Annotated in this window: 48 protein-coding genes and 1 tRNA gene (2 of these 49 cut by a window edge); 18 read left to right on the forward strand and 31 right to left on the reverse strand. The window is 61.0% G+C overall.

Features of this window, described 5'->3' with window-relative positions:
- A tRNA-OTHER gene (locus HMPREF3138_RS01125) sits at nucleotides 1–42 on the forward strand; it begins 47 nt to the left of the window's first position.
- 90 nt (nucleotides 43–132) lie between these two features.
- On the opposite strand, the gene amiC is transcribed toward HMPREF3138_RS01125, so the two are convergent.
- Nucleotides 133–1386 (reverse strand): N-acetylmuramoyl-L-alanine amidase AmiC, encoded by a 1254-nt coding sequence (amiC, locus tag HMPREF3138_RS01130; protein ID WP_038878726.1) that lies wholly within the window; start codon nucleotides 1384–1386, stop codon nucleotides 133–135.
- A 221-nt stretch (nucleotides 1387–1607) separates the two neighbouring features.
- On the opposite strand from amiC, the gene argA reads away from it, so the two are divergent.
- Complete coding sequence (gene argA / locus HMPREF3138_RS01135; RefSeq protein ID WP_048234611.1) at nucleotides 1608–2951, forward strand: amino-acid N-acetyltransferase; 1344 nt, start codon at nucleotides 1608–1610, stop codon at nucleotides 2949–2951.
- Between the two features lie 37 nt (nucleotides 2952–2988).
- Here argA and recD read toward each other — a convergent pair whose 3' ends face one another.
- From recD to rppH, 12 genes are all read right to left on the reverse strand, one after another.
- Entirely contained in the window at nucleotides 2989–4839 is a 1851-nt protein-coding gene (gene recD / locus HMPREF3138_RS01140) for an exodeoxyribonuclease V subunit alpha (protein ID WP_038878723.1), read from the reverse strand.
- On the reverse strand, nucleotides 4836–8387 hold the full coding sequence (gene recB, locus HMPREF3138_RS01145) for an exodeoxyribonuclease V subunit beta (protein ID WP_038878720.1): 3552 nt from the start codon (nucleotides 8385–8387) through the stop codon (nucleotides 4836–4838). The genes recD and recB overlap by 4 nt, the downstream gene beginning before the upstream one ends.
- Nucleotides 8384–11272 carry a pitrilysin gene (gene ptrA / locus HMPREF3138_RS01150; protein WP_038878813.1) on the reverse strand — a complete coding sequence of 963 codons (2889 nt, stop codon included), beginning with the start codon at nucleotides 11270–11272 and terminating at the stop codon, nucleotides 8384–8386. Before ptrA ends, recB begins: the two co-directional genes overlap by 4 nt.
- A 232-nt stretch (nucleotides 11273–11504) precedes the next feature.
- The gene (recC, locus tag HMPREF3138_RS01155) at nucleotides 11505–14876 is read right to left on the reverse strand and encodes an exodeoxyribonuclease V subunit gamma (protein WP_070558748.1); all 3372 of its coding nucleotides are present in this window, start codon (nucleotides 14874–14876) and stop codon (nucleotides 11505–11507) included.
- 32 nt (nucleotides 14877–14908) lie between these two features.
- Nucleotides 14909–15265 carry a prepilin-type N-terminal cleavage/methylation domain-containing protein gene (locus HMPREF3138_RS01160; protein WP_038878714.1) on the reverse strand — a complete coding sequence of 119 codons (357 nt, stop codon included), beginning with the start codon at nucleotides 15263–15265 and terminating at the stop codon, nucleotides 14909–14911.
- Nucleotides 15255–15701 carry a YgdB family protein gene (locus tag HMPREF3138_RS01165; RefSeq protein WP_038878711.1) on the reverse strand — a complete coding sequence of 149 codons (447 nt, stop codon included), beginning with the start codon at nucleotides 15699–15701 and terminating at the stop codon, nucleotides 15255–15257. The genes HMPREF3138_RS01160 and HMPREF3138_RS01165 overlap by 11 nt, the downstream gene beginning before the upstream one ends.
- The gene (locus HMPREF3138_RS01170) at nucleotides 15698–16276 is read right to left on the reverse strand and encodes a prepilin peptidase-dependent protein (protein WP_038878708.1); all 579 of its coding nucleotides are present in this window, start codon (nucleotides 16274–16276) and stop codon (nucleotides 15698–15700) included. The genes HMPREF3138_RS01165 and HMPREF3138_RS01170 overlap by 4 nt, the downstream gene beginning before the upstream one ends.
- Nucleotides 16270–16773, reverse strand: coding sequence for a prepilin peptidase-dependent protein (locus HMPREF3138_RS01175; RefSeq protein ID WP_038878705.1), 504 nt, complete (start codon nucleotides 16771–16773; stop codon nucleotides 16270–16272). Before HMPREF3138_RS01175 ends, HMPREF3138_RS01170 begins: the two co-directional genes overlap by 7 nt.
- Nucleotides 16774–16951: 178 nt before the next feature.
- Nucleotides 16952–17746, reverse strand: a complete 795-nt coding sequence (gene thyA, locus HMPREF3138_RS01180; RefSeq protein ID WP_016929918.1) for a thymidylate synthase — start codon at nucleotides 17744–17746, stop codon at nucleotides 16952–16954.
- A gap of 7 nt (nucleotides 17747–17753) precedes the next feature.
- The gene (lgt, locus tag HMPREF3138_RS01185) at nucleotides 17754–18626 is read right to left on the reverse strand and encodes a prolipoprotein diacylglyceryl transferase (protein WP_015378920.1); all 873 of its coding nucleotides are present in this window, start codon (nucleotides 18624–18626) and stop codon (nucleotides 17754–17756) included.
- Nucleotides 18627–18848: 222 nt separating this feature from the next.
- Complete coding sequence (gene ptsP / locus HMPREF3138_RS01190) at nucleotides 18849–21095, reverse strand: phosphoenolpyruvate--protein phosphotransferase (RefSeq protein WP_038878700.1); 2247 nt, start codon at nucleotides 21093–21095, stop codon at nucleotides 18849–18851.
- 12 nt (nucleotides 21096–21107) lie between these two features.
- Nucleotides 21108–21635 carry an RNA pyrophosphohydrolase gene (gene rppH, locus HMPREF3138_RS01195; protein ID WP_004931849.1) on the reverse strand — a complete coding sequence of 176 codons (528 nt, stop codon included), beginning with the start codon at nucleotides 21633–21635 and terminating at the stop codon, nucleotides 21108–21110.
- A 696-nt stretch (nucleotides 21636–22331) separates the two neighbouring features.
- On the opposite strand from rppH, the gene mutH reads away from it, so the two are divergent.
- The 4 genes from mutH (at nucleotide 22332) to HMPREF3138_RS01215 (ending at nucleotide 25456) form a co-directional block, all read left to right on the forward strand.
- Nucleotides 22332–23018 (forward strand): DNA mismatch repair endonuclease MutH, encoded by a 687-nt coding sequence (gene mutH / locus HMPREF3138_RS01200; protein WP_038878695.1) that lies wholly within the window; start codon nucleotides 22332–22334, stop codon nucleotides 23016–23018.
- A gap of 100 nt (nucleotides 23019–23118) precedes the next feature.
- Nucleotides 23119–23835, forward strand: coding sequence for a TerC family protein (locus HMPREF3138_RS01205; RefSeq protein ID WP_038878693.1), 717 nt, complete (start codon nucleotides 23119–23121; stop codon nucleotides 23833–23835).
- A 155-nt stretch (nucleotides 23836–23990) separates the two neighbouring features.
- Nucleotides 23991–24209 (forward strand): YgdI/YgdR family lipoprotein, encoded by a 219-nt coding sequence (locus HMPREF3138_RS01210; protein WP_038878690.1) that lies wholly within the window; start codon nucleotides 23991–23993, stop codon nucleotides 24207–24209.
- Between the two features lie 206 nt (nucleotides 24210–24415).
- A complete protein-coding gene (locus HMPREF3138_RS01215) occupies nucleotides 24416–25456 on the forward strand; it encodes an NADP(H)-dependent aldo-keto reductase (protein ID WP_038878687.1) in 1041 nt (346 codons plus the stop codon).
- Between the two features lie 35 nt (nucleotides 25457–25491).
- On the opposite strand, the gene lplT is transcribed toward HMPREF3138_RS01215, so the two are convergent.
- The 3 genes from lplT to HMPREF3138_RS01235 form a co-directional block, all read right to left on the reverse strand.
- Nucleotides 25492–26676, reverse strand: coding sequence for a lysophospholipid transporter LplT (gene lplT / locus HMPREF3138_RS01220; RefSeq protein ID WP_038878684.1), 1185 nt, complete (start codon nucleotides 26674–26676; stop codon nucleotides 25492–25494).
- Nucleotides 26676–28829: a bifunctional acyl-ACP--phospholipid O-acyltransferase/long-chain-fatty-acid--ACP ligase gene (gene aas / locus HMPREF3138_RS01225; protein ID WP_038878681.1), complete on the reverse strand. Its 2154-nt coding sequence runs from the start codon at nucleotides 28827–28829 to the stop codon at nucleotides 26676–26678. The genes lplT and aas overlap by 1 nt, the downstream gene beginning before the upstream one ends.
- 348 nt (nucleotides 28830–29177) lie before the next feature.
- Nucleotides 29178–31436 carry a molybdopterin guanine dinucleotide-containing S/N-oxide reductase gene (locus HMPREF3138_RS01235; RefSeq protein ID WP_038878674.1) on the reverse strand — a complete coding sequence of 753 codons (2259 nt, stop codon included), beginning with the start codon at nucleotides 31434–31436 and terminating at the stop codon, nucleotides 29178–29180.
- 220 nt (nucleotides 31437–31656) lie between these two features.
- On the opposite strand from HMPREF3138_RS01235, the gene galR reads away from it, so the two are divergent.
- The 3 genes from galR (at nucleotide 31657) to HMPREF3138_RS01250 (ending at nucleotide 33488) form a co-directional block, all read left to right on the forward strand.
- Nucleotides 31657–32676: an HTH-type transcriptional regulator GalR gene (galR, locus tag HMPREF3138_RS01240; RefSeq protein ID WP_038878671.1), complete on the forward strand. Its 1020-nt coding sequence runs from the start codon at nucleotides 31657–31659 to the stop codon at nucleotides 32674–32676.
- A 159-nt stretch (nucleotides 32677–32835) separates the two neighbouring features.
- On the forward strand, nucleotides 32836–33180 hold the full coding sequence (locus tag HMPREF3138_RS01245; protein WP_038878669.1) for a type II toxin-antitoxin system RelE/ParE family toxin: 345 nt from the start codon (nucleotides 32836–32838) through the stop codon (nucleotides 33178–33180).
- Nucleotides 33181–33185: 5 nt separating this feature from the next.
- A complete protein-coding gene (locus HMPREF3138_RS01250) occupies nucleotides 33186–33488 on the forward strand; it encodes a helix-turn-helix domain-containing protein (protein WP_038878665.1) in 303 nt (100 codons plus the stop codon).
- 27 nt (nucleotides 33489–33515) lie between these two features.
- On the opposite strand, the gene lysA is transcribed toward HMPREF3138_RS01250, so the two are convergent.
- The gene (gene lysA / locus HMPREF3138_RS01255; RefSeq protein WP_038878662.1) at nucleotides 33516–34778 is read right to left on the reverse strand and encodes a diaminopimelate decarboxylase; all 1263 of its coding nucleotides are present in this window, start codon (nucleotides 34776–34778) and stop codon (nucleotides 33516–33518) included.
- A 133-nt stretch (nucleotides 34779–34911) separates the two neighbouring features.
- Here lysA and HMPREF3138_RS01260 point away from each other — a divergent pair, with 133 nt between their 5' ends.
- Entirely contained in the window at nucleotides 34912–35835 is a 924-nt protein-coding gene (locus HMPREF3138_RS01260; RefSeq protein ID WP_038878659.1) for a LysR family transcriptional regulator, read from the forward strand.
- A 27-nt stretch (nucleotides 35836–35862) separates the two neighbouring features.
- Here HMPREF3138_RS01260 and HMPREF3138_RS01265 read toward each other — a convergent pair whose 3' ends face one another.
- Nucleotides 35863–36771, reverse strand: a complete 909-nt coding sequence (locus HMPREF3138_RS01265; RefSeq protein WP_038878655.1) for a LysR family transcriptional regulator — start codon at nucleotides 36769–36771, stop codon at nucleotides 35863–35865.
- A gap of 108 nt (nucleotides 36772–36879) precedes the next feature.
- Between HMPREF3138_RS01265 and HMPREF3138_RS01270 the strand changes: the two genes are divergently transcribed.
- On the forward strand, nucleotides 36880–37764 hold the full coding sequence (locus HMPREF3138_RS01270; RefSeq protein ID WP_033635778.1) for an MBL fold metallo-hydrolase: 885 nt from the start codon (nucleotides 36880–36882) through the stop codon (nucleotides 37762–37764).
- Between the two features lie 68 nt (nucleotides 37765–37832).
- Nucleotides 37833–38480 carry a DsbA family protein gene (locus HMPREF3138_RS01275; RefSeq protein ID WP_038878652.1) on the forward strand — a complete coding sequence of 216 codons (648 nt, stop codon included), beginning with the start codon at nucleotides 37833–37835 and terminating at the stop codon, nucleotides 38478–38480.
- A 32-nt stretch (nucleotides 38481–38512) separates the two neighbouring features.
- Here the strand turns inward: HMPREF3138_RS01275 and HMPREF3138_RS01280 are convergent, their stop codons facing one another.
- Entirely contained in the window at nucleotides 38513–39220 is a 708-nt protein-coding gene (locus HMPREF3138_RS01280; protein WP_038878649.1) for a hypothetical protein, read from the reverse strand.
- A 205-nt stretch (nucleotides 39221–39425) separates the two neighbouring features.
- Here HMPREF3138_RS01280 and HMPREF3138_RS01285 point away from each other — a divergent pair, with 205 nt between their 5' ends.
- Nucleotides 39426–41153 carry an ABC transporter ATP-binding protein/permease gene (locus tag HMPREF3138_RS01285; RefSeq protein ID WP_038878646.1) on the forward strand — a complete coding sequence of 576 codons (1728 nt, stop codon included), beginning with the start codon at nucleotides 39426–39428 and terminating at the stop codon, nucleotides 41151–41153.
- Between the two features lie 22 nt (nucleotides 41154–41175).
- On the opposite strand, the gene agaF is transcribed toward HMPREF3138_RS01285, so the two are convergent.
- From agaF to agaR, 6 genes are read right to left on the reverse strand one after another with little or no spacing between them, the layout of a single operon-like run.
- The gene (gene agaF / locus HMPREF3138_RS01290; RefSeq protein ID WP_033635782.1) at nucleotides 41176–41610 is read right to left on the reverse strand and encodes a PTS galactosamine/N-acetylgalactosamine transporter subunit IIA; all 435 of its coding nucleotides are present in this window, start codon (nucleotides 41608–41610) and stop codon (nucleotides 41176–41178) included.
- Nucleotides 41611–41620: 10 nt separating this feature from the next.
- The gene (locus HMPREF3138_RS01295; RefSeq protein ID WP_038878643.1) at nucleotides 41621–42514 is read right to left on the reverse strand and encodes a PTS system mannose/fructose/sorbose family transporter subunit IID; all 894 of its coding nucleotides are present in this window, start codon (nucleotides 42512–42514) and stop codon (nucleotides 41621–41623) included.
- Complete coding sequence (gene agaW, locus HMPREF3138_RS01300; protein WP_019455697.1) at nucleotides 42504–43283, reverse strand: PTS N-acetylgalactosamine transporter subunit IIC; 780 nt, start codon at nucleotides 43281–43283, stop codon at nucleotides 42504–42506. The genes HMPREF3138_RS01295 and agaW overlap by 11 nt, the downstream gene beginning before the upstream one ends.
- Nucleotides 43284–43297: 14 nt before the next feature.
- Nucleotides 43298–43774, reverse strand: coding sequence for a PTS N-acetylgalactosamine transporter subunit IIB (agaV, locus tag HMPREF3138_RS01305; RefSeq protein ID WP_070558749.1), 477 nt, complete (start codon nucleotides 43772–43774; stop codon nucleotides 43298–43300).
- A 1-nt stretch (nucleotide 43775) separates the two neighbouring features.
- A complete protein-coding gene (locus HMPREF3138_RS01310) occupies nucleotides 43776–45059 on the reverse strand; it encodes a D-tagatose-bisphosphate aldolase, class II, non-catalytic subunit (RefSeq protein ID WP_070558751.1) in 1284 nt (427 codons plus the stop codon).
- Nucleotides 45060–45082: 23 nt separating this feature from the next.
- Nucleotides 45083–45856, reverse strand: coding sequence for a transcriptional repressor AgaR (agaR, locus tag HMPREF3138_RS01315; protein WP_049193857.1), 774 nt, complete (start codon nucleotides 45854–45856; stop codon nucleotides 45083–45085).
- Between the two features lie 503 nt (nucleotides 45857–46359).
- Between agaR and HMPREF3138_RS01320 the strand changes: the two genes are divergently transcribed.
- On the forward strand, nucleotides 46360–47580 hold the full coding sequence (locus HMPREF3138_RS01320; RefSeq protein WP_049193858.1) for a CynX/NimT family MFS transporter: 1221 nt from the start codon (nucleotides 46360–46362) through the stop codon (nucleotides 47578–47580).
- On the opposite strand, the gene HMPREF3138_RS26610 is transcribed toward HMPREF3138_RS01320, so the two are convergent.
- The 3 genes from HMPREF3138_RS26610 to HMPREF3138_RS01325 form a co-directional block, all read right to left on the reverse strand.
- A complete protein-coding gene (locus HMPREF3138_RS26610; protein ID WP_162838242.1) occupies nucleotides 47577–47738 on the reverse strand; it encodes a hypothetical protein in 162 nt (53 codons plus the stop codon). The two genes, HMPREF3138_RS01320 and HMPREF3138_RS26610, sit on opposite strands and share 4 nt — an antisense overlap.
- Nucleotides 47739–47762: 24 nt before the next feature.
- Nucleotides 47763–47876 carry a YmiA family putative membrane protein gene (locus HMPREF3138_RS24955; protein ID WP_048234622.1) on the reverse strand — a complete coding sequence of 38 codons (114 nt, stop codon included), beginning with the start codon at nucleotides 47874–47876 and terminating at the stop codon, nucleotides 47763–47765.
- Between the two features lie 387 nt (nucleotides 47877–48263).
- Nucleotides 48264–49916, reverse strand: coding sequence for a multidrug ABC transporter permease/ATP-binding protein (locus HMPREF3138_RS01325; RefSeq protein ID WP_048234623.1), 1653 nt, complete (start codon nucleotides 49914–49916; stop codon nucleotides 48264–48266).
- 178 nt (nucleotides 49917–50094) lie between these two features.
- Between HMPREF3138_RS01325 and HMPREF3138_RS01330 the strand changes: the two genes are divergently transcribed.
- From HMPREF3138_RS01330 to lldD, 3 genes are all read left to right on the forward strand, one after another.
- On the forward strand, nucleotides 50095–51015 hold the full coding sequence (locus HMPREF3138_RS01330) for a LysR family transcriptional regulator (protein WP_048234624.1): 921 nt from the start codon (nucleotides 50095–50097) through the stop codon (nucleotides 51013–51015).
- Nucleotides 51016–51339: 324 nt separating this feature from the next.
- Nucleotides 51340–52923: an L-lactate permease gene (locus HMPREF3138_RS01335; protein ID WP_049193861.1), complete on the forward strand. Its 1584-nt coding sequence runs from the start codon at nucleotides 51340–51342 to the stop codon at nucleotides 52921–52923.
- 42 nt (nucleotides 52924–52965) lie between these two features.
- Nucleotides 52966–54105: an FMN-dependent L-lactate dehydrogenase LldD gene (gene lldD, locus HMPREF3138_RS01340; protein WP_049193863.1), complete on the forward strand. Its 1140-nt coding sequence runs from the start codon at nucleotides 52966–52968 to the stop codon at nucleotides 54103–54105.
- A gap of 1 nt (nucleotide 54106) precedes the next feature.
- On the opposite strand, the gene HMPREF3138_RS01345 is transcribed toward lldD, so the two are convergent.
- On the reverse strand, nucleotides 54107–54916 hold the full coding sequence (locus HMPREF3138_RS01345) for a MoaF C-terminal domain-containing protein (RefSeq protein WP_049193865.1): 810 nt from the start codon (nucleotides 54914–54916) through the stop codon (nucleotides 54107–54109).
- Nucleotides 54917–54952: 36 nt separating this feature from the next.
- Nucleotides 54953–56218, reverse strand: a complete 1266-nt coding sequence (locus tag HMPREF3138_RS01350) for an MFS transporter (RefSeq protein WP_060434868.1) — start codon at nucleotides 56216–56218, stop codon at nucleotides 54953–54955.
- A 653-nt stretch (nucleotides 56219–56871) separates the two neighbouring features.
- On the opposite strand from HMPREF3138_RS01350, the gene HMPREF3138_RS01355 reads away from it, so the two are divergent.
- Nucleotides 56872–57303, forward strand: a complete 432-nt coding sequence (locus HMPREF3138_RS01355; RefSeq protein ID WP_070558759.1) for a VOC family protein — start codon at nucleotides 56872–56874, stop codon at nucleotides 57301–57303.
- 6 nt (nucleotides 57304–57309) lie between these two features.
- On the opposite strand, the gene HMPREF3138_RS01360 is transcribed toward HMPREF3138_RS01355, so the two are convergent.
- Nucleotides 57310–57671 carry the 3' end of a BCCT family transporter gene (locus HMPREF3138_RS01360; protein ID WP_049193869.1) on the reverse strand. Its footprint extends 1183 nt past the window's final position, so only the last 362 of its 1545 coding nucleotides appear in the window; its start codon lies beyond the right edge, outside the window; it ends in the stop codon at nucleotides 57310–57312.

Raw genomic sequence — 57671 nt, forward strand, 5'->3', positions numbered from 1 at the left:
ATAACCCGAAGGTCGTCGGTTCAAATCCGGCCTCCGCAACCAACTCTTGATGACAACAGACAAGCACCCTGAGGGGTGTTTTTTTGTATCTGCAATCCGCAAAAATAGCCGGACTCGCGCCCGGCCCGGCTTCTATCGGCTCGCCAGCGCGCCGCCGTTGGCGAAATAAGCCTTGATGCCCGCCAGAATCGACTCTGCCACCTGCTGCTGGAAATGGCTGGTGCGCAGCTTGCGCTCCTCCTCAATGTTGCTGATAAACGCCGTTTCCACCAGGATCGACGGGATATCCGGCGCTTTCAACACCGCAAAACCGGCCTGATCGACGCGATTCTTGTGCAACCGGTTGATTTTCCCCATCCGATTCAACACTTCCTTGCCGAACTTCAGGCTGTCGTTGATGGTCGCGGTCTGGATCAGATCAAACATGGTGTGGTCGAGATAGCGGTCGCCGCTCTTGCTGACGCCGCCAATTTGGTCCGAAGCATTCTGCGTCTGCGCCAGGAACTTGGCCGCCGAGCTGGTGGCGCCCTTGGTGGACAGCGCGAACACCGATGAACCGCGCGCTGCGCGGCTGGTAAAGGCGTCGGCGTGAATCGAAACGAACAGATCCGCGCGCTGCTTGCGCGCCTTGGCGACGCGCACCTTGAGCGGGATAAACACGTCTTCGTTGCGCGTCATGAACACCTTCATGTTCGGCTCGCGCTTGATCATGGCGCTCAGCTTGCGGGCAATCTGCAATACGATGTCTTTCTCGCGCGTCTTGTACTTGCCGATAGCGCCGGGATCTTCACCACCGTGGCCGGGATCCAGCATGATAACGATCGGCCGATCGCGCCCCGCCTTGCCGGCCTGCGGCGCCTCCGGCGGCAGCGTGCGCTCCAGATCGCCCTTATTGTAATCTTCCAGTAACGCCAGTAGCGGATCATGCTCCTCGCCGCCGCTGCCGGCCTTGGTCGGGTAGAGATCCATTACCAGGCGGTTGCGATACTCCGGCACCGGCGCCAGCGTGAAAATATGCGGGCTGACGCTCTGCTTGAGCTCCAGCACCAGCCGCACGGTATTCTGATCGAACTGGCCGACGCGCGCCTGCTTGAGATAAGGGTCGTCGGCACGTACCTGCCCGGCGATGCCTTTCAGCACGCTGTTAAGGTGAACGCCTTCGATGTCCACCACCACGCGATCGGGATTGGTCAGGGCAAACTGCTTGTATTTCAGCTCGACGTTGGATTCCAGCGTGACGCGGGTATAGGTGGAGGATGGCCAGACGCGCACGGCGATCACGTGCGATGACGCGGCGAAGCCTGTACGACTCACACTCAGCAACCAGCTGGCGGCAACGCCCTGTAATAAACGACGGCGGCCCAGATTGTGATTAGAGTTTGGCATGCGGCTCCGGCAGTAATAGCTGTTTACAACAGATGAAAAAAACACCAATAAAATGGGGATGCCGAAAACTTTAACCAATCATTCCAGCCCTGTCATCAGAAAATCTTTTTATGGTTTTTCAATTTATTAACCATTTAGCACCCTTAGCGCACTCTTCATGACGATTTCCCGCTTGCCATCGGCGCAATAAAAGAATAAAAATACAAAAATACCGTATAAATATGCAAAAGAGGTTTGTCGTGAAGGAACGTAGTACAGAGCTGGTGCAAGGATTCCGTCACTCAGTCCCCTATATCAATGCCCACCGCGGCAAGACGTTTGTCATCATGCTCGGTGGGGAAGCCATCGAACACGAGAATTTCTCCAACATCGTCAACGATATCGGGCTGCTGCATAGTCTGGGCATTCGCCTGGTGGTGGTTTACGGCGCACGGCCGCAGATCGACGCCAATCTGGCGCAGCACAACTATGAGCCGATCTACCACAAACACACCCGCGTGACCGACGCCCATACGCTCGAGCTGGTCAAGCAGGCCGCCGGTTTGTTGCAGCTCGATATCACCGCCCGGCTGTCGATGAGCCTCAACAACACGCCGCTGCAAGGTGCGCATATCAACGTGGTCAGCGGCAACTTCATCATCGCGCAGCCGCTGGGCGTCGATGACGGCATCGACTACTGTCACAGCGGCCGCATTCGCCGCATCGATGAAGACGCGATCCACCGCCAGCTCGACAGCAACGCCATCGTGCTGATCGGCCCGGTCGCGGTTTCGGTCACCGGCGAGAGCTTCAACCTGACTTCGGAAGAAGTAGCTACCCAATTGGCGATCAAGCTGAAAGCGGAAAAAATGATCGGTTTCTGCTCCTCGCAGGGCGTGACCGACGCGGAGGGGAACATCCTTTCCGAGCTGTTCCCCAACGACGCGCAAAAGCGCCTTGAAGAGCTCGAGGAAGGCGGCGACTACCATTCCGGCACCGTGCGCTTCCTGCGCGGCGCGGTAAAAGGCTGCCGCAGCGGCGTACGCCGCAGCCACCTGATCAGCTACCAGGAGGACGGCGCGCTGGTGCAGGAGCTGTTCTCGCGCGACGGCATCGGCACCCAAATCGTGATGGAGAGCGCCGAACAGGTGCGCCGGGCGACGATCAACGACATCGGCGGCATCCTGGAGCTGATTCGGCCGCTCGAGCAGCAGGGTATTCTGGTGCGCCGTTCGCGTGAACAGCTGGAGATGGAGATCGACAAGTTCACCATTATCGAACGCGACAACCTGACCATCGCCTGCGCGGCGCTGTACCCGTTCTTAGAGGAAAAAATCGGTGAGATGGCCTGTGTCGCGGTACATCCCGATTACCGCAGTTCTTCGCGCGGCGAGATGCTGCTGCAGCGGGTGGAAAACCAGGCGCGGCAGATGGGGCTGAAGAAGCTGTTCGTGCTGACCACCCGCAGCATTCATTGGTTCCAGGAGCGCGGATTCACCCCGGCGGAAGTCGACGTGCTGCCGATGCAAAAGCAGGCGCTGTATAACTACCAGCGTCGTTCCAAAATCCTGCTGGCCGATCTGTAATCCCCACGGCGCGGCCGTTGCCGCGCCCCTTCAACGCTTATTCCGTCGCCTGCAGCCGTTCAGCCAATCCGCTGCGACGCTGAGTCGGCATGCGAATGGCCCGCAGCAACACCGCCTCCGTGGCATACAGCGAGAGCTGCTTACGCGCGCGAGTGATCGCGGTATAGACCAGCTCACGCGTCAGCACCGGCAGGAAGTGATTCGGCAACACCAGGACCGTATGGTCAAACTCCGATCCCTGAGATTTGTGCACCGTCATGGCATAGGCGGTTTCATGCGCCGGCAAACGGCTCGGCTGCACCGACTTGATGCTGCCGTCCGGCAGTTGGAAATGCACGCGCAGATCGCCGTGCTCATCCGGCAGCGTGATGCCGATATCCCCATTGAACAGCCCCAGCGCGCTGTCGTTGCGGCCGATCATCACCGGCCGGCCCCGGTACCAGCGGCCGAGCACGCCCGGTTTGCGGTCGATCAGACCGGCACGCTGCAGCCCGAGCTCAATACGATCATTCAAGCCGGCGACGCCGAACGGCCCTTCACGCAGCGCGCACAGCACCTGAAAACGGCCAAAGGCCGCCAGCACCGCCGCCGCGTCCGCGCCTTCGGCGGTCAGCCGCAAATAGTCGCGATAGCCCGCCACGCAGGCATCCAACAGCGCCTGATACTCTTCGCTCGTCGCCAGCGCATAGCCCGTGACATCGCCGAAACTGCCGTTTAATGCCGCCAGCGCGCGATCCCCCGCACCGGCGTTGACCGCCAACGCCAACTGACCGATACCGGAACGGGCATCGAAACGGTAGCTCTTGCGCAGCAGACACAGGCTGTCGCGCACCGCCGCTTCCGCATCGGCCTGCTGCCCTGCGAGCGAACAGCCGGTCAGGCGGCTCAGCTCTGCGGCACGCGCGTCGCTGTATCCCTGCTCGGCAAAGCGGCAAATATCTCCCAGCACCGCGCCGGCCTCCACCGAGGCCAGCTGATCGCGGTCGCCGAGGAAAATCACCCGCGCCCGATCGGGCAACGCGGCAATCAGGCGTGCCATCATCGGCAGATCGACCATCGAGGCCTCATCCACCACCAGCACATCCAAATGCAGTCGGTTGCCACGGTGATAGCGCATGCGCTGACTGTTCGGTTGCGCCCCCAACAGACGGTGCAACGTCGCCGCCTCCGTCGGGAACAGCGCCTGCTGCGCCGGGGTCAGCGCCAGTTGACGGCTGGCGCTGCCAAGCGACTCCGTCAGGCGCGCCGCCGCCTTGCCGGTCGGTGCCGCCAGCTGAATGCGCAAGCGCGCGCCTTCATCCAGCTGCACCAGCGCCGCCAACAGCTTGGCGACGGTGGTGGTTTTACCGGTGCCAGGCCCGCCGGAAATGACCGCGATACGCCGCGTGGCGGCCACTGCGGCGGCGATCTTCTGCCAATCGGGCTCGTCACTCGCCGCGCCGAACAAGCGGTCGAGAATAATGCGCAGCTCAGCCTCCGGTACCGCCAACGACTCGCCTTCACCGCCGATAAACGCCGCCACTTCACCTTCGTTTTGCCACATGCGCTGCAGATACAGGCGCGGCCCGCGCAGCACCAGTGGCGTAGCGCTACTGCCGTCCCCGACCGCTGCGCTGGCCGCCAAACGCTGCTGCCAACGCGCGCTATCCGGTCGCCCGGCCGCCTCCCACACCGCCAGCGCCAACGCCGGCTGGCGCCCTTCAAACAGCGTGTCCGCCTGCAGCTGTTCCAGCATCAGACAGACGTGACCGGCCCCCGCCTCTGCGCTCAGGCAGGCGGCGGCCAGCAAAATATCGGGCTCGTCTTCGTTCGCCACCACGCGGGCGAACTGCACGTCCAGCGGGCGCAGCACGCCAAGCGCTACCGCCTGCTCCAGCAGTGCGATCATGATCCTTCCTCCGTCGCCGCAGCTTCGCCGCTGAACAAGCGATCCATCCCCTCCACCAACTCAAACTCGGGGAGACAGGTGAAAATGCCGTTGCCCGGGTGCGCCGCATCCACGCCGCGCAGGAACAGATAAATCACCCCGCCAAAATGGCGCCGATAATCGTAATCCGGCAACCGATGACGCAGATAACGATGCAGCGCCAGCGTATACAGCTGGTATTGCAGATCGTAACGATGCTCCGCCATCGCCTGCTCCATCGCCGGCCGGGTATAGGCGCTACTGTCTTCCCCCAGCCAGTTGGACTTGTAGTCCAGCAGGTAGTATTTGCCCTGCCAGCAGAACACCAGGTCGATAAAGCCTTTCAGCATGCCCTGCACCTGATGAAAATCCAGCGCCGGACAGCGGGCGGAAAGCGGATCGTAACGCTTCACCAGGGCATCTAGCTCCTTCGCCTGCAACAACCGGTTGATCGGCAAATAGAACTGCAGCTCGGCCTGCTTGTGCTGCGGCGTCAGCGCCGCCAGCGTCACACCGCTGTCGGCGAGCGGCGTGTTGAGCAATACCCGCATCCACGCCAGCAAAATCGGCTGCCAATGTTCGGCGAACCCGTGCTGTTGCAGCTGTGCCAGCAGCCACTGTTCGTCCAACGGCTGAGTGAAATCCAATGTTTCGAACAGGCTGTGCAAGAAGGTGCCGGGCGTTGCGCCGCGCGGGAAGGTATGCGGTGTGAGCGCTGGCTCACTTTCTTCCCCGCGCTCGCCCGCGGCGTCAACATCCAGACGCGGCAGCAGATCCTGCATCAGACTCGCGCCGTGCTGTTGCAAACCGGTATAGCTGGTCACCCGCCAAAAATCCTGGATCCGCCGGGTAAAGTTTTTCGCCGCCAGCGCTTCGGCCAGCGCCGCCTGGGGCTGCCAGGGCGCCTCGTCCGGCGGTTCCACCAGCGACAGCGCAATGCCGCCGCCCGCCAATTGCTGCAGCCGCTCCTGCAGATACGCCGCATCGCCGGCCTGCCCGCCCTGCACCAGATAACCCAATGCGCTGCGGTGCAGATCGGTCTCGCCCTGTTTCTTGCGCGTGCCCTGGAACAACGGCGCGATGCCGATGCTGCAGTGATACACCGAGCGGGTCAGCGCCACGTACAGCAGACGCAGGTCTTCCGCCAACCGCTCCTCCTCTGCCCAGGCCTGGCTCTCTTCATTGGCGTCGAGATCCAGCAATGCCTGGAAGCTATGGCGATCGTGATACAGCGCCTGTTGCTGCTGGCGGAAATTGCCGACGAACGGCAGCCACACCAGATCGAATTCCAGCCCCTTGGACTTGTGGATGGTGATCACCTGCACCAGATGCCGGTCGCTCTCCAGCCGCAGCTGTTGATTGTCGGACTGGCGATTAGGCTGGGCAATCTGCTGCGCCAACCAGCGAACCAGCGCATGCTCGCTGTCGAGCTGCGCCGCCGCCTCTTGCAACAGCTCCCCCAGGTGCAGCACGTCGGTCAAGCGACGCTCGCCGCCGGCGCTGGCCAGCAGGTTCTCCGCCAGCTGGCGCGCTTTCATCACCTCGCTCAGCATCGGCAACACGCCGCGGCGCAGCCAGAGCGTGCGGTAATCGTCGAATTCATTAACCAACGCGTCCCAGGCGCGCTCATCGCGGCTCAGGCCGTCCAGCGTCGGCGCGTCCAGCCCCATCAGCCCGGTGGCCATGGCGCTGCGCAGCGTGCGCTCCTGTTCCGGCGCCAACACCGCCTGCAACAACCACAGCAGGTCTTTGGCCTCCGGGGTGTCGAACACGCTGTCGCGGTTGGATAGATACACCGATGGAATGGACAGCGCGCTCAGCGCATCGCGCACCAACGCAGCCTCATTGCGGCTGCGCACCAGCACCGTGATATCGGAAGCTTGTACCGGCCTTGGCTCTTTGCCGCCCTGCAGCCACGCCTGGCCCTGCTGCCCGGCGCTGAGCCAGTCACGAATTTGCGTGGCGCACAGGCGCGCCATCAACTGTTGGTAATCACTTACACCGGCGCCTTCCCCCTGCTGCAGCCAGAACTGCATCGCCGGTTGCGGCTTGCCGTGCAGGTCAAACGCCAACCCTTGGTTCTTTTCTGCCGCGCTGACCTCGATAAAGGGGATTTGGCCGAACAGGAAAGGCTTTTCTACCTGAGAAAACAGGTAATTAACGCTGGCGACCATCGACGGCGACGAGCGCCAGTTAGTCTCCAGCGTATAGTGGGCGCTCACCTCTGAACGCGCCCGCATGTAGGTAAAAATGTCGGCGCCACGAAAGGCGTAAATCGCCTGCTTGGGATCGCCGATCAGCAGCAAGCCGCAATCGGGCCGGCCGACGTAAAGCTTTTGGAAAATACGGTATTGCTGCGGATCGGTATCCTGGAATTCATCGATCATCGCCACCGGGTAGCGCTGACGGATCGCCTGCGCCAGCTGTTCGCCGCCGCCGCTTTGCAGGGCGCCGTCCAGCCGGCTGAGCAGGTCGTCAAACCCCAGCTCGGCGCGCTGGCGCTTTTCCTGCTGAATGGAAGTGCGGATCTCGCTGAGCGCGCGCGCCATGATCAGGTCGCGCAGCGTCAAGGGTTCATCGAACAGTTCATCTATCGCCGTGAACAGCGCATGCCGCGGCGGCTCGCCTTTCTTGGTCTTCTCCAGCAGCACCGACTGGCGAAATTTATCCAGTTCCTTCGGCAGCTGGTAGTCCTGAGTCTCCTGCCCGCTCCATTCGCCGACCTTGTTCAGCCAGTTCGGCAGGTGCTTGCTGCTGTAACTGCGCTTATCGACGCCTGACTGGGCGATCAGCGCCTCCAGCTCGCCCGCCGCCGCCCGCCATTGCGCCTTGATGGCGTCGATGCGTGCGACGATCTGCTCGTGGCGCATCAGGACGGTTTCTTCCTCCTTCGGCGGCCGACGCAGCGCCGGCGCTTCACCGTGCAGATAACCGGAGAGATCGGCCAGCAACGCTTCCGGGCCGCTCCACTCCTGGCTGACCGCACGCGCCACGCCCAGCGGCAACGGATAGCAGTGGCGACGCCAGAAGTCGGCACAGGCCTGCCGCCGCAGCGGCAGCTCGTCCTGCACCAGCGTTTGTTCAAACAGCATGCCGGACTCGAAGGCGTTGTGCGTCAGCATTCGTTGGCAAAAGCCGTGAATGGTGTAGATCGCCGCTTCGTCCATCTGCCGCTCCGCCGCCAGCAGCTGCGAAGCGGCGTCGGTCAAATCGTCAATTTCAGCCATTAGCGCCGAAAACAGCGGGTTGGCGCTGACGCCCCGTACACAGGCAATGCGTAATCCGTGAATATTGTCGCGGATACGCCCGCGCAGCTCCTCGGTGGCGGCCTCGGTAAAGGTCACCACCAGGATTTCTTCTACCGTCAGCGGGCGAGGAAACGCCGCTTCACCGCCCAACCCCAGCAGCAGACGCAGATACAGCGCGCCGATGGTAAAGGTTTTGCCGGTGCCCGCCGACGCCTCGATCAGGCGTTCGCCGAACAGCGGCAGCGTCAGCGGCTCCAGCCTCTGCGGGGCAGTTTCCGTCATGGCGTCGCCACTTTGCGCGGCAGGATCTGCTGCAATGCAGACGCGTTCGGATAGGTGACCCAGTCCTTAGGCGCCGCGTAATCCGCCTTGTCTTGCCCGCTGCCACTCACCTGTGACAGCACCGCCAGCCCCTGTGGCTGGATCACCGCCTGGTGGAAATAATCCGCCAGTTTGGCCGGCGTCAGCTGTTGCACCTGCGCCATCAGCTTCTGACGGGTATCGAAGGCAAAATTGCCGCGATCGAAATCGTTGGCGAACCGACTGGCCTCTTCGCTCAGGGTTTGCGGCCGCTGCTTCAGCTCATTGATGAGCGCCTGTTTGTACTGCTCAAAGTCCGCCTCGCTCATGTCGCGCAAGCGCTTCTCGGTTTTTGGGTAGAAATCCTGATAGCGCTGGTACAGGTAGGCCGGCTGCTTGCTGTTGCTCTGCAACAGGAAGCCCACGCCCCACTGGCGCCCCACCGACATCGGGAAGGCAAAGACCGCATACCCCAATTGCTCCTGAGTGCGCAGTTGGCTATAGAACCACGGCTGAATAATCTGCCCCAGCAGCGAGCTGTAGGCCATGCCGGTCACTTCATCGTAGCCGGTCGGCACATAGACCGCCGCCAGCGCCGAGTCGGTGCTGCTGCCCACCTGTTGCAGGTTGGCCAGCTGATTCTTGTCCACCACCACATCTTCGCCGTGCCACCATTCAATGCCGGTACAACCCAGGCGATGCTTCAGCGTCGACGCCAGCGTGTCGACCTGCTGCTTGCTCATGTTGCCCACCACCAACAGCTCTGGCGTGGCCTCGGCCAGCAGGCTCTCGCGATAGGCCAGCACGTCTTTCAGCGTCAGCGTCTTCAGCACTTCGCGGCGCTCGCGGCGTTCGGAATACGGCACGCGGGAAACCATCTGCACCGGCTGAATGGCCAGCTCAAACGCCTTGCCCTTCTCGGCGGCGTCCAACTGTTCCAGATACCAGGATTTGGCCTGCGCCAGCTGATCTTCCGTCGGCGTGAAGCTGGAATAGCCCTCGATCAGCGCCGTCAGCAACTGCGGCAAACGCTGGGTAAAACCGTTGGCGTTAAACATCAGGCCGTTGTTCGGCGAGGTCGAGAAGCTCAGTCCGCCGACCGATGCCTGATAGCTCAGCTGATCCAGCGCGAGGCCGGCCAGATAATCCGTCAGCGAGAACAGCACCTGGTTACGCGCGGAATCCATGGTCTTGGCGTTGCGGAAAGCGACGGTGACGTCGGCCTTCGGCTCGTCGGCGAAGTAACGGCTCGGCATGTACAGCACGCGCAGGCCAGGTTTATCCACCACCATTTCCGGCTTTTTGAACTCGTGCGACGGCTTGGTCAGGGTAAAGTCATCCGGGATGTACGGGTTGAGCGCCGGCAACGACAGGGAAATGCCGCTGCCCAGCTGCTGCCACTGCGTAAAGCGCTGCGGCGTGATTTTGTCGACCTGGTAAGGCGCGTTGACGAAATAGGCCGTCTTGTTGTGCGGCTCATCCGGGCTGACGAACCAGATGCGCGCGTTTTGCGGCGTCATGGCATCCAGACGTTCGGCGATCGCCTTAGGATCATAACGATCGGCCAGGTAAGGCGCGTCCAGCGCATGCTCAACCGGCACGCGCAGCATCGTGTCCACCAGCCATTCGATGTAGTCCATGTCGCGCGTGATCGACGGATAACGGAAATCCAGGTTCAGAACATGCGAGATTTCATCGAAGTAGCTCTGCTTGATGCCTTCGCTGCGCAGCATTTTCAGGTAGTTGAAAATGGCGGCGACGACTTCGTCGCGCTGGGCCAGGCCTTTGTCGGTCAGGGAGACGCTGATGGCGAAGACGCCGCCGTTGCGATCGACCATCGGATCGGCGCCGGCATTGATGGCGTCCGCCAGCCCCTGCTTCTGCAACCAGTCAGACAGCGTGTTCTTGCTGCGGTTGCCGATCAGGTAGCTGATGTAGGTATCGGTTTTGCTGCGAAACGCGGCGCTGTTGTTATCGATGCGGAACTCGACCTTCAGCTGCTTGCGCGGCTGCGCCGGCACATAGTGAATGATGATGCCCTGCTGTTCCGGCGTCACGGCCGGCACGGTGATCGGCGGCACGCTGGCGTCGTGATTCGGCACGCGGCCAAAGGTTTTCGCCGCAATATCAGCCAGCTGCGGCAACGGCTGATTGCCGTACAAAACGCCCATCATCAGGTTGGCGGAGTAGTAGCGTTTATAGAAGCCGGTCAGCTCATCGTGCAATTTGCTGTCCGGCTTGTCTTTCAGCGTATCGAGATTACCGCCGGAGAAGCGCGCGCTCGGATGCGCCGGGTTAAGGGTTTCCGCGCCGACCTGCGCCATACGCATGCCGTCGCGCGAACGCGCCATCGTCAATTCGGCGTTCACCGCGTTGCGCTCGCGATCGGCATTGCCCGGATCCAGCAGCGGCTCGGCAATGGCGTCGGCCATGCGATCGACCGCATGCTCCAGCGCGTCATTTTCCACTTCCAGATAGAAGGCAGTGCGATAAGAGGCCGTGCTGGCGTTGTGGCTGCCGCCGTGCTTTTTCAGGAATTCGGACAGGTTCTCCGGCTCTGGGTAACGTTTGGAGCCCATCAGTACCATATGCTCCAGATAGTGCGCCAAGCCCAGTTGGCTGTTCGGATCTTCGAGTGACCCAACCGGCAATGCCAGCGCCGCCAGCGATTTCGGTGCCCGGGCATCGGACACCAGCAACACCGTCATGCCGTTAGCCAACTTGATCGCTTCATACTGACGTGGATCGTGTTCGCTCTTGTTGATCTTCTCCGCCAGCGGTTGCCATCCTTGCGCGGCCCAACTCAACGGTGCCCAACACATAGCCAATAATACCAGCCCGGCGATACGGGCCAACTGTCTGCGCATATCCAAAATAAACCCCTATTCTGACGTCGCTACGCCCACTCCCTGACGTTGGCGACGTGCATCAAAACCACATAACCAAATCGGTACTCGCCGGGTTCTTCGCCAATGTGGCGGCCCGAAACACGGCGGGTATATGCCTGTTCGTTATGTAAGACCGGGAATTACCCCAATGGTTGAATATAACCTTCGTTATTTTTACCACCTCCCGCCGCACAGCACCACCGGGGGATTGTTACCCCAGGTTATGCCGCGCCACCGGCAACAGATAACGCTCTGTTTCGGCCAGTATTTGCGCCAAGTATTCATTATCCAATTGGCGGAACACTCGCTGCACGTAGGGATCTTCCCCTTCTCCGGGAATGCGCTGATCGCCCTGCCAGGCCTGCAGCAGTTTGGCGCGTGCCTTAATTTGCGCTTCTTCCTCCCAGTCGATTTCCTGCGTTTCCGGCAGATAGCACTGACTTAGCCACGCCCAGCCGCTCTTGTTCAGCAACAGCAGCGGCTCACACAGGCCGCGCTGATAGCCCGCCAGCAGTTCCGCCAGCTGCGCCTGTGCCTCTTCTGGCGCCAGCGCGGCAAAGCGCCAGGCGGAATTCTTGCGGCCATACATGCGGCTCTCGCCGGTGCCGCCGGCGCAGCAGTACACCAGGTGCTCCAGCCACAGCAATATGCCGTCCACCGCCGACAGCGTAGCGGGCCGCCAGCGCAGCAGGCCGTCATCCTGCACCTGATGCAGCCAGCCGCTGAGACGTACGCCGGCAATATCGATATCCAGCTCCAGGCTATGGCTCCCTGCGCGTTCCGCACGCACCTGCTCGGCCAGTTCGCTCATCTCTTCCTGCTGCTTTTGCCAATAGATTTCGCCGAAGGCGCCATAAGGCAAGCCGCCGGCGGCGCGCACCCGCTGGAACAACCGTTCGGGATCGTCGCCGTCGATCAGCGTATTCAGCAGCTGGCTGTTGAACTGGTAGCGGCTGAGGTTATCCAGCGTGAAGGGTTCTTCGTCGGGCAGCTCGGTCTCTTCCAGGATAAAACTGACGCCCAGCCGCAGTTGGAAAAACGCGCGAATCGGATGGCGGTAAAATCGCAGCAGCTCATCCAACGATATTTGCTGCAGCGCTTCGGCTGGCAGCGGCTGGTTGAACGCCGGATGCGCCGCACCGCGACCATCAGCGGCGGGCAACCACTCGGCGGCATAGCTTTGCTCCGCCGAGCCCGGCAAGAAATTCTCGGCGGCGAACGGCATGCGCGCGTGCCACTTCAGCAAGTGCTCACCAACCCGCCGGGCGCTGTCGTCTGCGCTGAGTTCCTCATCTCCCGGCCGGCAATAGCTTTGCTCCAGGTACTCCAGCAGCTCGGTGACCAGCACCGAAGGGTAGCGCGGGCTATTGTCCTGAATGGAACGGCCGATGAAACTGATATACAGCCGCTGCTGAGCGGACAAAATCGCTTCCAGGAACAGATAGCGGTCGTCATCGCGACGGCTACGGTCACCGCGTTTAACCTGCTGCGCCATCAGATCGAAGCCCAGCGGCGGCAGCGTGCGCGGATACACGCCGTCATTCATGCCCAGCAGGCACACCACCTTGAACGGAATGGAACGCATCGGCATCAGCGTACAGAAGTTGATTTGCCCGGCGAGGAAGCGCTGGCTGATGCGCTCCTGATCGAGACGCGCCGCCAGATCGTCGCGCAGAATGGTCAATGGCACCGCATCGGGATAGCGCGCCGCCAGGCCAAAATTGATGGCCTGCTGCCATTGCTGTTCGATCAGCGCCAGCACGACTTCGGTGTCGCTGTCCGCAGCGAAGAAGGCATCCAGCAGTTGCCGGCACAGCGGCAGCCACGCCTCGAGCGGGCGCGCTTCGCTCAAGATTTGCCGCCAGTGGCTGAGCTGCGCCAGCAGATCCGCCAACTGCCCCGCCAACTCGGCGACCAATCCGCTCGATTCGTCGTAAGGTAAAATGCCCTGCCAATCGCCGGCATTGCTGTCCATCGCGTAGCCGAGCAGCATACGCGTAATGCCGAAGCGCCAGGTATGCTGGCCGGTGGCGGGCAGATCCAGTTCGCGCACGTTATCGTCGTCCAGGCCCCAGCGCACGCCGGATTCACCGACCCAATGACGCAGCAGGCGCAGCCCCTCTTCGCCAATGGCGAAACGGGCGGCCAGGGCCGGCACCTCCAGCAGCGCCAGTACCTGTTCCGAGGTAAAGCGGCTTTGCGGCAGATCGAGCAGTGAAATGAACGCCTGCAGCGCCGGATGCGCCTGGCGCGCTTTACGGTCGGAAATGGCGAACGGCAGGTAGCGCTCGGCGGGGGCATTGCCGAACACCGCCTGAATATAAGGCGTGTAGCTGTCGATATCCGCCACCATCACGATGATATCGCGTGGCGTCAACGACGGATCCTGCGCCAGCATGCTCAGCAGTTGATCGTGCAAAACCTCCACTTCCCGCTGCGGGCTGTGGCAGGCATGCAGGCTGAGGGAGCGGTCGTTCTCATCAAGCGGACGTTTGCTGAAGCTACTTTCCAGCGTTTCCGCAGTAATACCGATTACCGCATGGTCTTCCAGCTCCAGCATATCGCGCTGAACGGCGTGCAGCATGGTATCGGCCGGGATATCGACAAAGGCGTCGACCTCTTGCACCCCTTCCATCTGCGACAGCAGATAGAGGTGATCGCGCCCCAGCTTGCCCCAGGAAGCCAGCAGCGGGTTGCTGAGCTGCTGCTGGCCTTCCGCGTCAAACAGGCGCGCCGCGTCATCCGGCTCGCGAAACAGCCCCTGCTCACGAGCCTGGTGGTAGTGACGGCGCTTGCGGCTCTGCAAGCGAGCCAGGAAAGCATAATCCTGAATGTCGCCCCAGTAATAACGACAGGGGTTGGTGAACATCAGGTGGATATCGATATGCCGCCCCAGCGCCTGCAGCGCCTCCAAATAGACCGGCGGCAGCGCCGAGATGCCGCAGATAAACACCCGCGGCGGCAAACCGGGCGGGCACGTTTTTGCCTGTTCCAGCGCGTGGATAAAGCGGCTGTACAGATTGGCGCGGTGCCATTCCGGCTGCCCCAGCTCTTGCGTGTACTCCACCAACCGCCCCCAGAGCGGCGCCTGCCATTGCTGAGCCTCCGCCAGACCGTCGATACGCTCACCGCGCTGCCAGCTCTCCAACCACTGCGGGCGATAAACCAAATACTGGTCGAACAGGTCGGCGACCCGGCCGGCCAACTGGTGAATCTTGCGCTTGTCGCCGTCATCGGTCAGATAGTGCTGCAGTGGCGCAAACGCCGACTGGGTCAACATCTCCGGCAGCAACCACATCAGCTTCCAGGTCATGGCGTCCTTGCTGAAGGCGCTCTCTTTCGGGATATCCGGCAACACCCGGGTGAACATGTCCCAAATAAAGGTCGCCGGCAGCGGAAACGCGACATTGGCGGCGATGCCGAACTGTTCCGCCAGCTGCATTTGCAGCCATTGCGCCATGCCGGGGCTTTGCACCAGCACCACTTCCGGTTGAAAAGGATCGGCCAACGGATCTCTGGCTATCAGCGCGCTGGTCAGCGTTTTCAACAAATCCAGCTGATTGGAATGATAAACCGTGAACATGAAGGCTCCTTTAAAACAAAAGACATACCGGCTTAAAAGCGGGTGCAATACCAGCGGCTCAGCGTTGCCCACTGCCGCTGCGGCGTTTGGATCCTGACCGTCAATCGGCGGCAATTACTCTCCGCATCATCAAGCACCGTCTCGCGTCGCCACCCTTCCGGCAGCGGTTCAGCCTCGAGCCGTCCGGTGACGGCAAACGCCTCCAGCTGCTGATGCGCCAGCGCCCAGGCTTGCCGGTAGTGCCACTGGCGCTGGAACGACTGCAACAGCACCTGATGATACTGTAACAAGCCAATCAGCGACACCGAGAACAGCAAGGCCGCCACCAACACTTCCGGCAAACTGAAGCCGTTGCGGGATATCCGCCCAGCCCGAGCGTTAACCGCCACAGTCGGCCAGCCTTTTCTCGGGGCAAAAATCCAGCCGACCGCCCGGCTGTGGTTGTACCCTGCCGGCCGCCTCTGCGCCGTCAAACGTGCCCCATTGATACAGCCAAAGCGGTTCACCGCCGCGCATCTCGCCAAGGCCGCGTACCGTCACAACGCCCTCTCTGGCAGACAGCCGAGCGCAGGCCGTCAGCTCCGCGCGCTGCCTACATGACCAGGCCGCCGCACTCAGCGCAGCGCGTGGCCAGCGCTGGCTCATGCCCCAACTCAGCGCCGAAGCGGCCTGATTGTAAGCCTGAAGGTAGCGCTGCTGATCGGAGGCCAGTAGCAGAGCGTTATCCAATTGCCGATGCTGAGCATTGAGCAACATCAGCCCCAGCGCCAACAACAGCATCACCGCCGCCAGGGTGCTACCGCCTTGCTGGGTTTGCCGGTTCATGGCAGCGCCGCCATTTCGACGCTCCCGCTCAGGCTGCGCCCGATACGCGCATCGCTGGCGGAGCGCCCCGCCAGCGTCAGGCGAGCCAAGGTCGCGCCGTGATTGCCCCGCTCTATCGCCACATGAAACCGCTCAATGCGCACTTCGTCATGGTCGAGTAGCCGCTCCCAGCCACCGCCATCACATTGGCTCACGCCGCGCTGCCCTTCCAAGCCGCCATTGCGCAGCCGGTAACCGAAATAGCCTGCATCCTCGCCCGAAGTCAGCCATTGCCCGCTGCGAGCGATGTCGTATGCGACGATAACGCAGCTGCCCGCCGCTTCTCCCGCAGCCTGACCGATAAACAACGGCCGGCCGGCGCACTGCCCGGCGCAAAAACCGGCGCGGCGCAGATCTTTCTCAATGCCGAACGCCAACTGCCGCAGCGTTGACTCCAGCCGAAAGTGCTGGCCGACGGCCACGCTTTGCAGGCGCAACAGCGGGTAAGTTTTCGCCGCGCCGAGCGCGATTACGCTGCCGAAGACCAACGCCAACATCACCTCTGGCAAGGTAAAACCGCGTTCTGGAGTCAACATAACGCCATGCCCCTGAGCCGCTGCCCTTCGCTGCACAAACGCAGCCGCCCACGGGCGGACAGCACCAGCCGCAGGCTGCCTGCGTCGTTGCTGAGAAGGATGTGCCCCGCCTGCGCGGTATTGCGCAAACCGTAAAACCCAATCTCTTTGCCGGTGTAGCCGCTCAGCGCAACGTCGCGATAAGACGGCGAGAAGACAGAGCCTTCGGCGGAAGCGCAATCCGGCGGCGGCACGCCACCGCCCAGACACCAGGGCGTGCCGTTCTTGAACCACAGTAACGTCGTGCGGTTACGCCAGTTGGCGTCCGCCTGCAAGCGCAGTAGAAACGCCAGCAGCTGTTGAGCCGTGTGTTCCAGCCGCAACGCTTGCTGATGATGGCGCCATTGCCCGACGCCCCAGCCGGTGAGCATGCCGGCGATCAGAATCGCCACCAACAGCTCAATCAACGTCATGCCACGCTGGCGATCATCGATGTTCGAGAGAGTATTGTCGTTCATGCCGCCAGTGTAAGGGCCGTAACAACGCGGTAAAGCCGCATGCGCAAGCGCTGCGGCAAGCTGCGCAATGTTTCCTCTACGACGGCAGGCGGCGACAAAAAAATGCGGCGCGGTGCGCAATGCGGATAAAAAAAGGGGCGCAGTTCATCGCTGCGCCCCTGATGTGATGCGGTTAAGGTCAGATCGCGACCGGCGCCTTGATGGCCGGATGCGGATCGTAACCTTCGATCTCGAAGTCTTCGAAACGGTAATCGAACAGCGAAGCCGGCTTGCGTTTGATCACCAGTTTCGGCAACGGACGCGGTTCACGCGTCAGCTGCAGCTGAGTCTGTTCCATGTGGTTGCTGTACAGGTGGGTATCGCCGCCGGTCCAGACGAAATCGCCCACTTCCAGATCGCACTGCTGCGCCATCATGTGCACCAACAGCGCGTAGCTGGCGATGTTGAACGGCAGGCCGAGGAAGACGTCGCAGGAACGCTGGTACAGCTGGCAAGAGAGCTTGCCGTCCGCTACGTAGAACTGGAAGAACGCGTGGCACGGCGCCAACGCCATCTGATCCAGCTCGCCGACGTTCCAGGCGGAAACGATGATGCGGCGCGAATCCGGATCCTGCTTCAGCTGTTGGAGCACGTTGCTCAGTTGATCGATCTGACGGCCGTCCGCTGCGCCCCAGGCGCGCCACTGTTTGCCGTACACCGGGCCGAGATCGCCGTTTTCATCGGCCCACTCGTCCCAAATGGTGACCTTGTTGTCACGCAGGTAGGCGATGTTGGTATCGCCGTTCAGGAACCATAACAGCTCATGAATGATCGAACGCAGATGACATTTCTTGGTGGTCACCAACGGGAAACCTTCCTGCAAGTTGAAACGCATCTGGTGGCCGAAAATCGACAACGTGCCAGTGCCGGTACGGTCGGCTTTAGGGGTGCCCTCGGCGAGCACCTTGTTCATCAAATCCAGATACTGTTTCATTTGTCCCTCACGACAGTTGTTGCTGCGGGCGACGACGGTACGCCCAAATCATCATAATAACACCGGCCACCACCATCGGGATGGACAGGATCTGCCCCATGCTGATCACGCCGTCGAACAGGCCAAGCTGGGCATCCGGCTGGCGGAACGCCTCAACGATGATGCGGAATGCGCCATAACCGATCAGGAACAGGCCCGATACGGCGCCCATCGGCCGCGGCTTGCGAATAAACAGGTTCAGAATGATAAACAGCACCACGCCTTCCAGCAGCAGTTCATACAGCTGCGACGGGTGGCGCGGCAGTACGCCGTACTGGTTCAGCAGCGGCAGCAGAGAAGGATCGGCGGCGGCGAGGGCCACGTCTTCGCTGCGCGAGCTTGGGAACAGCATCGCCCAAGGGGTATCGGTGGTCACGCGGCCCCACAGTTCACCGTTGATGAAGTTGCCGAGGCGGCCGGCCCCCAGGCCGAACGGGATCAGTGGCGCGATAAAATCGGAAACCTGGAAGAAGGTGCGTTTGGTGCGGCGAGCGAACCAGAACATCACCAGAATAACCCCCATCAAGCCGCCGTGGAACGACATGCCGCCATCCCAGACCTTGAACAGATAGAGCGGGTTATCCAGGAACAGCGGCAAGTTGTAGAACAGCACATAGCCTACGCGGCCGCCGACGAATACGCCCAGGAAACCAGCATAGAGCAGGTTTTCAACTTCGTCTTTGGTCCAGCCGCTGCCCGGCTTGTTGGCACGGCGCACCGCCAGCCACATGGCAAAAACGAAGCCGACCAGGTACATCAGGCCGTACCAATGCAAAGAAACCGGGCCAATGGAGAAAATGACCGGATCAAATTTAGGAAACGCCAGATAGCTATTGCTCATCTATCACCACAACATGTCTGTTATTTTTCCCCATGCGGGGGCGGCAGGTGCCAAGCGGCGACGAAGATTATCCCGCGCCTTGCAAACGGCAGCGTTAGCCGCTGTGGTGTGCAAGGCGACGAGCATGCGCCGCGCTGAGGTTGCGCATCATAACATAGGCTTAGCGCGGTCCGGTCCGGCAGGGCGGGAAAAGTTCTGTAAAAAAATCACACCGCGCGGCGGCTATCGGCCCCCGCGGATCAGCCCGCCCATGCCGCGCCGCTCCATAAACGCCGCCACCAGATGGCGCACTTCGGTGGTCATCTGGGTGTTCAACACCCGCTGCGCCAGCACTTCGGCGTCGGCCAGGTCGATATGCCGCAGCAGGTATTTGATGCGCGCCACGCTGCGGCCGTTCATGCTCAGATTACGATAGCCCATACCCACCAGCAACAGCGCGCCCATGGGATCGCCGGCCAGTTCACCGCAGAGGCTAAGCTGCAACCCGGCTGCTTTCCCCTGCTCGGCGATCAATCTCAGCACCTGCAACATCGCGGGGTGCAAACTGTCGTACAACGAGGCGACCCGGGTGTTGTTGCGATCCACTGCCAGCAGGTACTGCGTCAAGTCGTTAGTGCCGACCGAGATGAAATCAACGCGCCCGGCCAGATGCGGGATCAGGAAAATCATCGACGGCACTTCCAGCATCACGCCGATTTTCGGTTTCGGGATCGCGTAGCCGAGCACTTCTTCCACCTCGCGCCCGGCGCGGTCAATCAGGCGTTTAGCCTCGTCGACCTCTTCCAGGCTGGTGACCATCGGCAGCAGAATGCCCAGGTTGCCGGTGCCGGCGTTGGCACGCAGCATCGCGCGCACCTGAATCAAAAAGATCTCCGGCTGATCCAGGGTAATGCGGATGCCGCGCCAGCCCAGGCAAGGGTTCTCTTCGCTGATCGGCATATAGGGCAGCTGCTTGTCGGCGCCGATGTCCAGGGTGCGCAGCGTGACCGGCTTGCTCGGGTAAAGCTGCAGCATGCCCTGGTACTGTGCGACCTGCTCTTCTTCGGAAGGGAAGCCGCTTTGCAACATGAACGGGATTTCGGTGCGGTATAGCCCCACACCATCCACCCGGCCGCCCAACAGCTGTTCATGTTCCGGGCTGAGGCCAGCATTCAGCATCACCTGAATGCGCTCGCCGCTTTTCAACTGCGCCGGCTGCTCGACGTCGTCTTCCGCCAGCTTGCTCAGCTCCAGCTCTTCGCTGATCAGCCGTTGATATTCCTGCACCAGTACCGGCTCAGGATCGACCAGCAGTTCACCGCGATAGCCGTCGACGATCAGCAGCCGCTGGCTGAGCAGAGAAGGCTGGATGTCGGCGCCCATCACCGTCGGCACCCCCATCGCCCGCACCAAAATCGCCGCATGCGAGTTGGCGGCACCGTCGCGTACTACCACGCCGACCAGGCGATCCTGCGGCACTTCGGCCAGCAATGTCGCAGTCAGTTCATCCGCCACCAGCACAAAACGCGCCGGCCACTGGGTGGCGCCCTGGGTGGTGTCGTCGAGGTGGAACAGCAGGCGCTGGCCCAGCGCGCGCAGGTCGCTGCCGCGCTCGCGCATGTAGGTGTCCTGCAGTTTGGCGAACTGCTCGGCAAAGGTTTCTATCACCTGTTTCACCGCCCACTCCGCCACCGAACCGTTGTCGATTTCGGCGAACAGTTCACGCTTGAGACGGGCGTCGTTTAACAGGTGAGAATAAAGATCGAAGATCGCCGCGCTCTCTTTTTGCGAACTGGCGGCAAAACGCTTGCTGAAACGGCGAAACTCCGCGCCGGCCTCTTCCAGCGCCAGCGTCAGGCGCTCGCGCTCGCTGGCGGTGTCCAGCGTCGACGCGCGGTAAACCTGATCGAGCGAAGGCTGGCTGCTGTCCTGCCACCCTTCCGCCACCGCCACGCCGGGCGAAGCCGCCAGCGCGCGCACGCGCGTTTGGCGATACTGGCCGAAAATGGCGTTGAGCTGCGACTGTGACAGGATCCCGGCCATCTGCGTGGCCAGGGTGACCATGAAAGACTCTTCGCTTTCGTCGAACTGGCGCAGCTCGCGCTGCTGCACCACCAGCACGCCCAGCAGCTGGCGCCGATGAATGATCGGCACCCCGAGGAAGGATCGGAAGCGATCCTCTTTCACCTGCGGAACGTATTTGAAACTGGGGTGGCTTTGGGCATCGGCCAGGTTGATAGGCTCGGCCCGGCGGCCGACCAACCCGACGACGCCCTCGTCAAACGCCAATGCGATAGTGCGCCCGCGCGGCTTTTTCAGCCCGCGCGTGGCCATCAGGTAGTAACAGCGGCGATCGTTGTCCGCCAGGTAGATGGAACACACTTCGGTGTCCATCGCCAGACAGGTTTCATTGACCAGCAGATCCAGCGCATCCGTCAGACTGGCCGCCGCGGCCACCTTCTCTACAATTTCTCGCAAGCGCGTGAGCATAGTCGGCTTAACTTAACCTCTCTTTCGGCGATAAGCGGGGGCCTGCCGCGGTGCCGCCTGCTCTTGCATCGGCATCACGGTCACGGCGAATTCTTTCATCACCCGGCGGTAGACGTCGCGTTTGAACGACACCACCTGGCGCACCGGATACCAGAAGCTCACCCAGCGCCAACCGTCGAACTCCGGCGTGCTGCTGCGCTGCATATTGATATCAGCGTCATTGCACAGTAGCTGCAACAAAAACCATTTTTGCTTTTGGCCGATACAAACCGGCTTTGTGTCCCAACGCACCAAACGTTTCGGCAATTTATAGCGCAACCAGTTGCGGGTCGAAGCCAGGATGCGCACATCCTTTTTACTCAGCCCCACTTCTTCGAACAGCTCACGGTACATCGCCTGCTCCGCAGTTTCGCCAGGGTTAATCCCACCTTGGGGAAACTGCCAGGAGTGCTGACCGTAACGGCGGGCCCATAAGACCTGCCCCTGACGATTACAGATTACGATACCAACATTCGGGCGGTAGCCATCATCATCGATCACCGGACTACCTCGATAAGCTTAAATTCGCATAGATGTCCTGATTGTTTCACACAAGCTACAGGCGGTAAACCACTGCTTTACGGCGCTGCGGGCCGGATAACATTGGGATAACTCACAGATATAGGCAAAGTTATAAACATACCCCAGCCTATCTGGCCGGTTTTATTCACTTTTTCTGTGGATAGGTGTGTGCAGAACTCGAGGGATAAGCCGGTACAACTCTTAAACCCCAAAATCCCCCACTGCCCCCTAAAACACATATTTACTTTAAAAATATATATTTAATTAATGTCCCATCATTATGTACAGGGTAAAAATGTGATCTATGCACGGTAAGGATCTTACCCTGGCGAAAGATCCACCAACGCCGTTTTTATCCACAGATTATCCGAGCAAGTTACGCACAAAACGGACAAATTCGTAAAAAACTGCCCGAGTCAAGGCTGTAAATTGAACCAGTGATCGGTAAAAATTTGGGTTATCCCATAAATCTGTGGATAAATAGGTGTAAGATCCTGTTTATTGTCGGTGGCTTCAGGTGAACAAGCCCCGCCAGTGCATTGCCTACCCCGCAAGGAAATGAAAAAAGTCATGTAAAATCATGCTACTATTATTCTTTTCCCCAGGCGATGATGGTTATTGTTCGTCGTGCATAATTGCAGTACGTTTTTCAACCAAATTCGACAGGCTTGATTTATGGCGTTTTTATCCCCTTTGCCGCCCCCGCCGGAAAATGAACGGCAGCTGTTCGAGCGTGCTCAGGCGCTGGCCGGCGCCAGCTTTGGCGAGCTGGCCGCCCGCGCGCAGCTGCCGATCCCCAAGGATCTGAAGCGCGATAAGGGCTGGGTGGGCATGCTGCTGGAGCTGTACCTCGGCGCCATGGCCGGCAGCAAACCGGAGCAGGACTTTCCCGAACTGGGCATCGAGCTGAAAACCATTCCTGTCGACGCCGCCGGCAAACCGCTGGAAACCACTTTTGTCTGCGTCGCCCCGCTTACCGGTAACAGCGGCGTCACCTGGGCCAGCAGCCACGTTCGCCACAAGTTGGCGCGCGTCTTGTGGATACCGGTAGAAGGCGAACGGCAGATCCCGCTGGCCGAACGCCGCGTCGGCTCGCCGCTGCTGTGGAGCCCGAGCGCCGCAGAAGAAGAGAGTCTACGCCGCGATTGGGAAGAGTTGATGGATCTGATCGTACTCGGCCACGTAGAGCGCATCACCGCGCGCCACGGCGAAGTGTTGCAGCTGCGCCCCAAAGCCGCCAACAGCAAGGCGCTCACCGAAGCCATCGGCGAACAGGGGCAACCTATCATGACGCTGCCGCGCGGTTTCTACCTGAAAAAGAGTTTTACCGGCGCGCTGCTGGCAAGACATTTCTCAATCTAAGCAATTTCGTTTAACTCTGGTTTAGCTAACCCTGTCAGCGCCACGATAAACGCGTATAATTCACGTTTTGCATTTATTAAGTATTAAGGTGTGTCGGGCAATGTTCGAATGGATTATGGATCCCAATGCCTGGTTAGCGTTAGGTACGCTAACCATTCTTGAGATCGTACTGGGTATTGATAACATCATTTTTCTGTCGCTGGTGGTGGCCAAGCTGCCCAAAGCGCAACAGAACAAAGCTCGCCGGCTCGGTCTGGCCGCCGCCATGATTATGCGCCTGGCGCTGTTGGCCTCTATCGCCTGGGTGATCCGCTTGACGCACCCGCTGTTTACCGTGCTGGATCACGCCGTTTCCGCCCGCGATCTGATCCTGCTTCTGGGGGGGCTGTTCCTGATCTGGAAAGCCAGCAAAGAGATCCACGAAACCATCGAGGGCACGGAAGAAGAGCACCACACCAAGGTGCACAGCTTCTTCGGCGCGATCGTGCAGATCATGCTGCTCGATATTATCTTCAGTCTGGACTCGGTGATTACCGCCGTGGGCCTTTCCGACCATCTGTTCATCATGATGGCGGCAGTAGTGATCGCCGTCGGTGTGATGATGTTCGCCGCCCGGCCGATCGGTGAGTTCGTCAATCGCCATCCGTCGGTGAAAATGCTGGCGCTGGCGTTCCTGATCCTGGTGGGCTTCACGCTGATGCTGGAAAGTTTCCAGGTGCACGTGCCGAAAGGCTACATCTACTTCGCCATGTTCTTCTCGATGTCGGTAGAAGCGCTCAATCTGATGCGCAGCAAGAAAAACCGCTCGCCGGAATAACCCTACCCGGAAGCCGCCATCGGCGGCTTCCATCGCTTCGTTGACCTCTCATTTCACTTTTTCTTATCAGATAAAGACTTATCTGAGACGCCCTTCGCCGAGAGTTTGCTAATCTTGAAATAACAACCTTTTCTGCATAATTGAGGATCCGCAGGATGAAAAAGTGGGTAATGGCAGTGTCGGCGCTGGTGATGGTGGCCGGCCTGGCGGGATGTTCCAGCGACTACGTGATGGCGACCAAAGACGGCAACATGATCCTGACGCAAGGCAAGCCAGAGATCGACAAAGACACTGGCCTCATCAGCTATAAAGACGAGAAAGGCAACCACCGCCAGATTAACGGCGATCAGGTTTCCCAGGTTATCGAACGCTAATCACCACCCGCCGGCTATCGCCCGCGCGAGCACGGTAGCCCTCATTCGTGTCCGCACGGAATCCGCTTCCCCCATCTTCACCGCTTGGTTATAGTCAGGAAAGGCGACATCGCCGCCCGACGGACTTTGCGCCGTCTTCTGACATTGGGCTCCTGTTTCACCGGGCCGCGCGGCCCGTCAGCGCTAACAAGAAAGGAAGGCCGTTAATGCAATACCACCGTATTCCCCACAGTTCTTTAGAAGTGAGCGTGCTGGGACTGGGCACCATGACCTTTGGCGAACAGAACAGCGAAGCCGACGCCCATGCGCAACTGGACTATGCATTGGCCGCAGGCGTGAACCTGATAGACACCGCCGAACTGTACCCGGTGCCGCCCCGCCCGGAAACCCAGGGCCTGACCGAGAGCTATATCGGCAGCTGGCTCAAGGCGCGCGGCAATCGTGAAAAAATCGTCCTGGCCAGCAAAGTCTCGGGCCCGGTGCGCGGCACCGACAGCAGCATCCGCCCGCAGCAGGCGCTCGATCGCAAAAACATCCGCGCCGCTTTGGACGCCAGCCTCAAGCGGCTGAACACCGATTATCTCGATCTTTATCAATTGCACTGGCCGCAGCGCGCCACCAACTGCTTTGGCAAACTCAACTATCAATACACCGATGACAAAGCTACGGTTACGCTGTTGGAAACGCTGGAGGCGCTGACCGAGCAGGTGCGCGCCGGCAAGATTCGCTATATCGGTGTTTCCAATGAAACGCCCTGGGGCGTGATGCGCTACCTGCAGCTGGCGGAGAAACACGAGCTGCCGCGCATCGTGTCGATTCAAAACCCTTACAGCCTGCTGAACCGCAGCTTTGAGATTGGCCTGGCCGAGATCAGCCAGCACGAAGGGGTAGAACTGCTGGCCTATTCCAGCCTGGCGTTCGGTACTCTGAGCGGCAAATACCTCAACGGCGCTAAACCGGCCGGTGCGCGCAATACGCTGTTCACCCGCTTCAACCGTTATTCAGGGCAGCAAACCCAGCTGGCGATCGCCGAGTACGTGGCGCTGGCCAAAAAACACGGGCTGGATCCTTCGCAGATGGCCTTGGCCTTCGTGCGTCAGCAGCCGTTCGTCGCCAGCACCCTGCTGGGCGCCACTACGGTGGAGCAGTTGAAAATCAATATCGACAGCCTCGATGTGGTATTGGATGAGGACGTGCTGCAGGCGCTTGAAGAAATCCATACCCGGTTTACCATTCCGGCGCCTTAATACAGCCGGGGCGCAGCCAGGCTGCGCCCCGTTTTTTACCGCCGCTGCGACCACCACAGCACGCTAATCGCCAGCGCAAACACCACGCCAAACCCTACGCCGACCCCCACCACCGGCACGCCCAGCTTCACCACCAGCGAATACAGCGCCAGCATCAGCAACATGGCGGCGTTTTCACCCAGGTTTTGCACCGCGATCGCATTGCCGGCACCGACCGAATGCTTGCCCCGCTCCTGCAGCAACGCATTGAGCGGCACCACGAAGAAGCCCCCCAGCATGCCGATGATCGCCAACAAGACATAGGCATTGAGCATGGTGGTTTGCAGCGCGAACACCGCGACCGCGACGCCGATCAGGATCCCGGCCGGCATGCAGCGTTTTACCGTCTTCAGCGTGACGAAGCGCGCGGCAGCGCCGGCCCCCACCACGATACCGACGGCCACCATGGCGTTCAGCAGCGTCGGCGTGGCGTTATCGGCGATGCCGAGCGCCAGCGGCACCCACAGCACCAGCAGAAAACGCAACGTCACGCCGGCCCCCCAGAACAGGCTGGTGCCGATCAAGGAGAAACGCGTCTGCCCATCGCGCCATAACGTGACGCAGGCGGTAAAGAAGCTGTTCGTCATAGCCCGCGGGCGCCAGGAGGCCCCCGGGCGCGCCGCCGCCAGACGCGGAATATACAGGTTGGCGACCACCGCTCCCGCGTAAACCAAGGCGCAGGCCGCCAGCGCCGCGACCACATGCCAGTCCGCCAGAATACCGCCGGCCACCGACCCGGTCAGAATGGCGGCGATGGTCGAGGCCTCCATCAGGCCGTTAGCCTTGACCAGCTTCTCACCGCTGGTGATCTCGCCCAGAATGCCGTATTTGGCCGGCGAATACGCGGCGGCCCCCACGCCGACCAGGCTGTAACCGAGAAACGGGTTGAACCCAAAGCAGATCACCAACGCCCCCGCCAGCTTCAGGGCGTTGGCGAACATCATCACCCGCCCTTTGGCGAAGCTGTCGGCCACCTGGCCGACAAACGGCGCCAGAATGATGTAGGTGGCGACAAAGGCCATCTGCAGGATCGGCTGGCTCCAGTCCGGATACAGCTGCTGCTTGATCAACGCCAGCGTGGCGAACAGCAACGCATTGTCGCCGAACGCCGAGAGAAACTGCGCGCTGATGACGGCGATCATACCGCGTGACAACAAAGGGGATTCGGTCGAAGGATTCATCAGGCACTCTCCGGCTGTTCGGCCATATGACGCAGGGTGACGAAATCGGGTTTGCCGCTGCCGAGCACAGGCAGCGTTTTCAACAGGCGAATATCGCGCGGCACCGCCAGCTCCGGGCTGCCCAGCTCGCGCGCCACCCGCAGCAATGCCTCGCGGGTAATGGCGGGATCGGTGGTGAACAGCACCAGCGCCTCGCCTTTGCTGCTGTCGCTTTTGACGGTGGCGGCATGCAGTTTTTCCGGCGACAGCCGCTGCGCCAGCAATTCGACGCTCTCGAGCGACACCATCTCCCCCGCCAGCTTGGCGAAGCGCTTCACGCGGCCGCGAATGGTGCAGTAACCCTGCTCATCCAGGCTGACGATATCGCCGGTGTCGTACCAGCCCGGCTGCAGCACGCCGTTCGCATCTTCCGCCGCCGGCGGCTCCAGCTCGCCGGGGCGCTCAACCCGCAAATAGCCTTTCATGATATTCGGCCCCTTCAGCTGCAGGCGGCCGCCGTTATCGATGCCTGGCACCGCGATCAGGCGCGCCTCCATCTGCGGCATGATGCGGCCAACGGTGCCTACTTTCGTCGCCAGTGGCACGTTAATGGAGACCACCGGCGCACACTCGGTCACGCCATAGCCTTCCAGAATGCGAATGCCGTATTTATCCTGGTAGATCTGTTTGGTGCTGTCCGCCAGTTTCTCCGCGCCGGCCACCACATAGCGCAGGCGGGCGAAATCATACGGATGCGCGAAGCGCGCATAGTTGTTGAGGAAGGTCGCCGTGCCGAACAGCACCGTACAGTTGCGGTCATACACCAGCTCCGGCACCACGCGATAGTGCAGCGGGCTGGGGTAGAGGAAAATGCGGCTGCCGGTGATCAGCGGCGTGAGTAGCCCCACCGTCAGGCCGAACGAGTGGAACAGCGGCAGCGACGACATGAAGCGGTCGCGCGGCGTGAAGTCGGCGATGGTGCGAATTTGTTCTACGTTGGCCAGCAGGCTGGCGTGGGAATGCACCACGCCCTTGGGGTGGCCTTCGGAACCGGAAGTGAACAGGATCAGCGCCGCGTCTTCCGGGCGTTGCGGCAACGCCGCGCGCTGCGGCTGCAGCAAATGCCGCAAAATCCACAGCTTGTCCGCCAGCGTGACGGTATCCTTCAGATCTTCCAGATACACCCAGTTAGCCTGCGGCACCTGCTCCGGCAGGTGGGTCAGCTTGCCCTTTTCCAGAAACTGGCGCGAGGTGACGATGGTCTTGATGCCGGCGGCGAGCATCGCGCTGTTCAGGCCGTTGGCGCCGGCGGTGTAGTTGAGCATCGCCGGGATGCGGTTACGCAGCGAAGCGCCAAAGATCGCCGCCGCGGTGATGGTGGCGTTCGGCAACAGCAGCCCAACGTGTTCCCCTTCGGCGGTAAAGCGCTGCAGAATGCGGCTGACACCCAGCGATTTCTTGATCAACGTCTGATAACTGTCTTCTTTGAAAGCAATGTCTTCGATACAGGGCTTGCGGCGCCCGTAGCGGTGCTGCGCCGCCAGCAAAGCATGGAACAGCGTCTGCGGTTCACGCGTATCCATCCGCGCCAGCATCATGATCTGCATCAGCCGATCGCCCGCCAGCGCCCGGCGTTCACGCGCGCGCGGCGCTTCCGGCATCGGCAGCGTGGTCGGCGGCAAGATGCGGATGCTGATTCGCGGGAACCAGCGGATCTTGAATACCCCGGCCATGCGGCCGAACGGGCTGAATTCGGGGCCGTCGATCCGCACCGGCACTACCGTGGCACCCGATTTGGCGGCGATAAACGCCGCGCCGTCGTAGATTTTCATCAGCGCGCCGGTCACGGTGATGCGCCCTTCAGGGAACACCACGATCGGCCGCCCCTGCTCGACCATCCGCACCAGCTGTTTGATGGCCATCGGCTTGGTGGGATCGAGCGAAACGAAATCGATGTAGGGCCGCAGCCAGCGCATAAACCAGCTCTCGCCGATGCTGGCGTAAACCGCAAACACCGGTTTAATCGGCAGGAACAGCGCCAGCAGCACGCCGTCGAGGAAAGAGACGTGGTTCGGCGTAATCAGCAGTTTTTGCCGCTCGAAGTGCTGAACATCCCCTTCGACCCGAACCCGAAACAGCAGGCGAAACAGCGCGCGCAGCAGTGAAAAAATCATGCCCTTCTCCCTTGGCCATGGAGGTGTAAATCGTTGTAGGAAAAAGAATACTATATGGCAGGCAAAAAAAAACCTACGCATCCGCGTAGGTTGGTGCAATTGAAAATGGCTTCAACATACAGAGTATGCTGATTTCTCACCAATCAATACCTCTGGGATTACCTACTCTAGAGAGATGGCGAGCAGGAAACTACCGGCGAATCGCAAGAGTTCTGCTCCAAATGCAACCAGCTGTAAATTTCCCGCGATCTGCTGTAATAACTCAATGAAACTTAAACCTTCCCGCAGCGGCGAAAAAATAAATATAACAACGACGGCGAGCCGGTTATCCCGACGTGAAATCGTCATTCATCGCGCGCTGACCTCCACCAGACAGCTCATGGCGTTCGGCCCCTGCGTCAGCGGCGAGGTGCCGATATCCAGCGTCAGCACGTTCGGGTTGCCCGCCTGTTCGACCGGCCGGCGCTGCGCGTCGTAACCCGGCTCGAACCAGGCGCCGGTCGCCATCAACACCACGCCACGCGTCACGCCGTCAGTGAGGGTCGCCCCCGCCAGGCAGCTGCCGCGCGCATTGCTGACCAGCACTTCGCTACCCTCTGCCACGCCGCGCTGCGCCGCGTCTTCGGGATGCATATACAGGGTTTCGCGCCCGGCGGTCTTATTGCCCTGCGCCAGCGGCGCCGGATCCATCTGGCTGTGCAGACGATCGCTCGGTTGGATGGAGATCAGATGCAGCGGCCAGGTTTCGGTCTGCGGCGCGCCCAGCCACTCCACCGGCGGCCGCCACTGCGGATGCGGCGCGAAATCTTCGTAGCGATAACCGGCGATCCGCTCGCTGAACAGTTCGATCTTGCCGCTGGGCGTCTGCAGCGGATTAGCCTGCGGATCGGCGCGGAACGCGTCAAAAAAGACGAACTCCTTGGCCGGCGCGGGCAGCTCGACATAGCCCCGGCGCCAAAAATCCTCAAACTCGGGCCAGGCGACGCCGGCACGCTGCTGCGCCGCGCCGCATTGCCGATAAATCTCTTCGATCCAGGCCCGCTCGTCGCGGTTTTCGGTAAAGCGTTCGCGATAGCCCAGGCGCTCCGCCAGATCGGCGAAGATATCAAAATCGTTGCGCGCCTGATGCTGCGGCGCAATCGCCTGATGCATCGCCAGCACGTAGCGATCGCGCGAGGAGCCGCCGATGTCGTTGCGCTCCAGCGAACTGGTGACCGGCAACACGATATCCGCCATTTTGGCCGCCGCCGTCCACCAGATATCTTGTACGATCACCGTATCCGGCTTCTGCCAGCCTTCCACCAGCCGGTTCAGCTGCTGATGATGATGGAACGGGTTGCCGCCGGCCCAGTGCACCAGGTGAACATCCGGGTACTGGCGCGTCTCGCCGCAAAATTGATAGGCTTCGCCGGGATGCAGCAGCATGTCGCAGATGCGCGCCACCGGGATCGCCAGCCCGGCCGGGTTATCCCCTACCGGCATGGTCGGCGCGGGGGTGTCCACGCGCGGGTTGCCGACGCCGTTCATCGAGCCATGACCGAAGGAAAAGCCGCCGCCCGGCAGCCCCACCTGGCCCAGCATCGCCGACAGCGCGATCATCATCCAATACGGTTGCTCGCCGCGGTGCGCGCGCTGCACGGAGTAGGAACAGGTGATAAAACTGCGCACGCCGATCAGCTGCCGCGCCAGCCGCGCGATGCGCGCCGCGGGAATGCCGGTAATGGCGCTGGCCCAGGCCGGCGTTTTCGCCACGCCGTCGCTCACGCCGTTCAGGTAATCCGCCAGCTGTTGATAGCCTACGCAGTGGCTGTGCAGGAAGGCTTCATCCTGCGCGCCCAGCTGCTGGATTTCGTAAGCCAGCGCCAGCATCAGCGCCACGTCGGTATTCGGCCGGATCGGGATCCACTCCGCGTTGACGAACCCGGGGCAGTCGTCACGCATCGGGCTGATGTTGACAACCGGCGTGCCCTTCTGCGCCAGCTTTTGCAGCCAAGGCTTGAGCGCATGCTCCGCCGCGCCGCCGGAAGAGACCTGGGCGTTTTTCAGCGCCAGCCCGCCAAACGCCACAAACAGCTCGCAATGCTCCACCACGCTCGGCCAACTTGTGACGCGCCCGGTCAACGGCGAGAAAGTGCCGATCACATACGGCAGGAAAAACTGCGCCGCGCCCCAGCTGTAGTTGCCCTGCTGATCGACCCCGCCGCCGCCGCTGAAATAGAACCGTCGCACCAGCGAACGCGCATGATGCAAGCGCCCGGCCGATGACCAGCCATAAGAGCCGGTAAACAGCCCGGAGGCACCGTAGCGATCGCGCACCCGGCGGTTCTCCTGCGCCACCAAATCGAGCGCCAGCTCCCAGTCCACCTCGACGAAGTCTTCCCTGCCGCGCAGCGTACGGTCGCTGCCCTCGCGCTTTTGCAGCCACGAACGGCGCACCGCCGGCTTGCGGATACGTTTGTCGGAGTAAACCATCGGGACGATGGAATCGAGCAGCGGCGAAGGATCGGGATCGTCGGCGAAGGGTTCACAGTGGATAAGCCGGCCGTCTTCAACCACGGCGGTATAAGCGCCCCAATGGGCGAGCTGCGGATAGCGTTTAATGGACATGGCGTTCTCGGCGCAAATCGGAATGCACAGACGTTACCTCAGCCCGCCGCCAGAGCCAACGTACAAATTGCGCTATCGTTCGGCAGCCGACGGTTATGCGCGCAGACGCGAAGAGATTCTGCAACGGCCGCCACAAGTTGCGCACGAGACCGCTTGCAGCCCCGGTTTTTTTCCGCAAAACTGAGGGATGTAAGCGATTACCCAGGATGTGTTGACTGATATGGCTACGATAAAGGATGTTGCCAGGCTGGCGGGTGTTTCCGTGGCCACGGTATCCCGCGTGATAAATAATTCCCCCAAGGCCAGCGAAGGGTCGCGCACCGCGGTGCTGGCCGCCATGGAACAGCTGCAGTATCACCCTAACGCCAACGCTCGGGCGCTGGCGCAGCAATCCACCGAGACGCTGGGCCTGATCGTCTCCGACGTTTCCGATCCCTTCTTCGGCGCGATGGTCAAAGCGGTCGAGCAGGTGGCCTACGCCACCCACAATTTTCTGCTGATTGGCAACGGTTACCACGACGCCGAAAAAGAGCGTCAGGCGATTGAACAGCTGGTGCGGCACCGCTGCGAGGCGCTGGTGGTGCACGCCAAGAGACTGAGCGATCGGGAACTTTGCGGCTGGATGCAACAGATCCCGGGCATGGTGCTGATCAACCGCACGCTGCCGGGTTTTGAAACGCGCTGCGTGGCGCTCGACGATCGCTACGGCGCCTGGCTGGCGACCCGTCATCTGATCCAGCAAGGGCATCAGCGCATCGCCATCATCTGCTCCACCCACCAGATTTCCGACGCCACCGATCGCCTGCAGGGCTATCTCGACGCGCTGCAGGAGCACGGCATTGCCGTGGATGAAAAGCTGATCGCCTACGGCGAGCCGGACGAGATCGGCGGCGAACAGGCGATGACTGAATTGCTCGGCCGCGGCCGTTCGTTCTCCGCCGTTACCTGCTACAACGATCCGATGGCCGCCGGCGCACTTTCGGTGCTGAGCGACAACAGCGTCGACGTGCCGGGACACATTTCGCTGATCGGTTTCGACGACGTGCTGATTTCACGCTATCTGCGGCCGCGCCTGACCACCATTCGCTACCCGATCGTGGCGATGGCAACCCAGGCGGCGGAACTGGCCCTGGCCTTGGCCAATCGCCAACCGCTGCCGGAAATCACCAACATGTTCAGCCCGACGCTGGTGCGCCGCCACTCGGTCGCCACCCTCAACAACGCGCACGAACAGCCGTAATTCGCGCCGCCGCATGGGTGAGCCGTCACCCATGCGCTCAGATTGCGCAGCCCGCCGCATTTCCCACTTTTGGATTTTTTCCGCTCCCAGCGTTCGTGCATATTGTTGGCACAATAATCTTTACACTATATAGCACAAACGCTATATTCGGAGCGCATCATGTGGCAAGTGGTGACCGTCGAACGGTTCGACGACTGGTTTTTAGCGCTGAACAACGCCCAGCAAACAAGCATCCTGGCGGCGATCTTCAAATTACAGACGTTCGGCCCGCAATTGGCACGGCCGCATGCCGATACGCTGCATTTTTCCGACGCGGTCCGGCAGTTGAAGGAGCTGCGCATTCAACATCGCGGGCGCCCTTTCAGGGTATTTTTCGCCTTTGACCCACAGCGGCAAGCGGTATTGCTGTGCGGCGGCGATAAAACCGGCGACCAACGCTTTTACCAGCGCATGTTGCCCATCGCCGCCATGGAGTTTTCACATTATCTGGCAACCCGGAGGTAGTGCAGATGGCCAAACCTTTATCCCAACTGATCGACAAGCTCGATCCCGCCGTCGTTGCCACTGCCAGGCAAAAAGCGGACAAGGAAATTTTCGAGCTGCGGCTGGCGATGCTGAGGGAAGAGCTGGCGGTCTCTCAGGTTGAATTGGCGAAGCGGCTCGGCATCAGCCAACCCTCCGTCGCCAATTTGGAAAAGCGCGGCAGCGAAATCAAACTGTCATCGCTCAAACGCTATATCGAGGCGATGGGTGGCACGCTGTCGCTGGATGTGCAATTGCCCAATGGCCAGCACCGCCGCATGACGCTGTAAAGCGGGCGCAGCACGCCCGCCCGCTTATCAGATAATCTCCAGCGCGATCAGTTCTTCGATGGTTTGGCGGCGGCGGATCAGGCGCGGCTCACCGTTTTCGAACAGCACTTCAGGCAACAGCGGACGGCTGTTGTAGTTGGAGGACATCGATGCGCCGTAGGCGCCGGTGTCGTGGAACACCAGATAATCGCCGATCTGGGCCGGCGGCAGTTCGCGGGTTTCCACGCCGCCGCCCGCCTGCTGGGTGAACACGTCGCCGGATTCGCACAGTGGCCCGGCGATCACCGTTTCGCGCAGCGGTTGCCCCGAGGTATCGCGCCCATCGGCCGGCAACAGCGAAATATGGTGATAGCTGCCGTACATTGCCGGGCGCATCAGATCGTTAAAACCGGCGTCCACCAGCACGAAGTGACGGCTGCCCATGTCCTTTACCGCCCGCACCTCGGCCACCAAGACGCCCGCTTCCGCCATCAGGAAACGCCCCGGTTCGATCTCCAGCTGCACCGGATGCCCCAGATGCGCGGCGATGCGTTCACGCGCCCGGTTCCACAAACCGAAATAGTGTTCGGTATCGATCGCCTCTTCGCCGTACTGGTACGGGATAGACAGGCCGCCGCCGGCGGAAATGGCGCTGATGTCATGACCGAGATCGATCACCTGCTGCACCATCGCATCGCAGACCCGTTCCAGATGCTGGTAATCGACGCCGGAACCGATGTGCATGTGCACGCCGATCAACTTCAGGTCGTAGCGGCGGATCTTCTCCACCGCCTGCGGCAGGTCGGCATACCAGATACCGTGCTTGCTGTTCTCGCCGCCGGTGTTGGTTTTCTGGCTATGGCCGTGGCCAAATCCCGGGTTAATGCGCAGCCACACCGGGTGCCCTGCGGAAACCTGGCCGAGCTGATCCAGCATGTCGATGGAACCCGCGTTGACCGGGATCTTCAATTCGCTGACGCGCGCCAGCGTAGCGTGATCCAACACGTCCGCGGTAAACACGATCTCGCTCGGTTCGCCGCCCGGCTGAAAACCGGCCCGCAGCGCCCGCTCGATCTCGCCCAGCGACACCGAATCCACCTTCACGCCCTGCTCGCGCATCAAGCGCAAAATATGAATGTTCGAACAGGCCTTCTGTGCGAAACGGACAGTATCGAAATGGCGCAGCTGAGCGATGCGCTGGCTGATGATGTCCGCATCATAGGCCCAGACCGGGCAGCCGAAACGCTGCGGCAAGGCCAACAGGTTAGCGGCGTTCAACGCGGTGGAGGTGTCGTGCAACGGGCGTGGCATGGCGATATTCCCAATTCGAAAATGACGGCAGATAACGCCATAGTGCCGCACGCTGAATTGGGTGGAAAATATCTATTTAGCCGTAGTCTATTCATTTATGATATGGCTTTCCCCTTAACCGAGCGGCCTCGCCATGCACAGCATCTCTTTGCGGCAGATCGAAATCTTTCGGGCGGTAATGACCACCGGCAACCTGACCGAGGCGGCGGCCCTGCTGCAAACCTCGCAACCGACCGTCAGCCGCGAGCTGGCGCGCTTTGAGAAGCTGATCCGGCTGCAGCTGTTCGACCGGGTGCGCGGTCGCTTGTCCCCCACGGTGCAGGGCCTACGGTTGTTCGAAGAGGTGCAGCGCTCCTATTACGGCCTCGATCGCATCGTCAACGCCGCCGCCGGCATTCGCCAGTTTCAGCAGGCGCAGCTGTCGATCGTGTGCCTGCCGGTATTTTCCCAATCGCTGCTGCCGGCGGTGTGTCGGCCCTTTATCGAACGTTACCCGGAAGTCAGCTTCAGCGTCATCCCGCAAGAGTCGCCGCTGCTGGAAGAGTGGCTGTCTGCCCAGCGTCACGATCTCGGGCTGACGGAAACCACCCTGACGCCGGCGGGCACCGAGCGGGTGACGTTGATGACGTTGAACGAAGTCTGCGTGCTGCCGACGGGCCACCCGCTGCTGGTGAAAGATCGGCTGACGCCGCAGGACTTCGCCGGGCATAACTTTATCAGCCTGTCGAGCACCGACAGCTATCGCCACCTGCTGGATGCGTTGTTCGGCGAACAGCGCGTCGAGCGCCGCATGGTGATGGAAACGCACAGCGCAGCGTCGGTGTGTGCCATGGTGAGGGCGGGCGTGGGGGTGTCGATCGTCAACCCGCTGACGGCGCTCGACTATGCCGGTAACGGTGTGCACGTGCGGCCGTTCAGCGTCGACGTGCCGTTCACCGTCAGCCTGATCCGGCCGCTGCACCGCCCTTCATCGGCGCTGGTCACCGCCTTTATCGACCACCTTCATCAGCAGGCCGCCGCCTTTGCCGCCCGGCTGGCCGCCGCCGTCAGGCGCTGAAAGCGGCGCGGGAATATTGCCGAAGCATCAGCGCAGCGTGGCCTGCCACTGCGGATCGGTGGCGAACCACTCCACCAAAAAGTCCAGCATGGTGCGCAAGGTGGCGGGCATCTGGCGGCGTGAGGTATAGATGCCGTAGATGCCCATCGACTGCGGCCGGTAATCCGGCAACAGTTCGACCAGTTCGCCGCTGGCCAGCAGCGGCGCCGCCGAATAATAGGGCTGCATGGAAATGCCCGCCCCCTGCACCGTGCCGGCCATCAGCACCACCGACTCGTTGGCACTCAGGTTGCCGCTGACCGCTACCGCCGATTTCACGCCCTGAACATCGAAGTGCCACAGGCTTTTGCCGAAATAGGAGTAGGTCAGGCAGTTGTGCAACGCCAGATCCTGCGGTTGACGCGGGGTGCCGTGCGCCGCCAGATATGCCGGCGCAGCGCACACCACCGATGCGCAGGTGGACAGCGGGCGGGCGATCAGGTTGGGATCCAGCTCGTTGGTGATACGCAGCGCCAGATCGATGCGCTCTTCCACCAGGTTCACCGCCCGGTTGTTCATCTGCAGATCGACCGCCACCTGCGGGTGACGCTTCAGATACTGAGCGACGGCCCCCACCAGCGCCGTTTGCCCGAGCGACTGCGAACAGGTGATGCGCAGCAGGCCGCGCAGCTCATCGCTCTGCCCTTCCTCCACCAGGTCGATCTCCCCCGCCAGCGCCAGCATTTGCCGGCAGCGTTCCAGAGTACGCTCCCCGGCGTCGGTCAGACTAAGCTTACGGGTAGTGCGGTGCAGTAAACGCGCCCCGGCCCATTGCTCCATCTGCGCCAGGTAGCGCGTCACCATCGCGCGCGACATCTCCAGCGTTTCCGCGGCGGCGATCATGCTGCCGCGATCGACGATGGTGACAAAAACCTCAGCGGCGGTAATGCGATCCATGATTAGTCCGATTTATGCAACGAATAATTGCTTATTATCCGGTTTTTCTGTCGCTTTATGCAACCTAACATCATTACAACATTAACCGATACCTAAGGACCTCTGCCCATGTTTAAGAAATCACTGTTAACTCTGGCCTTCACCGGCGTCGCCACCCTCAGCACCTACGCCACCGCGGCCGATACCCTGACCATGGAAGTGTATAACCCGGGCGAGAAAAGCGTGTTCCCGGTGTCTTCCGAAATCATCAGCGGCAAACACGAAGTGGCGCTGATCGACGCTCAGTTCCAGCGTAACGATGCCGAAGCGCTGGTGAAAAAGATCAAGGCGACCGGCAAGAAACTGACCACCGTTTATATCAGCCACTCAGACCCGGATTTCTATTTCGGTCTGGACGTGATTAAAGCGGCCTTCCCGGAGGCGAAAATCATCGCTTCGCCAGGCACCATCAAGGACATCAACGCCACCAAAGACGGCAAAGTCGCCTATTGGGGCCCGATCCTGAAAGACAACGCGCCGAAAACCGTGATCGTGCCGCAGCCGCTGCAGGGCGACAGCTTCACCATCGACGGCCAGAAAGTGGAAGTGAAAGGCCTGAACGGCCCGACCCCCGATCGCACCTTCGTGTGGATCCCGGCGTTGAAGGCGGTCGTTGGCGGTGTCGCGGTCGCCGGTGACAACATCCATCCGTGGATCGCCGACAACCAGAGCGTGGAATCGCGCCAGCACTGGCAGCAGACGCTGAAAAACATCGAAGCGCTGAAGCCGCAGGTCGTCGTGCCGGGCCACTTCCTGCCGGGCGCAGCGCAAACGCTGGCATCGGTTCACTTTACCCAGAAATACCTGACCACGCTGGAAGCCGAACTGCCGAAAGCCAAGGATTCCGCCGCGCTGATTGAAGCGATGAAAAAGCACTACCCGACGCTGAAAGACGAGTCGAGCCTGGAACTGAGCGCGAAAGTGCTGAAAGGCGAGATGAAGTGGCCGCAATAAGCGCCCGTGCGTGATTGAACCAGCCCTGGCGCCGCGGTGAACTGCCGCGCGCCAGGCGAGGAGTAAAGATGACCGAAACCACTCTGCATTACATTTTCGATCCGCTGTGCGGTTGGTGCTACGGCGCCGCGCCGCTGGTGAAAGCGGCTCAGAGCCTCCCCGGGCTGAAGGTCGTGCCGCACGCCGGCGGCATGATGACCGGCAACAACCGCCGCCAAATCACCGACGAATGGCGCAACTACGTCATTCCGCACGACAAACGCATCGCCGAGATGACGGGCCAGCCTTTTGGCGAAGCCTATTTCAACGGCCTGCTGCGCGACACCACGGCGGTGATGGATTCCGAGCCGCCGATTACCGCTATCCTGGCGGCGGAAAAGCTGGCGGGACGCGGGCTGGACATGCTGCACCGCATTCAGCAGGCACACTATCAGGAAGGCCGGCGCATCGCCGACACGCCGGTGCTGGAAGCGTTGGCGAAAGAGCTGGGGTTGCCTTCGGCGGCGTTTATCGCCGAAATGCGTTTCAGCAGCGGCGCGCCGACCGCGCAACACATCGCGGAAAGCCGGGCGCTGCTGGCCAAAGTGCAAGGCCAGGGCTTCCCGACCTTTGCGCTACAGGACAGCGAAGGCCGCCTGCATCTGCTGCCGGCCGGCAACTATCTGGGTAACGTGGAAGCCTGGAAAAACCTGCTGGGCGCCGCCGCGCTGGCGTAACCAACCTCTCTCGCCCCGGCAGCCGGGGCGGGTCATTCGACCCGCACGAACCGCCCTTCCGCCCGCACGTTGTGACCGAACCCGCAATCCCCACGCGTGTGCATTTCCAACGCTTGCTCGCCAAACTCCAGCGTCACGTCGCAGACCTGCGCGCTTTCCGAGTCATGCTGATGATAAACAGCTTTGCCGTGCTCGATCGGCAGCTCGGCGGTGAAGTCGCCCATGTTCGGGCCGTAATACAGCCCCATCTGCGGCATGGCGTAGCCGGAGAAATCGATCAGCCAGCGCTCGCCCTGCGGCTTCACCACCACTTCGCTCCACACGCCGCGCCCGGCGTATTGCCAATACACGCCGCCCGGCCCCTGCGGCTGCGGCCGCTGTGCCAGCCGTTGGCGCAACAGGCTCATGTTGTGCTGCGATTTGTCATCGTGCGGCGCCAGCGCCAGATAGGCCTGCGCCTTGAGCAATTCGCCGGCGTGCATCAGCGACAACGCCACGTTGTTGTAGGCCGTGGCGACGGCCTGCTCGCTCAGGCCGCAAAACTCGCTCCAGGCCGCCTGATCGCGAAAGATGTCGGCAGCGTTGGCGTAATCCTGCCGCTGATAGGCCTTTTTTCCCAGCTCGGCGTAGCTCGCCACCTTTTGGCAGTCGGCGGCGATGTCCGGCTCGTCAATGTGCGCCCAGGCCCGGGCGCTGGCGAAGACGCCGCAGGTCAGCAACAGGGGAACCCAAGCCTTCATCGTTTATCCTTTCTGCAAAAATTCGGCGCCAGTATAACCGCCCGGCGGCGGAGTGTATGCCGCAATTGCGCCCATCTGCGCACCGCTGACGATTCAACCGCCTTATTTCAAACGGTTAGCGAGGTCAAAACTGCTTACAGTCGCGGTTTGTTTGTTACCGGCCCGCGGCCCATGCTGAACAAAATGCCGCAATTAACGAGTCGCTATGAACGCAACCCCCTTGCAGAAACACGCTGTTTGGCAGCTGATCAAACCCTTTTGGGTGTCGGAGGAGCGATGGCGCGCCTGGATGATGCTGATCGCCATCGTCGTCCTGTCGCTCGGTCTGGTCTATATCAGCGTGCAGATCAACCAATGGAACCAGGTGTTCTACGATGCGCTGCAGAACAAAAACTACCCGGTATTCAAGGCGCAGCTGTGGCGCTTTACCTATCTGGCGCTGATCTTCATCGTGCTGGCGGTCTACAAGATCTACCTGACTCAGGGGCTGCAGATGCGCTGGCGGCGCTGGATGACGGAAAAGTTCATGGAAAAATGGCTGGCGCACCAGGCGTATTACCACACCGAGCAGCAGCAGATCGTCGATAACCCCGATCAGCGTATTGCCGAAGATCTCAACGTATTGACCCAATATACCCTGTCGCTGTCGCTCGGGCTGCTCTCCAGCCTGGTGACGCTGTTTTCCTTTATCGACATCTTGTGGCACGTCAGCGGGCCGATGACCTTCGCGCTCGGCCAGCACGCCATCACGCTGCCCGGTTATATGGTGTGGTTCGCGCTGCTGTATGCGGTGCTGGGATCGCTGCTGATCTGGTGGGTCGGCAAACCGCTGGTCATGCTGGGCTTCAATCAGGAACGGTACGAGGCGAACTTCCGCTTCGGCCTGATCCGCATCCGCGAAAACAACGATGCCATCGCGCTGTACCACGGCGAACCGCGCGAGGCACAGCAGCTGGGCGATCGTTTCGACACCATTCGCAGCAACTGGTGGGCAATTATGCGCATCACCCGGCGGCTGAACATCGCCACCAACTTCTACGGCCAGTTCGCCATCGTGTTTCCCCTGCTGGTGGCAGCGCCGCGCTACTTCTCCGGTGCCATTCAGATGGGCGGCCTGATGCAGATCGCCTCGGCCTTCGGTCAGGTGCAGGGGGCGCTGTCATGGTTTATCGATGCGTTTAACGATTTGGCGACCTGGAAAGCCTGCGTCAACCGTTTGGCCGGCTTCAACGCCGCCGTCGATCAGGTGCATCATCAGCCGCGCGGCATTCAGCTGCGGGAAGAGACCGCCCATCCGTTAACGCTGGATAACCTCAGCCTGAACTTGCCCGACGGCCAGCCGCTGCTGGCCGGCGCCGAGATGACGCTGCAACGCGGCGATCGCCTGCTGATCATCGGCCCTTCCGGCTGCGGCAAGTCGACGCTGCTGCGGGCCATCGCCGGTATCTGGCCTTACGGCGCGGGGGCTATCGGGGTAGCGGCCAATGCCAACACGCTGTTCCTGCCGCAGCGCAGCTACATTCCGATCGGCACGCTGCGCGAAGCGTTGAGCTACCCGAGCCTGGCGTCGGAATACAGCGATCCGCAGCTGATGCGGGTGCTGGAAAACTGCCGCCTGAAGCACCTGCAGCGCTGGCTGGATACCTCCGCCAACTGGAGCCACCGCCTGTCGCCGGGCGAGCAACAGCGGCTGGCGTTCGCCCGCGCCCTGTTGATTCGCCCGAGCATCCTGTTCCTCGACGAGGCCACCAGCGCGCTGGACGACGAAACCGAACAGTTGATGTACTGCCTGCTGGTGGATGAACTGCCGGACGTGACGCTGATCAGCGTGGCGCACCGCAACAGCGTGGCGAAGTACCACCAGACCTGCTGGCGCTTCAGCCGCAGCGAAGATCAACCGGCGCGCCTGGCGCTGAGCCCGCTGCCGGTATAACCCGCAGACCGACGGCGTTCGTTCAGATGCCGTCGGTCTGCACGTCTTCGCATTTCACCCGGCGGCGCTCATGCCACAGGCTCGTCAGGCCGCGTTTGCCGCATGCCAGCGCCACCTCGCGAAACTCATCCAGGCTCAACCCGTCGCGCTCCAGCATCATTTCCGCCGCCAGCTGCATATTGACGCCGGTCAGCACTTCACAATCGCCCTGCGCATCCGCCAGTTCGCAGGCGCTGCGAAACGGCGAGCCGCCGAGCATGTCGGTGAGAAACACCACGCCGTCCGGCTGCGCCACCGCCGCCAGCGCCGAGCGCAAGGCGTCGTTGAGCTGCGCGGTGCTCATCTGTTCGGGGAAATCGACCGCCGCGCAGTGCGGCTGCGGCCCCACCACCTGCTCCACCGCCTGCAACAGCCCGGTGGCGAAGCCGCCGTGGCCGGTAATCACAATGCCTGGCATAGCCCACTCCTCACAAAATGCCGATAAATTTGCCCGCCACGCCGATCGCTACGGTGACGCCAATCAGCTTAACCGGCGAGAAACCGCGCTTCATCAGGAAGAAAATGAGCAGCGTGAAGCACAGCGGCAACAGGTTGGGCATCAGCTTGTCCAACACGTCTGTCTGCAGCGCCACGCTGGCCTTGCCGGCATGCATGACCAGCGGCGTGGACAGGTGCACATACGAGGCCACCAGTGCGCCGATCACCGTCATGCCGACGATCGACGCGGCGTGAGAAATGCGCCGGGTGTGGGTCTTCAACAGCGCCAGCGCGCTGGTGCCGGCCTGATAGCCGTAGTGCGCCAGCCCAAAGCGCAGGCCGAAGTGAAACAGGTTGAACAGCAGCAGGAAGACGATCGGCCCGAACAGGCTGCCCTCCAGCGCCAGCGAAGCGCCTATCCCGGCGCAAATCGGCAACAGCGTCAGCCAAAACAGCGCGTCGCCGATGCCGCCGAGCGGCCCCATCAGCGCCACTTTCACCGCGCGAATGGTGGAGATCTTCTCCTTGTTCTGTTCCATCGCCAGCACCAGGCCGGACAGGAAGGTGACGTCGAACGGGTGCACGTTGATAAATTCCATGTGCATCTTCATCGAGTTGGCCAGATCCTGTGGGTTGCGGTGGATCTTGCGCAGCCCGGGGATCAGCTGATACAGCCAGCCGCCGGCCTGCATACGTTCATAGTTGAACGACGCCTGCAGCAGCAGCGAACGCCAGGCCATGCGGTTGATGTCGCCGCGCGTCAGCGCGTCGGCGGGCTGGCTGTCCAGATAGTCGTCCTGCTCCACCTGACTGGTGGCCAGCGCCTGCGCCATGCGTTGCTCGGCCTTTTGCGCCAGCATATCGTCGGAATCGTTAAATGCCATCTTCGGCATCCTCCTGCGGAGCGGGCCGGGCCGTCGCCTCTGCCGCGCCACGTTGCGTGTTGAAGAAGTCGATCAGGGCGATCGCCAGGGCACCCAGCGCCACCGCCAGAATCGGCAGCTTGAGGAACGTGACCGAGATGAAGCCAAGGATAAAATAGGCCACGTAGGTTTTTTTCATCATCACCTTCATCAGCAGCGAGAAGCCGATCGCCGGCATCATGCCACCCGCCACCGCCAGACCGTCCAGCAGCCAGCCCGGCGCTTTCTGCACCATGGCGCTGGCCGCATCGGCGCCGAAGTAAATCGGCAGGAATGCCACCACGAAATAGAAGATGAACAGGATGCTGATGCCGAGATAGTTCACCCGTTCGATGCCGCGCCAGTTCAGCTCCTTCACCATGCGATCGCAGCGGTGCATCATCGGCGAGAACAGCGTAAACAGCAGCGTAATGCAGCCCTGCACCGCAATCGAGAACGGTACCGCCACGCCGATCGCCACTTTAGGGTCGGCCTTGGTCAGAATGGCGAATGCGGTGCCGATCACACCGCCGATCACCACGTTCGGCGGTTGGGCGCCCGCCAGCGGCACCATCCCCATCCACACCAGCTCCAGCGTGCCGCCCACCAGCAACCCGGTGTAGACGTCGCCCAAAATCAGCCCCACCAGCGGCCCCATCACCACCGGCCGGTGGAAGTGGGTCAGGCCGTCGAACAGGTCAACCCCCGCCAACCCGGCCAACAGCGCAATCAATAACGCATCCGTCAACATGCTTTCCCCCAGGCTCAAAAGAGCAGTTTGCCGATCGCCTCGCCCGCCTCATCCGGCACCCGGCGCACTTCGCACTCCACGCCCAGCGCCGCCAGCGCGCGAAACGCGGCCACGTCGCCGTCGTCCAGCGACACCGTTTTGTGCACCTGCCGCTTCCCCTCGGCGAAGTGCATGTTGCCGACGTTGACGAACCGGATCGGCACCCCGCCGCGCACCAGCGTCAACACGTCCTGCGGCGTTTTGCACACCAGAAAAATCTTCTGCCGATCCGCCGCCTTGTGGATCACGTCGATGGTTTTCTGCAGCGTGAAGTAGCGAGTCTGCACCCCTTCCGCCACCACCATGTCCATCAGGTTCTGCTGCACCGGATCGGCGGCCGCCTCGTCGTTGGCCACCACCACCAGGTTGGCGCCGAGGGGGTTGGTCCAGGTCACGCCCACCTGGCCGTGCACCAGGCGATTGTCGATACGGGTCATTAAAATGTTCGGCATGTCAGCGGCCCTCCGGGTAGCAGGCGACGTGATAATCGTCGAGCACCTGCGTCACTTTATGCAGCACCCACTCCTGCGGATCGGCGCTCAATTCGCCGGCGTTCAGCGCCCGCGCCTGATCCGGCAGGTACTGGCTGAGCAGCGCCAACGGCGCCGGGCTGCGGCGCAGGTTGTCCAGCAAACCGTCGACCGCCTGCTGCACCTGCGGCTGCGGCCAGTAGTAACGCACCCGATCGCTCAGGCTGTAGTGGCGATCGAGATACTGCTGGTGCGGCGTACCGTGGTAGTAGCGGCTCCACTGCTGCGGCTGCTCGCGCATCACCTGCTCCAGCGTGGCGCACAGCTGCGCCGACTGGCGTTCCCCCAGCCATTCACGCTCAATGCGATCGAGGGCGAACAGCGCTTCGCGCAGCGCGAAGGTCAGCGCCGGCCCCACCTTCAGGATGGCGAAGTGATCGCGCACCAGTTGGCGGTAGGCCTGCGGTGGTTGGTAGTCCGTAGAGTGCGCTTCATAGATCATGCCCGGCTGCCGTTCGATGAAATGGCTCAATGCGTCGGCGCGCTGCGGTTGGTAATGCTCAACGCTGTGGTGATCGAACTCGACGCCCGGCTGTACCACCAGCGCGATAGTTCGCTGCCAGGCATCGTTCAGCTCGGCTTTTTGCCAGGCGATGCGGTGCGTTTCCAGCGTTTGCGCCACCGCCTGCGGCGTGGTGACCTGCAGACCCGCCAGCGCCTCCTGCGCGCCGCCCGGCACCGGCACTTCGGTGCCGATCACATAAACCGGCGCTTCGCCGCCGCTCTGCGCCCAGGCCCGCTCCGCCACCGCGCACAGGCGCGCCGCACGCTCGGCGACCGTGGCATCCCCCAGGGGCGAGGGTTCGCCGGCGCACGACATGGAACAATCGAGGTGAATTTTGCGAAATCCGGCGCGAACGTAATCGTCGATCAAGGTTTCCGCCAGCGCCATCGCCTCCTGAGCCGGGCGATCTTGCCAGGCGTTGGGCCCCAGATGATCGCCGCCCAGCCACACTCTCTCGCGCGCCAGGCCAACCTCATCCGCCAGGCGCCACAGCGCATCGCGGAACTGGGCCGCCGTTTGGCCGGTATAGCCGCCGAACTGATTGCCCTGGTTGGACGTCGCCTCTACCAATACCGGCGTGCCGCGCGCTTTGGCCTGCCGCAGCGCGGCCTTCAGAACCCAGGGATGGGCGGAACAGACGGAAAAGATCCCGACCGGCATACCGGCCTTGTGCTGCTCGACAAGCTCTAACAACTGCTGCATGAAGCCCCCATGCAGGCGCCCTGCTACCGATCGGCGATGATGACCTCCACGCCCAGCTCGGTTAACGCCCGCTCGTATTCGTCCGGAAGACGGCTGTCGGTGATCAGCCGATGGATTTGTCCGGCTTCGCGAATCATGCAAAAGCTCTTGCGACCGAATTTGCTGGCATCCGCCACCGCGATAATCTCGCGCGCCACCTCGCACATTACGCGATTGAGGTGCGCCTCACCGGGGTGAGGCGTGGTGATGCCGGCGCTCAGATCGAACCCGTCGACGCCCAAAAACAGCTTGTCGAAACGGTACTGACGCAATTGCTGCTCGGCAGCCGGACCGTAGAGCGAGTAAGAGTTGCGGCGCACGCTGCCCCCCAGCACCATGACCTCCACCCCGTCGTTTCCCGAAAGCTCGTAGGCAATGTTCAGCGCATTGGTCATCACCACCAGATCGCGCCGCCCCTTCAGGAACGGCACGATCTGCGCGGTGGTGGAACCGGAATCGAGGATCAGCGCATCGCCGTCGCGCACATAGCCGGCCGCCGCGTTGGCGATCAGCGTTTTGACGTCGCGATTCAACCGCCCTTTGTCCCGCAGCGGCCGATCGAAAGCGAATTGCTGATTGAGCATCGCGCCGCCGTAAGCGCGCAGCGCACACCCTTTTCGTTCCAGAAATCGCAGATCGTTGCGGATCGTCACCGTGGATACCGCAAACTGTTTGCTGAGCTGCTCCACGCGCACGCTGCCGTGCTCGCATAACAGATCGATGATGTGTTCACGTCGCTTTGCGGTATTCACTGGCATGAGCTGCGGTCCTCAGGTTTCCGGCATCGCCGGGGAGAAGATGGCTTTCGCTCTACTGCGCTGGCATTACAGCAAAGCGAAAGCAATGAAATTGTGATCGGGCTTACAGCCCCGTTTTAGCAAAAAAATCGCCAAAAAACCTTTCGAATCGAAACGGATCGAAAACCCAAAAAGCGGGTGGGAGGAAAAGTGAAATGCCATGACGGGCGCAAGCGCCGGAAGGCCACGGTGCCGACGGCGAGGAAAGCGAAAGCGGCGCATAGCGCGCCCCACGCCATGACTTTTAGTTCGCTCAGTGACCAGGATCACATAATGGCAATTATCCTGCGACCGGCAGGGGTTAACCGCCATCATCCCGCCGGCCCGTCCCCTTGTCAGCGTGAGCCATCTTCCCTACACTTGCGATCGGATACCGCCAATTTGTCGGTACGTAAGCGTTAACGTCAATCAACGCATCACGCCATGCAGCACTGATTGACTGCATGCCCTGGTGCGAGGAACCCATGCCGCAACCCGCTTCATCCCCAGCGTCCACCGCGACCCCGCGTCGCCGTTTACACCGCCCTGTCCTGCTGATCGTCGGCATTATGCTGATCGCGGCCAACCTGCGCGCCGCCCTGACCAGCGTCGGCCCACTGTTGGAGCAGATCCAGCAACAGCTGGCACTGTCCGCCACCGCCGCCGGCCTGATCAACTCGTTGCCGCTGATCCTGTTCGCCGTTCTCTCACCGCTGACGCCAACGCTGGCGAAACGCATCGGCATCGAGCGCACCCTGGGCCTCGCCCTCGCGCTGCTGGTCTGCGGCATCGCGCTACGTTCCCTGCCGCAAGACGCCATGCTCTGGCTGGGCAGCATCCTGATCGGCGCCGCCATTGCCTTTGCCAACGTGGTGCTGCCGACGCTGGTGAAAAGAGATTTCCCGCATCGCGCCGCCGCGATGATCGCCGCTTATGCGGCGGTGATGTCACTGGTTGCCGCCATCGCCTCAGGTCTGGCGGTGCCGCTGGCTACCTTGGCCGACCTCGGCTGGCGGTTCTCCTTGCTGTGCTGGGCTTTGCCCGCGTTGCTGGCGCTGCTGGTGTGGCTGCCGCAGCTGCGGCGCTCGGCCACTCCCGCCACCAAAGAACCGCAGCCGACGGAGCCACAGCGCTATCGTTCTCCCTGGGGCAGCGCGCTGGGTTGGCAAGTGGCGATGTTCATGGGGCTGCAATCGATCGCCTTCTACACCATCATCGGCTGGTTCAGCGCCTTTGCCGCCAGCCACGGCACTTCCGCCCAGCAGGCCGGATTCGAGCTGTTCGTTTACCAGGTGGTCGCGATCGTCGCCAACTTTGTCATGGTGGTGATTTTGCCGCGGGCGCGCGATCAGCGGGCAATCGCGCTGGGCAGTTCCCTGCTGATCTTCATCGGCGTCGGAGGATTATTGGTGCAACCCGCCAGTTCACTGGTGTGGCTGACGTTTGCCGGGTTGGGGGCGGGGAGTTCGCTGGTGCTGGCGCTGTCGTTCTTTGGCTTACGCAGCCAGCATCATCATCAGGCCACGCTGCTGTCGGGTATGGCGCAATCGGTCGGCTATTTGTTGGCGGCGCTGGGGCCCACGTTGTTCGGCCTGCTGCACGATCTGACGGATGGCTGGCGTTTGCCGCTGATCGCCCTGCTGTGCCTGACCGTTTTGCAGATGCTGTTCGGCGCATTGGCCGGCCGCAGCCGCGTGATCAGCTAGCGCCGTTGGGCGATGGGCCGCACTGGCTCAGGCGCGTTATCCAGCCACAAGTCTTCAATAAAGGCGCGTTGCTCATCGCTCAACACCCACGAAGGCGGAATTTTGGACTGCGCACGACGCTGTGCGCCCTCACGGTTTTTAGCCTGCTTTTTGTTCACAAGTCGCCTTCCTGCTTAACTTACTTAATTCAGTAACCAATAAATCACGGCGGCGGTGAACAGCCAGAACAACCCGCTACCGATAAATACACACAGCCATGCTCTACGTTTGATATCTGATCCATCCTTGCTCACCACAGCGCCCTCAACCAATAGATTAAACCATTTAAATGGTGATTATTGATCTGTTTTAACGATCGATAAAGTCGTTTTTTCCTATGGAAATTAAAAAAACAGCTGCTAGCCATAGACCTGCATCACCGCCTCAGTAAGAACGGCACCGTGGATATCACTGTTATCGGCAGGCGATAACTTGTATTGATAGGCGAACGAACGTGCAGTGTGCCACACCTTGAGAGGTCAAAATTAAACCACTGGTAAATGATTCAGCAGTCAATTATTTGACTGGCCGTAAGCCAAATCGGCAACAGACCGCGCTGAAGGCGGGGGAGAAAATGAAGCGACGTACTGGGATCATACGGAGAGAAGCACCGGCCCGTTTGGTTTCGCTCGGGCCGGCGTGAATTAACCGATTCTGCTGACGGAATCCCGGCTGGCGTGTTCACGCTCGCTGCCGATCAGCTCACGCAGGTGACCTGAACGCATCTCCAGCAACCGATCGGCGTGTTCGAAGTAGTGATCGTCATGGCTGATGGCAAACACCGTTTTGCCCAGCGCGCGCAATTCAGGCAACAGCTCGCGATAGAAAATCCGCCGGAACTGCGGATCCTGATCTGCGGCCCATTCATCCAACAGCAGGATATCGCGCTGCTCTGCCACCGCCAACAGCAGAGCCAGGCGTTTACGCTGCCCCTGCGACAGCTGCGGGTTGGTCACCCTGGTGCCGTCGAACTGCAGTTTGCTTTTCATATTCAACCGCTCGAGCCAGCCGGAGACCAATTTCGCATCGGGTTCACCGCCTTCCGGCCCTTGCAAGCGATCGAACTGATGAAAATCGGTGAAAATCGCCGAAAACAGCCGACGGTAGTCCGGCATATCCGCCGCGGTCTGTGCGACGCCATCCAGAACGATGTGCCCGCTCACCGGTTGGTACAACCCGGTCAACAACATCGCCAGCGTTGACTTGCCACTGCCGTTGCCGCCGATCAGAAAGACCAGCTCACCACGGCGCAGCGTCAGATTGAGCGGCCCGACGGCAAAACCGGGCTGCTGTTCGGTATCCGCATAGTGAAAAACCACGTCGCGTAGCTCCAGCGTCTGCCAGGAACGGCTGACGGCGGCAGGAAACGCCGCTTGATACTCGGCCAGGCGCAGCGTCTTCAGCTTGTTAAAGGCCACTTCGGCGCTGACCAGCGTCGGAAACGCCCCGACCGCCTGCAGCAATGGCGTGCGCAAGAACAGCAGCGTCAGTGAATAGGTAGCGGCCACCGCCGAGTCCGCCCATCCCAGACTGTTGGCCATAAAGAACACCAGCCCAATCGCGCCTAACATCATGATATTTGACCAGTTGAGCGCGCTCAAATGGAAGGTGTCGGCGCGAATGATATGGTAGCGATAAGCTTGCGCATCGGGCTGATAGGCCTGTTCGTACAGCGCCTGCGCCCGCTTGCGGTTCAACGTCAGCTCCTTGCGACCGTCAATCACCGACTCATAACGATGATAGAGACGCTCTTCAGACTCACGCAAACTGGCCATATGGCGATAGACCCGCGACACCAGACAGCCGCTGCCCACGACGGTCACCGCCACCCAGACTGCCGTGACCGCCAGCATTTTCGGCGATAGCCACCCCAGATAGGCCGCCGCCCCCAGGGTTAAAATCACCCCCTGCACCAGTTCAGGCAAGCGCACGAAGGCGACGGTGATATTGCGAATATCGCTCGACAGGCTGGCCAGCAACGAGGCGCTGCCCAACTGTTCGAGGCGTTCAATATCGGTATCCAAAATGCGCTTCACCAGTTGCCCGCGCAGGCGATAGACGAAGTAATGGCCCAATGTCGTCAGCGCCAATTGCGAGCCCAGCGTGACCGCTATCAACAATGCCAGCAGGGCGAGAAACACCGGCAGCACGGCCAATGCATCACCGCCGGCGTCCATCAGGTATTGATTGATAAATGCAATAATACCGATGCCTAAGCCGGCGCTGGCCAGGGTCAGCGCCATGACAGCCAGAAATGGCCAACGGTACTGGTGATAAACCACCCGTAGCAGTTCCATGAAAAAACCTCTGAAGTCGCGATCTGGCAGGCATTGTAAGCGGCGTGAGAATGAGATCAAGACGAATTCTCATTGTTCACGCGGCCTCCGATTGCGGCGCCAATGGCACTTTGATGATTGCTTATTGAAACGAGAGACTTACACTGACGCCTCTTTCCGCTGAAGGGAACAGCCGATTATGCTCGCCACTCACGAATACGCCAATGACCTGATTCTGTTCGCCCTGATTGTCGACTGCGGCTCGTTCAGCAAGGCCGCGGAGAGCGCCGGCATCACCAGCTCGGTGGTCAGTAAACGCATCGGGCGGCTGGAAAAATCGCTGGGCGCCCGGCTGCTGTACCGCACCACCCGCAGCCTGACGCTGACCGAGAGCGGCCAGGCGCTCTACCAGCAGGCCAAAGAGATCGGCGCCAAAGTGCAGGAGGCGCTGTACGCCGTCAGCGAAAAGAGCGAAGAGTTGACCGGCACCATTCGCATGTCGGTGCCGACCATTTCGGGCGAGCTGCTGCTGAGCGAGAGCGTGGCGGAATTTTGCGCTCTGCACCCCAGCCTGAAGGTCGAGATGCGGCTGGAAAACCGCTTTGTCGATCTGGTGGAAGAAGGTATCGATCTGGCGATCCGTACCGGCACCATGCCGGATTCGAGCCTGATTGCCCGGCCGATCTTCGATTCCCGCTGGGTGATCGTCTGCTCGCCGGAGTACCTGGAAAGCCACCCGGAACCGCGCAGCGCCGAAGACCTGCTTGGCCACAACTGCCTGACCTACACCTATCAGGAGAGCGGCACCGCCAATTGGCTGATGAAACGGCCGGGGCGCAACGAAATCTACGAGCTGCAGGTTAACGGCAATCTGTCGGCCAACAACGCGCGGGCGATCCGCAAAGCGGTGATCGGCGGCCACGGCATCGCCATGGTGCCGCGCTGCATGGTGTATGAGGATCTGCAGGACGGCAAACTGACGGAGATCCTGGCCGGCCACTGCGGCAAAGTATTGGGCATTTACGCCGTTTATCCTTACACCCGCAATCTGCCGTTAAAAACCCGTTTGCTGATCGAACATATCATCGGTTCCTACCAAAATATCAGCCATTATTTTTGAGTTCCCCCGCCCTGATTATTTCCCTGCGGCCGCAAAAAGCCGCGGGGATTACCGCATTTTTGGACATAATCTATTGAACATTACCGCTTAATTAATGTGAACCCGCGCATTCATCACACAAAATCCCTTCCTATCAAACTGATTTTAAAGCAGTTAATTTAACCCCTCCTGCCGGCTAGTTTCCCGCCGCCGGCGCCGTTCGCCGATGTTAAAAAATTACCGCATGGCATCGTCGTCAACGTTGTGATTAGAATGAAAATGTTGCGGTAATTAACCTTTCAGCTACATATCTCTGCCCATAAAAATAATAACCCTGAGGATCTTATGCCCCTGCTTTTCAGTATTGCGCCCATCGTCCTGCTGATTTGGATGATGACCAAAAGGAATGGTGTGCCCTCTTACCTCGCCCTGCCGCTGACGGCCGCCGTGGTGTATGCCGTGCAGCTCCTGTGGTTCGATGCCTCGCTGCGGCTGCTGCATGCCAATATCATCACCGCGCTGGTGTCGACGCTGACGCCGATCACCATCATCGCCGGCGCCATCCTGCTCAACAAACTGATGCAGGTAAGCGGCGCGGAAAACGCGGTGCGCCGCTGGCTGGAAACCATCAGCCCCAATCCCGTGGCCCAGCTGATGATTATCGGCTGGGCGTTCGCCTTTATGATTGAGGGCGCCAGCGGCTTCGGCACCCCGGCTGCCATCGCCGCGCCGATTCTGGTCGGGCTGGGCTTCAACCCGCTGCGCGTCGCCCTGCTGACGCTGGTGATGAACTCGGTACCGGTCTCCTTCGGCGCCGTGGGCACCCCCACCTGGTTCGGCTTTGCCAATCTCGGCCTGTCGGACACCAGCCTGCTGGAGATCGGCCGGCAAACCGCGCTGATCCACTTCGTCGCCGGCTTCGTCATTCCTCTGCTGGCGCTGCGCTTTATCGTTTCCTGGCAGGATATCCGCCGCAACCTGCCGTTTATCCTGCTCAGCGTGCTGAGCTGCACCGTGCCTTATCTGCTGCTGGCTCAGGTGAACTATGAATTCCCGGCGCTGGTCGGCGGCGCGATCGGCCTGGCGCTATCGGTGCTGTTGGCACGCTGCGGCATCGGCCTCGCCCGCAGCGACAAATCGCAGAGCGCCGGGCAGGCGGTGCCGTTCTTGCAGGTGGTCAAGGCCATGACCCCGACCCTGCTGCTGATTGCTATTCTGATAGTGACGCGCGTCCATCAGCTGGGCCTGAAGGCGCTGCTCAACAACACCGCGCTGCTGTGGCAGGAAAAGCTCGGCTGGCTCGGGGAGCTGCGCATCAGCCGGGCGCTGATCGTCGAACTGCAGCAGGTGCTGGGCACCTCCGCCGCCGCCGGCTACAAAACGCTGTATGTCCCGGCGCTGATCCCGTTCCTGCTGGTGGTGTTGCTGTGTATTCCGCTGTTCCGTCTGAATGGCGGCCAGGTGCGGCAAATGTTCAGCGAAACCGGCGGGCGCATTGCGCGGCCCTTTATTGCGCTGTTCGGCGCGCTGGTGATGGTCAACCTGATGATGCAGGGCGGCGACAACGCGCCGGTGATCCTGATCGGTAAAGCGCTGGCGGCGCTGACCGGCGAGAGCTGGCTGCTGTTCTCGTCGTTCCTCGGCGCGCTGGGCTCGTTCTTCTCCGGTTCCAATACCGTCTCGAACCTGACCTTCGGCGGCATTCAGCAGTCGATCGCCCAGAGCAGCGGCCTTGACGTCAATCTCACGCTGGCCTTGCAGTCCGTCGGCGGCGCCATGGGCAACATGGTGTGCCTGAACAACATTATCGCCGTCTGTTCGATCCTCGGGATCGGCAACGCCGAAGGCAAAATCATCAGAAAGACCGTGCTGCCGATGCTGGCGTACGGCGGGATCGCGGCCGGCATGGCAGCGATCCTCACGCTCTGACTGAACACTCGTTATCGCAAGCAAGACAAGAAGGTAAACACTATGATCATCTCCGCGTCAACCGACTACCGGGCCGCCGCCCAGGCTAAACTGCCGCCGTTTCTGTTTCACTATATCGACGGCGGGGCCTACGCGGAGCATACGCTGAAGCGCAATACCGACGATCTGGCCGATATTGCCTTGCGCCAGCGCGTGCTGCGCAATATGTCCGAACTCAGCCTGGAGACCACGCTGTTCGGCGAGCAGCTGGCGATGCCGGTGGCGCTGGGGCCGGTGGGGTTGACCGGCATGTACGCCCGCCGCGGCGAAGTGCAGGCCGCGCGTGCCGCGGCTAAAAAAGGCATTCCGTTCACGCTGTCCACCGTGTCGGTCTGTCCGATCGAAGAGGTGGCGCCGGCGATCGATCGGCCGATGTGGTTCCAGCTTTACGTGCTGAAAGATCGCGGCTTTATGCGCAATGCGCTGGAGCGCGCCAAGGTCGCCGGCGTGAAAACGCTGGTGTTTACCGTAGACATGCCGGTGCCCGGCGCCCGTTACCGCGACGCCCACTCAGGGATGAGCGGCCCTAACGCCGCGCTGCGCCGCGTGCTGCAGGCATTTGCCCATCCGCAGTGGGCCTGGGATGTCGGCCTGCTCGGCAAGCCGCACGATCTGGGCAACGTCTCGGCCTACCGCGGTAAACCCACCAGCCTGGAAGACTACATCGGCTGGCTGGGCGCCAACTTCGATCCGTCGATTTCCTGGAAAGATCTGGAGTGGATCCGCGAATTCTGGGACGGCCCGATGATCATCAAAGGCATTCTGGATCCGGAGGACGCCAAAGACGCGGTGCGCTTCGGCGCCGACGGCATCATCGTCTCCAACCACGGCGGCCGCCAGCTGGACGGCGTGCTGTCGACCGCGCGCGCCATGCCGGCGATCGCCGACGCGGTGAAAGGCGACATCACCCTGCTGGCCGACTCCGGCATCCGCAGCGGCCTGGACGTGGTGCGCATGATCGCCCTGGGGGCCGACAGCGTGCTGCTGGGGCGCGCCTTCGTCTATGCGCTGGCGGCGGCCGGCGAAGCCGGGGTGGCTAATTTATTGGATCTGATCGACAAGGAAATGCGCGTCGCCATGACGCTCACCGGCGCGAAAACCATTGCGGAGATCAACGCCGGATCGCTGGTCAGAAACGCCTGAATCAAAGCGGCTGCACGCCTTCCGGGTAGGCGTTGTAGCTCATCTTGCTGATGAAGGCCCCGGCCGGTGACACCAACACCCGGCCGACGGCATCCAGCCCGAGGAAGGTGCCGGTGCAGCGCCCGGAAATAAAGTCGAAGAAGAACACCGAGCACACCGGGATAATCTTTTCCCGGAAGGTGAACAGGAACATCTCGTCCTCAAACTTGTAGTAGGTGGCATAGTCCATATCGCCGTGGCCGAATTGCTCGCCGCGCAGGTTTTGCCAGGCATAGCGCTCGGTGTTGACATAGAAGTGTTCGTAATAGTGGTTGGGGCTGTAGACGTTCAGCGTACGATAGCCGATCAGCTCGCGGGTCAGATGCGGCGCAGCGCCACCCGGCATGACGCCGACAATCTGGCCGACGTGGAAACTTTGCTTGAGGCGCGAGCCCTTTTCCACCGTCTGTTCCGGCAACAGCGTGCTGCGCACCAGCAGCGCCCGGCCGCTGTCACGATTGAGTACCAGCGTCAGGCACTCGTTGCCCGGCGACTGCAGCGGAATATTGAAGAAATAGCGCGCGGCGGAGGTTTGCACTTCTTCGTAAGCGTCCTCACCGCTCTCCCCTCCCCAGGCCCACAGCACCCGTTGCCGATCGGCACTGAAACGCAGCGTGATTTCCCCGTCGTTGTCAAAGGCGATCTGCAGCGTTTTGCCCCGCCACTCCTGGGTGCCCGGCAGGCGGTTAGTGTCGATACCGCGCGCGAAATCGTCGTAATTCTTCCAGTCCGGCTCGGCATTTTGATTCAGTACGGATTGTTCTGCTGACATCTTCGTTCTCCTTGATCGAATGGGATGAAAACCGCCTCAAACGTCGGCGACGCTCGCCGGTTTCACCGCTCTGCGGCTCACCACCGCGGGGGCAGTTTCATCGAGAAAACAACTCAGTACGCCTGCGCACACGGCGCCGGCGGCCGCCAGCCACATCACGCTGACCAGCCCGTAGCGATCGGCGATCAGCCCGGCGATAAACGGCGCCAGACAGCCGCCAATCACCTCACCAATCCCCATCACCAGCCCCAACGCGGTCGCGATGCGGGCCGGCGATACCGTTTCCGACGGGATGGTGGCCATAAACAGCGTGAAGCAGCCAAGGCCGGTATAAGACAGGAACACCAGCACGCCCAGCAGCCACGGGTTATCGACGTAGCTCAGGAACAGCGGGCAGCACACCGCCAGCAGCGAAAAGAAGATCAGCGTCGGCTTGCGGCCGAGGCGATCGGAAATCGCCGGCACCGCCACACCCCAGAGCACCCAGGCGGCGCCGATGGCGCTCATGATGCCGCCCATCGTGCCTTCGCCGAAGCCGCGGTCGGTCACCAAAAAGTTGGGGGTGAAGGTAATGATGATCATGAACCAGGTGACGAACACGCAGGAAATCAGAATGCACAGCGCCACATTCTTGATTTTAAACAGCTCGCCGTAAGCGGCTTTGTTCGCCGCCTTGCCGGCCGCCGGCGCGGCGCTGAAAGCGGGATCCTTCTTGCCGTTCACATAGCGATAGATCAGCCACGCCAGAATGATGCCCGGCACGGCGGTCAGATGAAACGCCATACTCCAGCCCCATTTCTGCGCCAGATAGATGATCAACGGCGGCGCGATAATGCCGCCCAGCAGCCCCGGCGCCGCCCCCTGGATCAGCCCCATGTTGAAGCCACGGCGCTGCGGCTGCGATTTTTCCACCATCAGCGATTGCGCGATCGGCAGCACCGGCCCTTCGGCGATCCCCATCAGCGCGCGGAAGATCAATAACATGGCAAAGCCGCTGACTAGCCCCGACAGCGCGGAGAACAGCGAAAACACCAGGATCGACAGGATCAGCATCGGTTTACGGATATTAAAGCGATCGGCAATCGCCCCCAGCCCCGCCCCGGACAGCGCCCAGGTCAATGCCAGCACCGCCGACAGCGTGCCAAGATGCACGTTGCTCAGCTTCAAATCGGCGGCGATCATCGGAAACAGGAAAGAGATAGTCAGGCGATCGACGAACACGCAGCCGAACACGAAAAATAAAATAATCAGCAATCGGTTCTCTTCGCTCAATCGCGAGCGCTGCCCTGGCGAGTTATTCATAGCGTCATTGGTCCATAAGTTAACTTATGAATGGCTACTCGCCATGGCATAAGTCGATTAAGCGCGCGGCCAAGAGAAACATTGGCCATCGGTCACGGCAACAACTCATTAACATATTAACAATATAAACTTATCTCAAGTAACGGGCATGTCAAACGGCCGTTGAAAACGACGGCGGGGTGGCAAATCAGGTATTTTTCACAGAGCGCGAATGACATGAAAATAAATCAACATTATGTTTTTACTGATTTAAATAAAATTATCCTGCACTTTTTACTTTTATCGAAAAAACCAAAATGCCGTGATTTATAAACAGGTTAATAAATAAATCTTAACCTTCCCTTATAAATGGACGGTATTTCCCTTTTCATCGGCCGCATTGCCCCACCCGCTTTATTGTTTGAATCCGTTTGCTTTATCGCGGTTATGGCGCGCACGATTAACTCCATTGTGTTAATCAATAATCACGCTATGACATTATCAATGCTGAATAATAATAAAAGCGTAGGCCGTGACAGGAATCACAAACAGAACGCCCTTTAACGCCTGTGAGCGGGTTATTACCGGCGCGGCTAGCTTATGCCAACTCGATCCAACCCCGGATGGAAAAACGGCGGCATGATAAGCGGCAGGCAACCAGCAAGGAGATGAACATGACGACAGCACTGACAAAAGCCGGTTTCTGGCGCAAAACCGCCGACTCTTCATCGCTGCGTGAGCCACGCGTGCTGATTCGGGTCTACGTTGGCGAAGGCGAAATCGATCGCGCCATCGCGTTTTACGAGCAGCTGCACGGCGTAACGGCGGACATGCGCTTCGATTTTCCCGAGCATCGGCTGGTACTGGCGGCGGTGGGGCCATTTCTGATCCTGGAGGGAGCGGAAGAGCAGCTGCGCCCTTTCCGCAGCACCGTCGGCACGCTGCTGGTCGATGACATTTATCCCTATCACCAGCGGCTGCTGGCCGCCGGAGCAGAGATCTTCTTCGGCCCGGTGGAGGTGCCCACCAGCGCCTGTTTCAATGCGCGCCTGCCGGACGGCACGACCGTCGAGTATGTGCATCACCGGCCGCGTGCAGACGAATAAACCGCCTCAGGGTAGCACCGGCTTCATGGCGTAACGGCACAGATCCTTGCGCAGGCTGACCATGTAGAGCACGATCACCGCCGAGAACGGCAGGCCGCACAGCACCACCGCCGTCTGCATCGCGCTGAAACTGCCGGCATACAGCAGGCCTGCGCATACCAGCGTAGTCACCGCCGCCCAGAATACCCGCAGCCAGGCCGGCGCGTCATCATGGGCGGAGCCGCCCTGGCAGGAAAGGTTCGCTATCATCAACGTGCCGGAATCGACCGGCGTCAGGAACAGCACGAAGCTTATCACCACCACAAAGCCGGCGGTCAGCTGGGTATAGGGCAAGTATTCGAACAGTTTGAACACCGCCATCGGCGGAT

Source organism: Serratia sp. HMSC15F11, from assembly GCF_001808215.1.
Taxonomy (GTDB): Bacteria; Pseudomonadota; Gammaproteobacteria; order Enterobacterales; family Enterobacteriaceae; genus Serratia; species Serratia nevei.

Coding starts and splice junctions, on each gene's coding strand:
- HMPREF3138_RS01210 (WP_038878690.1), top strand. CDS start 23,991: ATGAAAAAGTGGGTAATGGCAGTGTCGGCGCTGGTGATGGTGGCCGGC.
- HMPREF3138_RS01280 (WP_038878649.1), bottom strand. CDS start 39,220: ATGAAGGCTTGGGTTCCCCTGTTGCTGACCTGCGGCGTCTTCGCCAGC.
- recB (WP_038878720.1), bottom strand. CDS start 8,387: ATGACGGAAACTGCCCCGCAGAGGCTGGAGCCGCTGACGCTGCCGCTG.
- agaR (WP_049193857.1), bottom strand. CDS start 45,856: ATGCCAGTGAATACCGCAAAGCGACGTGAACACATCATCGATCTGTTA.
- HMPREF3138_RS01270 (WP_033635778.1), top strand. CDS start 36,880: ATGTTTAAGAAATCACTGTTAACTCTGGCCTTCACCGGCGTCGCCACC.
- HMPREF3138_RS01205 (WP_038878693.1), top strand. CDS start 23,119: ATGTTCGAATGGATTATGGATCCCAATGCCTGGTTAGCGTTAGGTACG.
- HMPREF3138_RS01355 (WP_070558759.1), top strand. CDS start 56,872: ATGACGACAGCACTGACAAAAGCCGGTTTCTGGCGCAAAACCGCCGAC.
- HMPREF3138_RS01325 (WP_048234623.1), bottom strand. CDS start 49,916: ATGGAACTGCTACGGGTGGTTTATCACCAGTACCGTTGGCCATTTCTG.
- thyA (WP_016929918.1), bottom strand. CDS start 17,746: ATGAAACAGTATCTGGATTTGATGAACAAGGTGCTCGCCGAGGGCACC.
- agaV (WP_070558749.1), bottom strand. CDS start 43,774: ATGCCGAACATTTTAATGACCCGTATCGACAATCGCCTGGTGCACGGC.
- HMPREF3138_RS01250 (WP_038878665.1), top strand. CDS start 33,186: ATGGCCAAACCTTTATCCCAACTGATCGACAAGCTCGATCCCGCCGTC.
- HMPREF3138_RS01245 (WP_038878669.1), top strand. CDS start 32,836: ATGTGGCAAGTGGTGACCGTCGAACGGTTCGACGACTGGTTTTTAGCG.
- HMPREF3138_RS01275 (WP_038878652.1), top strand. CDS start 37,833: ATGACCGAAACCACTCTGCATTACATTTTCGATCCGCTGTGCGGTTGG.
- HMPREF3138_RS01165 (WP_038878711.1), bottom strand. CDS start 15,701: ATGAACCGGCAAACCCAGCAAGGCGGTAGCACCCTGGCGGCGGTGATG.
- HMPREF3138_RS01170 (WP_038878708.1), bottom strand. CDS start 16,276: ATGTTGACTCCAGAACGCGGTTTTACCTTGCCAGAGGTGATGTTGGCG.
- argA (WP_048234611.1), top strand. CDS start 1,608: ATGCAAAAGAGGTTTGTCGTGAAGGAACGTAGTACAGAGCTGGTGCAA.
- amiC (WP_038878726.1), bottom strand. CDS start 1,386: ATGCCAAACTCTAATCACAATCTGGGCCGCCGTCGTTTATTACAGGGC.
- HMPREF3138_RS01265 (WP_038878655.1), bottom strand. CDS start 36,771: ATGGATCGCATTACCGCCGCTGAGGTTTTTGTCACCATCGTCGATCGC.
- HMPREF3138_RS01235 (WP_038878674.1), bottom strand. CDS start 31,436: ATGTCCATTAAACGCTATCCGCAGCTCGCCCATTGGGGCGCTTATACC.
- HMPREF3138_RS01320 (WP_049193858.1), top strand. CDS start 46,360: ATGCCGCAACCCGCTTCATCCCCAGCGTCCACCGCGACCCCGCGTCGC.
- HMPREF3138_RS01175 (WP_038878705.1), bottom strand. CDS start 16,773: ATGAACGACAATACTCTCTCGAACATCGATGATCGCCAGCGTGGCATG.
- HMPREF3138_RS01295 (WP_038878643.1), bottom strand. CDS start 42,514: ATGGCATTTAACGATTCCGACGATATGCTGGCGCAAAAGGCCGAGCAA.
- HMPREF3138_RS01215 (WP_038878687.1), top strand. CDS start 24,416: ATGCAATACCACCGTATTCCCCACAGTTCTTTAGAAGTGAGCGTGCTG.
- HMPREF3138_RS01310 (WP_070558751.1), bottom strand. CDS start 45,059: ATGCAGCAGTTGTTAGAGCTTGTCGAGCAGCACAAGGCCGGTATGCCG.
- HMPREF3138_RS01350 (WP_060434868.1), bottom strand. CDS start 56,218: ATGAATAACTCGCCAGGGCAGCGCTCGCGATTGAGCGAAGAGAACCGA.
- mutH (WP_038878695.1), top strand. CDS start 22,332: ATGGCGTTTTTATCCCCTTTGCCGCCCCCGCCGGAAAATGAACGGCAG.
- agaW (WP_019455697.1), bottom strand. CDS start 43,283: ATGTTGACGGATGCGTTATTGATTGCGCTGTTGGCCGGGTTGGCGGGG.
- HMPREF3138_RS01330 (WP_048234624.1), top strand. CDS start 50,095: ATGCTCGCCACTCACGAATACGCCAATGACCTGATTCTGTTCGCCCTG.
- lgt (WP_015378920.1), bottom strand. CDS start 18,626: ATGAGCAATAGCTATCTGGCGTTTCCTAAATTTGATCCGGTCATTTTC.
- lplT (WP_038878684.1), bottom strand. CDS start 26,676: ATGAATCCTTCGACCGAATCCCCTTTGTTGTCACGCGGTATGATCGCC.
- lldD (WP_049193863.1), top strand. CDS start 52,966: ATGATCATCTCCGCGTCAACCGACTACCGGGCCGCCGCCCAGGCTAAA.
- agaF (WP_033635782.1), bottom strand. CDS start 41,610: ATGCCAGGCATTGTGATTACCGGCCACGGCGGCTTCGCCACCGGGCTG.
- recC (WP_070558748.1), bottom strand. CDS start 14,876: ATGTTCACGGTTTATCATTCCAATCAGCTGGATTTGTTGAAAACGCTG.
- HMPREF3138_RS01285 (WP_038878646.1), top strand. CDS start 39,426: ATGAACGCAACCCCCTTGCAGAAACACGCTGTTTGGCAGCTGATCAAA.
- ptrA (WP_038878813.1), bottom strand. CDS start 11,272: ATGCGCAGACAGTTGGCCCGTATCGCCGGGCTGGTATTATTGGCTATG.
- aas (WP_038878681.1), bottom strand. CDS start 28,829: ATGATTTTTTCACTGCTGCGCGCGCTGTTTCGCCTGCTGTTTCGGGTT.
- recD (WP_038878723.1), bottom strand. CDS start 4,839: ATGATCGCACTGCTGGAGCAGGCGGTAGCGCTTGGCGTGCTGCGCCCG.
- ptsP (WP_038878700.1), bottom strand. CDS start 21,095: ATGCTCACGCGCTTGCGAGAAATTGTAGAGAAGGTGGCCGCGGCGGCC.
- HMPREF3138_RS01345 (WP_049193865.1), bottom strand. CDS start 54,916: ATGTCAGCAGAACAATCCGTACTGAATCAAAATGCCGAGCCGGACTGG.
- lysA (WP_038878662.1), bottom strand. CDS start 34,778: ATGCCACGCCCGTTGCACGACACCTCCACCGCGTTGAACGCCGCTAAC.
- galR (WP_038878671.1), top strand. CDS start 31,657: ATGGCTACGATAAAGGATGTTGCCAGGCTGGCGGGTGTTTCCGTGGCC.
- HMPREF3138_RS01335 (WP_049193861.1), top strand. CDS start 51,340: ATGCCCCTGCTTTTCAGTATTGCGCCCATCGTCCTGCTGATTTGGATG.
- HMPREF3138_RS01260 (WP_038878659.1), top strand. CDS start 34,912: ATGCACAGCATCTCTTTGCGGCAGATCGAAATCTTTCGGGCGGTAATG.